Annotated in this window: 59 protein-coding genes, 2 tRNA genes, 1 other RNA gene, 2 pseudogenes and 1 riboswitch (1 of these 65 running past the window's edge); of the genes and pseudogenes, 30 read left to right on the forward strand and 34 right to left on the reverse strand. The window is 66.7% G+C overall.

Annotation, left to right across the window (positions count from 1 at the left end; genetic code table 11):
- The first annotated feature begins 3 nt into the window (after positions 1-3).
- The 10 genes and pseudogenes from DFQ15_RS01565 to DFQ15_RS01610 all read left to right on the forward strand — a co-directional run bounded on the left by DFQ15_RS01565 (position 4) and on the right by DFQ15_RS01610 (position 8179).
- Entirely contained in the window at positions 4-384 is a 381-nt protein-coding gene (locus DFQ15_RS01565; protein ID WP_110464290.1) for a DUF934 domain-containing protein, read from the forward strand.
- A gap of 4 nt (positions 385-388) precedes the next feature.
- Positions 389-559, forward strand: a pseudogene (locus tag DFQ15_RS01570) (phosphoadenosine phosphosulfate reductase family protein); the annotation flags it as partial.
- Positions 560-563: 4 nt separating this feature from the next.
- Positions 564-944: a DUF934 domain-containing protein gene (locus DFQ15_RS01575; protein WP_110464290.1), complete on the forward strand. Its 381-nt coding sequence runs from the start codon at positions 564-566 to the stop codon at positions 942-944.
- Between the two features lie 4 nt (positions 945-948).
- Positions 949-1569, forward strand: a complete 621-nt coding sequence (locus tag DFQ15_RS01580) for a phosphoadenosine phosphosulfate reductase domain-containing protein (RefSeq protein WP_110464291.1) — start codon at positions 949-951, stop codon at positions 1567-1569.
- A gap of 32 nt (positions 1570-1601) precedes the next feature.
- On the forward strand, positions 1602-2585 hold the full coding sequence (gene cysD / locus DFQ15_RS01585; protein ID WP_110464292.1) for a sulfate adenylyltransferase subunit CysD: 984 nt from the start codon (positions 1602-1604) through the stop codon (positions 2583-2585).
- Positions 2586-2720: 135 nt separating this feature from the next.
- A complete protein-coding gene (locus tag DFQ15_RS01590) occupies positions 2721-4052 on the forward strand; it encodes a sulfate adenylyltransferase subunit 1 (RefSeq protein WP_110464293.1) in 1332 nt (443 codons plus the stop codon).
- 61 nt (positions 4053-4113) lie between these two features.
- Positions 4114-4443, forward strand: a complete 330-nt coding sequence (fdxA, locus tag DFQ15_RS01595) for a ferredoxin FdxA (protein ID WP_055839142.1) — start codon at positions 4114-4116, stop codon at positions 4441-4443.
- Positions 4444-4510: 67 nt separating this feature from the next.
- Positions 4511-5590: an NAD(P)/FAD-dependent oxidoreductase gene (locus DFQ15_RS01600; RefSeq protein WP_110464294.1), complete on the forward strand. Its 1080-nt coding sequence runs from the start codon at positions 4511-4513 to the stop codon at positions 5588-5590.
- Between the two features lie 108 nt (positions 5591-5698).
- A riboswitch (TPP riboswitch) is annotated at positions 5699-5800 on the forward strand.
- Between the two features lie 87 nt (positions 5801-5887).
- Complete coding sequence (locus tag DFQ15_RS01605) at positions 5888-8068, forward strand: TonB-dependent siderophore receptor (RefSeq protein WP_233504223.1); 2181 nt, start codon at positions 5888-5890, stop codon at positions 8066-8068.
- A 35-nt stretch (positions 8069-8103) separates the two neighbouring features.
- A tRNA-Asn gene (locus DFQ15_RS01610) sits at positions 8104-8179 on the forward strand.
- A gap of 109 nt (positions 8180-8288) precedes the next feature.
- Here DFQ15_RS01610 and DFQ15_RS01615 read toward each other — a convergent pair.
- A complete protein-coding gene (locus tag DFQ15_RS01615; protein ID WP_110464295.1) occupies positions 8289-9470 on the reverse strand; it encodes a hypothetical protein in 1182 nt (393 codons plus the stop codon).
- Positions 9471-9606: 136 nt separating this feature from the next.
- Entirely contained in the window at positions 9607-10770 is a 1164-nt protein-coding gene (locus DFQ15_RS01620) for a hypothetical protein (RefSeq protein ID WP_110464296.1), read from the reverse strand.
- 398 nt (positions 10771-11168) lie between these two features.
- Between DFQ15_RS01620 and DFQ15_RS17650 the strand changes: the two are divergent.
- Positions 11169-11326: pseudogene (locus tag DFQ15_RS17650) on the forward strand (hotdog domain-containing protein); the annotation flags it as partial.
- A 142-nt stretch (positions 11327-11468) separates the two neighbouring features.
- The gene (gloA, locus tag DFQ15_RS01630) at positions 11469-11852 is read left to right on the forward strand and encodes a lactoylglutathione lyase (protein ID WP_110464297.1); all 384 of its coding nucleotides are present in this window, start codon (positions 11469-11471) and stop codon (positions 11850-11852) included.
- Positions 11853-11873: 21 nt separating this feature from the next.
- On the opposite strand, the gene DFQ15_RS01635 is transcribed toward gloA, so the two are convergent.
- The gene (locus DFQ15_RS01635) at positions 11874-12419 is read right to left on the reverse strand and encodes a gluconokinase (RefSeq protein WP_233504224.1); all 546 of its coding nucleotides are present in this window, start codon (positions 12417-12419) and stop codon (positions 11874-11876) included.
- Positions 12420-12592: 173 nt separating this feature from the next.
- Here DFQ15_RS01635 and DFQ15_RS17505 point away from each other — a divergent pair, with 173 nt between their 5' ends.
- From DFQ15_RS17505 to DFQ15_RS01650, 4 genes are read left to right on the forward strand one after another with little or no spacing between them, the layout of a single operon-like run.
- Entirely contained in the window at positions 12593-12742 is a 150-nt protein-coding gene (locus DFQ15_RS17505; RefSeq protein WP_199399794.1) for a hypothetical protein, read from the forward strand.
- A 21-nt stretch (positions 12743-12763) separates the two neighbouring features.
- Complete coding sequence (gene aat / locus DFQ15_RS01640) at positions 12764-13519, forward strand: leucyl/phenylalanyl-tRNA--protein transferase (protein ID WP_110464298.1); 756 nt, start codon at positions 12764-12766, stop codon at positions 13517-13519.
- 8 nt (positions 13520-13527) lie between these two features.
- Complete coding sequence (locus tag DFQ15_RS01645) at positions 13528-14274, forward strand: arginyltransferase (protein WP_110464299.1); 747 nt, start codon at positions 13528-13530, stop codon at positions 14272-14274.
- A 55-nt stretch (positions 14275-14329) separates the two neighbouring features.
- A complete protein-coding gene (locus tag DFQ15_RS01650) occupies positions 14330-15121 on the forward strand; it encodes an IclR family transcriptional regulator (RefSeq protein WP_110464300.1) in 792 nt (263 codons plus the stop codon).
- Positions 15122-15250: 129 nt separating this feature from the next.
- Here DFQ15_RS01650 and pbpG read toward each other — a convergent pair whose 3' ends face one another.
- The 6 genes from pbpG to DFQ15_RS01680 form a co-directional block, all read right to left on the reverse strand.
- Positions 15251-16321: a D-alanyl-D-alanine endopeptidase gene (pbpG, locus tag DFQ15_RS01655; RefSeq protein WP_110464301.1), complete on the reverse strand. Its 1071-nt coding sequence runs from the start codon at positions 16319-16321 to the stop codon at positions 15251-15253.
- 214 nt (positions 16322-16535) lie between these two features.
- On the reverse strand, positions 16536-18230 hold the full coding sequence (gene leuA, locus DFQ15_RS01660) for a 2-isopropylmalate synthase (RefSeq protein ID WP_110464302.1): 1695 nt from the start codon (positions 18228-18230) through the stop codon (positions 16536-16538).
- A gap of 196 nt (positions 18231-18426) precedes the next feature.
- Positions 18427-19272 (reverse strand): CDP-diacylglycerol--serine O-phosphatidyltransferase, encoded by an 846-nt coding sequence (pssA, locus tag DFQ15_RS01665; protein ID WP_110464303.1) that lies wholly within the window; start codon positions 19270-19272, stop codon positions 18427-18429.
- Between the two features lie 147 nt (positions 19273-19419).
- Entirely contained in the window at positions 19420-20436 is a 1017-nt protein-coding gene (gene ilvC / locus DFQ15_RS01670; protein ID WP_110464304.1) for a ketol-acid reductoisomerase, read from the reverse strand.
- Positions 20437-20579: 143 nt separating this feature from the next.
- On the reverse strand, positions 20580-21071 hold the full coding sequence (gene ilvN, locus DFQ15_RS01675) for an acetolactate synthase small subunit (RefSeq protein WP_110464305.1): 492 nt from the start codon (positions 21069-21071) through the stop codon (positions 20580-20582).
- A gap of 147 nt (positions 21072-21218) precedes the next feature.
- Entirely contained in the window at positions 21219-23036 is a 1818-nt protein-coding gene (locus tag DFQ15_RS01680; RefSeq protein WP_110464306.1) for an acetolactate synthase 3 catalytic subunit, read from the reverse strand.
- Positions 23037-23319: 283 nt separating this feature from the next.
- Between DFQ15_RS01680 and DFQ15_RS01685 the strand changes: the two genes are divergently transcribed.
- From DFQ15_RS01685 to DFQ15_RS01705, 5 genes are read left to right on the forward strand one after another with little or no spacing between them, the layout of a single operon-like run.
- Positions 23320-23886, forward strand: a complete 567-nt coding sequence (locus tag DFQ15_RS01685) for an RNA polymerase sigma factor (protein WP_110464307.1) — start codon at positions 23320-23322, stop codon at positions 23884-23886.
- Positions 23883-24332 carry a DUF3619 family protein gene (locus tag DFQ15_RS01690; protein ID WP_110464308.1) on the forward strand — a complete coding sequence of 150 codons (450 nt, stop codon included), beginning with the start codon at positions 23883-23885 and terminating at the stop codon, positions 24330-24332. The genes DFQ15_RS01685 and DFQ15_RS01690 overlap by 4 nt, the downstream gene beginning before the upstream one ends.
- Positions 24333-24346: 14 nt before the next feature.
- Positions 24347-25120: a DUF3106 domain-containing protein gene (locus DFQ15_RS01695; RefSeq protein WP_110464309.1), complete on the forward strand. Its 774-nt coding sequence runs from the start codon at positions 24347-24349 to the stop codon at positions 25118-25120.
- Positions 25120-25683, forward strand: a complete 564-nt coding sequence (locus DFQ15_RS01700) for an RDD family protein (protein WP_374940992.1) — start codon at positions 25120-25122, stop codon at positions 25681-25683. The genes DFQ15_RS01695 and DFQ15_RS01700 overlap by 1 nt, the downstream gene beginning before the upstream one ends.
- Entirely contained in the window at positions 25680-26270 is a 591-nt protein-coding gene (locus DFQ15_RS01705; protein ID WP_110464311.1) for an LOG family protein, read from the forward strand. Before DFQ15_RS01700 ends, DFQ15_RS01705 begins: the two co-directional genes overlap by 4 nt.
- 48 nt (positions 26271-26318) lie before the next feature.
- Here the strand turns inward: DFQ15_RS01705 and DFQ15_RS01710 are convergent, their stop codons facing one another.
- The gene (locus DFQ15_RS01710; RefSeq protein WP_110464312.1) at positions 26319-26657 is read right to left on the reverse strand and encodes a P-II family nitrogen regulator; all 339 of its coding nucleotides are present in this window, start codon (positions 26655-26657) and stop codon (positions 26319-26321) included.
- A gap of 261 nt (positions 26658-26918) precedes the next feature.
- Between DFQ15_RS01710 and DFQ15_RS01715 the strand changes: the two genes are divergently transcribed.
- Positions 26919-28178, forward strand: a complete 1260-nt coding sequence (locus DFQ15_RS01715; RefSeq protein WP_233504225.1) for a GNAT family N-acetyltransferase — start codon at positions 26919-26921, stop codon at positions 28176-28178.
- Positions 28179-28311: 133 nt separating this feature from the next.
- On the opposite strand, the gene ppa is transcribed toward DFQ15_RS01715, so the two are convergent.
- Complete coding sequence (gene ppa, locus DFQ15_RS01720) at positions 28312-28848, reverse strand: inorganic diphosphatase (protein WP_110464314.1); 537 nt, start codon at positions 28846-28848, stop codon at positions 28312-28314.
- 126 nt (positions 28849-28974) lie between these two features.
- Here ppa and DFQ15_RS01725 point away from each other — a divergent pair, with 126 nt between their 5' ends.
- Entirely contained in the window at positions 28975-30408 is a 1434-nt protein-coding gene (locus DFQ15_RS01725) for an aldehyde dehydrogenase family protein (RefSeq protein ID WP_110464520.1), read from the forward strand.
- Between the two features lie 147 nt (positions 30409-30555).
- Here DFQ15_RS01725 and DFQ15_RS01730 read toward each other — a convergent pair whose 3' ends face one another.
- Both DFQ15_RS01730 and DFQ15_RS01735 read right to left on the reverse strand, forming a co-directional pair.
- Positions 30556-31437 (reverse strand): ZIP family metal transporter, encoded by an 882-nt coding sequence (locus tag DFQ15_RS01730; protein ID WP_110464315.1) that lies wholly within the window; start codon positions 31435-31437, stop codon positions 30556-30558.
- Between the two features lie 39 nt (positions 31438-31476).
- The gene (locus tag DFQ15_RS01735) at positions 31477-32100 is read right to left on the reverse strand and encodes a superoxide dismutase (RefSeq protein WP_110464316.1); all 624 of its coding nucleotides are present in this window, start codon (positions 32098-32100) and stop codon (positions 31477-31479) included.
- Positions 32101-32362: 262 nt separating this feature from the next.
- Here DFQ15_RS01735 and moaA point away from each other — a divergent pair, with 262 nt between their 5' ends.
- Both moaA and mobA read left to right on the forward strand, forming a co-directional pair.
- Positions 32363-33529, forward strand: coding sequence for a GTP 3',8-cyclase MoaA (gene moaA / locus DFQ15_RS01740; protein WP_110464317.1), 1167 nt, complete (start codon positions 32363-32365; stop codon positions 33527-33529).
- 105 nt (positions 33530-33634) lie between these two features.
- The gene (gene mobA / locus DFQ15_RS01745; RefSeq protein ID WP_233504239.1) at positions 33635-34219 is read left to right on the forward strand and encodes a molybdenum cofactor guanylyltransferase MobA; all 585 of its coding nucleotides are present in this window, start codon (positions 33635-33637) and stop codon (positions 34217-34219) included.
- Between the two features lie 84 nt (positions 34220-34303).
- On the opposite strand, the gene rnhA is transcribed toward mobA, so the two are convergent.
- On the reverse strand, positions 34304-34795 hold the full coding sequence (rnhA, locus tag DFQ15_RS01750; protein WP_110464318.1) for a ribonuclease HI: 492 nt from the start codon (positions 34793-34795) through the stop codon (positions 34304-34306).
- A 22-nt stretch (positions 34796-34817) separates the two neighbouring features.
- Positions 34818-35639 (reverse strand): class I SAM-dependent methyltransferase, encoded by an 822-nt coding sequence (locus DFQ15_RS01755; protein ID WP_233504226.1) that lies wholly within the window; start codon positions 35637-35639, stop codon positions 34818-34820.
- Here DFQ15_RS01755 and gloB point away from each other — a divergent pair.
- A complete protein-coding gene (gene gloB, locus DFQ15_RS01760) occupies positions 35638-36420 on the forward strand; it encodes a hydroxyacylglutathione hydrolase (RefSeq protein WP_110464319.1) in 783 nt (260 codons plus the stop codon). The genes DFQ15_RS01755 and gloB overlap by 2 nt on opposite strands.
- A complete protein-coding gene (locus DFQ15_RS01765) occupies positions 36417-38036 on the forward strand; it encodes a transglycosylase SLT domain-containing protein (protein WP_110464320.1) in 1620 nt (539 codons plus the stop codon). Before gloB ends, DFQ15_RS01765 begins: the two co-directional genes overlap by 4 nt.
- Positions 38037-38113: 77 nt before the next feature.
- Here DFQ15_RS01765 and DFQ15_RS01770 read toward each other — a convergent pair whose 3' ends face one another.
- The 7 genes from DFQ15_RS01770 to dnaX form a co-directional block, all read right to left on the reverse strand.
- On the reverse strand, positions 38114-38254 hold the full coding sequence (locus tag DFQ15_RS01770; protein ID WP_082447815.1) for a DUF3096 domain-containing protein: 141 nt from the start codon (positions 38252-38254) through the stop codon (positions 38114-38116).
- 86 nt (positions 38255-38340) lie between these two features.
- The gene (locus DFQ15_RS01775; RefSeq protein ID WP_110464523.1) at positions 38341-39375 is read right to left on the reverse strand and encodes an ABC transporter substrate-binding protein; all 1035 of its coding nucleotides are present in this window, start codon (positions 39373-39375) and stop codon (positions 38341-38343) included.
- A gap of 137 nt (positions 39376-39512) precedes the next feature.
- Positions 39513-39935, reverse strand: coding sequence for an MAPEG family protein (locus DFQ15_RS01780; RefSeq protein WP_110464321.1), 423 nt, complete (start codon positions 39933-39935; stop codon positions 39513-39515).
- A gap of 28 nt (positions 39936-39963) precedes the next feature.
- On the reverse strand, positions 39964-40557 hold the full coding sequence (recR, locus tag DFQ15_RS01785) for a recombination mediator RecR (RefSeq protein ID WP_110464322.1): 594 nt from the start codon (positions 40555-40557) through the stop codon (positions 39964-39966).
- Between the two features lie 8 nt (positions 40558-40565).
- Positions 40566-41750, reverse strand: coding sequence for a DUF1176 domain-containing protein (locus DFQ15_RS01790; protein ID WP_110464323.1), 1185 nt, complete (start codon positions 41748-41750; stop codon positions 40566-40568).
- Positions 41751-41757: 7 nt separating this feature from the next.
- Positions 41758-42090, reverse strand: a complete 333-nt coding sequence (locus tag DFQ15_RS01795) for a YbaB/EbfC family nucleoid-associated protein (RefSeq protein WP_110464324.1) — start codon at positions 42088-42090, stop codon at positions 41758-41760.
- 60 nt (positions 42091-42150) lie between these two features.
- Positions 42151-44379 (reverse strand): DNA polymerase III subunit gamma/tau, encoded by a 2229-nt coding sequence (gene dnaX, locus DFQ15_RS01800; protein WP_110464325.1) that lies wholly within the window; start codon positions 44377-44379, stop codon positions 42151-42153.
- A gap of 165 nt (positions 44380-44544) precedes the next feature.
- Here dnaX and ffs point away from each other — a divergent pair.
- Positions 44545-44641, forward strand: an RNA gene (gene ffs, locus DFQ15_RS01805) — signal recognition particle sRNA small type.
- A 327-nt stretch (positions 44642-44968) separates the two neighbouring features.
- Here the strand turns inward: ffs and DFQ15_RS01810 are convergent.
- The 9 genes from DFQ15_RS01810 to DFQ15_RS01855 all read right to left on the reverse strand — a co-directional run bounded on the left by DFQ15_RS01810 (position 44969) and on the right by DFQ15_RS01855 (position 51440).
- Entirely contained in the window at positions 44969-45541 is a 573-nt protein-coding gene (locus DFQ15_RS01810) for a recombinase family protein (protein ID WP_110464326.1), read from the reverse strand.
- A 287-nt stretch (positions 45542-45828) separates the two neighbouring features.
- The gene (locus DFQ15_RS01815; RefSeq protein WP_158528990.1) at positions 45829-47073 is read right to left on the reverse strand and encodes a zonular occludens toxin domain-containing protein; all 1245 of its coding nucleotides are present in this window, start codon (positions 47071-47073) and stop codon (positions 45829-45831) included.
- Between the two features lies 1 nt (position 47074).
- Positions 47075-47380, reverse strand: a complete 306-nt coding sequence (locus tag DFQ15_RS01820; protein ID WP_110464328.1) for a DUF2523 family protein — start codon at positions 47378-47380, stop codon at positions 47075-47077.
- A 1591-nt stretch (positions 47381-48971) separates the two neighbouring features.
- A complete protein-coding gene (locus tag DFQ15_RS01835) occupies positions 48972-49202 on the reverse strand; it encodes a major capsid protein (protein WP_110464331.1) in 231 nt (76 codons plus the stop codon).
- A gap of 4 nt (positions 49203-49206) precedes the next feature.
- Entirely contained in the window at positions 49207-49431 is a 225-nt protein-coding gene (locus DFQ15_RS01840; RefSeq protein ID WP_110464332.1) for a hypothetical protein, read from the reverse strand.
- Positions 49432-49640: 209 nt separating this feature from the next.
- Complete coding sequence (locus tag DFQ15_RS01845; RefSeq protein WP_110464333.1) at positions 49641-49961, reverse strand: single-stranded DNA-binding protein; 321 nt, start codon at positions 49959-49961, stop codon at positions 49641-49643.
- On the reverse strand, positions 49958-50857 hold the full coding sequence (locus DFQ15_RS01850; RefSeq protein ID WP_158528991.1) for a replication initiation factor domain-containing protein: 900 nt from the start codon (positions 50855-50857) through the stop codon (positions 49958-49960). Before DFQ15_RS01850 ends, DFQ15_RS01845 begins: the two co-directional genes overlap by 4 nt.
- Positions 50858-51015: 158 nt before the next feature.
- Entirely contained in the window at positions 51016-51189 is a 174-nt protein-coding gene (locus DFQ15_RS17350; RefSeq protein ID WP_158528992.1) for a hypothetical protein, read from the reverse strand.
- Entirely contained in the window at positions 51186-51440 is a 255-nt protein-coding gene (locus tag DFQ15_RS01855; RefSeq protein WP_110464335.1) for a hypothetical protein, read from the reverse strand. The genes DFQ15_RS17350 and DFQ15_RS01855 overlap by 4 nt, the downstream gene beginning before the upstream one ends.
- A gap of 172 nt (positions 51441-51612) precedes the next feature.
- On the opposite strand from DFQ15_RS01855, the gene DFQ15_RS01860 reads away from it, so the two are divergent.
- Both DFQ15_RS01860 and DFQ15_RS01865 read left to right on the forward strand, forming a co-directional pair.
- Positions 51613-51942 carry a hypothetical protein gene (locus DFQ15_RS01860; protein ID WP_146228618.1) on the forward strand — a complete coding sequence of 110 codons (330 nt, stop codon included), beginning with the start codon at positions 51613-51615 and terminating at the stop codon, positions 51940-51942.
- Positions 51943-52063: 121 nt separating this feature from the next.
- A complete protein-coding gene (locus DFQ15_RS01865) occupies positions 52064-52438 on the forward strand; it encodes a hypothetical protein (protein WP_233504228.1) in 375 nt (124 codons plus the stop codon).
- Here DFQ15_RS01865 and DFQ15_RS01870 read toward each other — a convergent pair.
- The 3 genes from DFQ15_RS01870 to tilS form a co-directional block, all read right to left on the reverse strand.
- Positions 52406-52498 (reverse strand) — tRNA-Ser (locus DFQ15_RS01870). The genes DFQ15_RS01865 and DFQ15_RS01870 overlap by 33 nt on opposite strands.
- Before the next feature lie 57 nt (positions 52499-52555).
- Entirely contained in the window at positions 52556-53824 is a 1269-nt protein-coding gene (locus DFQ15_RS01875) for an aspartate kinase (RefSeq protein WP_110464337.1), read from the reverse strand.
- A 27-nt stretch (positions 53825-53851) separates the two neighbouring features.
- Positions 53852-53946: the 3' portion of a tRNA lysidine(34) synthetase TilS gene (tilS, locus tag DFQ15_RS01880; RefSeq protein WP_110464338.1), read on the reverse strand. 937 nt of this gene lie beyond the right edge of the window; only the last 95 of its 1032 coding nucleotides appear in the window; the start codon falls outside the window, past its right edge; the stop codon is at positions 53852-53854.

Consider the following 53946-nt stretch of genomic DNA (forward strand, 5'->3'; position numbering starts at 1 on the left):
AAGATCATCGATTCCCACGCCCATTCCGTTCCCGAGAACGACGCGACCCTGCTGCAGCTGCCCAACGACGCCGATCCGCTGGAGGCGGCGCTCGACGGCGTCGCGCGCATCGACCTGGTGTTTCCCAAGTTCACCGACGGCCGCGCCTACAGCCAGGCTTTCCTGCTGCGCCGCCGCCGCGGCTTCACCGGCGAGATCCGCGCCACCGGCGACGTGCTGATCGACCAGCTGGTGCAGATGTCGCGCACCGGCTTCAGCGTCGCGGTGCTGAAGGACGGCGTCGATGCGGCCGATGCGCAGCGCCAGTTCGACCGCTTCGGCGGCTTCTACCAGGGCGACGCGGTGCATGTGCAGCCGCATTTCAAGGAGGCGGCTGCGGCCTGATCCGATGCGCCTCGACCTCGCACTCGTCAACGCGCAGTTCGGCCACGACGCGCAAGGCCTGGTGGACTGGGCCATCGGCCTGGACCAGCCCGCCATCGTCACCACCAACTTCCGGCCCTTCGAGGCCGTGATCCTGCACATGGTGTCGCGCGCGAACCCCGCCGTGCCGGTGGTCTGAGATCATCGATTCCCACGCCCATTCCGTTCCCGAGAACGACGCGACCCTGCTGCAGCTGCCCAACGACGCCGATCCGCTGGAGGCGGCGCTCGACGGCGTCGCGCGCATCGACCTGGTGTTTCCCAAGTTCACCGACGGCCGCGCCTACAGCCAGGCTTTCCTGCTGCGCCGCCGCCGCGGCTTCACCGGCGAGATCCGCGCCACCGGCGACGTGCTGATCGACCAGCTGGTGCAGATGTCGCGCACCGGCTTCAGCGTCGCGGTGCTGAAGGACGGCGTCGATGCGGCCGATGCGCAGCGCCAGTTCGACCGCTTCGGCGGCTTCTACCAGGGCGACGCGGTGCATGTGCAGCCGCATTTCAAGGAGGCGGCTGCGGCCTGATCCGATGCGCCTCGACCTCGCACTCGTCAACGCGCAGTTCGGCCACGACGCGCAAGGCCTGGTGGACTGGGCCATCGGCCTGGACCAGCCCGCCATCGTCACCACCAACTTCCGGCCCTTCGAGGCCGTGATCCTGCACATGGTGTCGCGCGCGAACCCCGCCGTGCCGGTGGTCTGGATGGACAACGGCTACAACACCGCCGCCACCTACCGCTTCGCCGACGAGGTGACGAAGCTGCTGCAGCTCGACCTCCACATCTATTTGCCCAAGCGCTCCCGCGCGCACCGCGAAGCGGTGGAAGGGGCCACGCCGGCACTCGACGACCCGCGCCACGCCGCGTTCACCGAAGAGGTGAAGCTCGAGCCCTTCGCCCGTGCCCTGCGCGAAACCGCGCCGAAGGTCTGGTTCACCGCGCTGCGCGCCACCGACACCGCGGTGCGCGCCACGATGGACCCGGTCAGCGTCAATCCCGACGGCCTCCTCAAGGTGGCGCCTCTGCTGCACTGGGCGTCGAAGGATCTCTACCACTACTGCGAGAAGCACGGCCTGCCCAACAACTTCGACTACGTGGACCCGACCAAGGGCGAGGACAACCGCGAATGCGGCCTGCACCTCGCGCACTGACCGTCCGCCCCATGCCCCACGCCTCCTCCACGATGAACGCACGCCAAGACACCGAACTGCTGCACGCGGCCCCCGCCACGACGTCGCCCGCCCGCCTGTCCAACACCCACCTCGACGCGCTGGAAGAAGAAACCATCTTCATCCTCCGCGAAGTGGCCGCCACCTTCGAGCGGCCGACGCTGCTGTTCTCCGGGGGCAAGGATTCGCTGGTGCTGCTGAAATGCGCCGAAAAAGCTTTCCTGGACTCGAGAGGCTCCTCCGGTAGCCGAGGCCGCATCCCGTACCCGCTGCTGATGATAGACACCGGCCACAATTTTCATGAAGTGACCGACTTCCGCGACTTCCGCGCGAAGGAGCTGGGCGCCGAGCTGATCGTGCGCAGCGTCGAGGATTCTATGGCCCGCGGCACGGTGCGGCTGGCCCATCCGGGCGAGAGCCGCAACGTCCACCAGTCGGTCACGCTGCTGGAGGCGATCGAGGAGTTCCGCTTCGACGCGCTCATCGGCGGCGCCCGCCGCGACGAGGAAAAGGCCCGCGCCAAGGAGCGCATCTTTTCGCACCGCGACAGCTTCGGCCAGTGGCAGCCCAAGGCCCAGCGGCCCGAGCTGTGGACCCTGTTCAACACACGCCTGGCGCCGGGCGAGCATTTCCGCGTGTTCCCGATCAGCAACTGGACCGAGCTCGACGTGTGGCAGTACATCGACCGCGAGCAGATCGCCCTGCCCTCGCTGTATTACACCCACCGCCGCGAAGTGGTCGAGCGCAAGGGCCTGCTGGTGCCGGTCACGCCGCTGACGCCGCTGCGCGACGGCGAGGTGGCGGAGACGCGCGACGTGCGCTTTCGCACCGTCGGCGACATCACCTGCACCTGCCCGGTCGAGAGCGATGCGGCGAGCGCGGCCGACATCGTGGTCGAGACGCTGGCGGCCGACGTGAGCGAGCGTGGCGCCACGCGGATGGACGACAAGACCTCCGAGGCTTCGATGGAGAAGCGCAAGAAGGACGGGTACTTTTAGTTCTCCCCCAGGCTTGCTCAGCCCGCTGCCGCGGGCAGTAGCCGCCTACCCCCTGCCGGGGGCGGCACCGGTGGACCGGCGGAGCCGGATCCACGGTGCCCCTGGATGGGCGCTTTGATTGATTGAGGTGATTTTATGAACAACGCTACAAATACCATAGCTGCTTGTCCGCACGGGGCGCTGGCTACAGGCCAAAATGACGCTGAACACGCGGCTGCGCTGCGCTTCATTACCTGCGGCAGTGTCGACGACGGCAAGAGCACGCTGATCGGGCGGCTGCTGGTCGACAGCAAGACGGTGTTGCAGGACCAGCTGGCCGGCGCGCAGCGTGGCGGCGAGACGGATCTGGCGCTGCTGACCGACGGACTGTCGGCCGAGCGCGAGCAGGGGATCACGATCGACGTGGCCTACCGCTACTTCGCCACGGCGCGGCGCAAGTTCATCATCGGCGACGCGCCTGGGCACGAGCAGTACACCCGCAACATGGTCACGGCGGCGTCGAGCGCCGACGCGGCCGTCGTGCTGGTCGATGCGACCAAGCTGCGCTGGGCCGCTTCCGAGGAGACGGGCGAACTGCTGCCGCAGACGCGCCGCCACACGCTGCTGGCGCACCTGCTGCGGGTGCCGTCGATCGTGTTCGCGGTCAACAAGCTCGACGCGGTCGACGACCCGGCTGTGGTGTTGCGCCGCATCCGAACCGCGCTGGAGGCGTTCACCGGGGCGGCCGGCATCGCGTCGGTGGCCACGGTGCCCGTGTCGGCGTTGACGGGCTGGAACGTGGTCGATGCCAAGGGCGACGGCTGGGCCGGCTACGAAGGCCCCTCGCTGCTGGCACTACTGGAAGGTTTGCCCAACACGCCGGCCGATACCGCCGAGCCCTTGGCCTTCCCGGTGCAGTGGGTCGAGAAGTTCTCGTCCTCCTCCGACACCTCGCAGGGCCGGCGCACCTTCTGGGGCCGGGTGGCGGCGGGCGGCGTCGCGCCCGGGCAGGAGATCACCGTCATGCCGAGCGGCCAGACGGCCACCGTCGCCCAGGTGCTCGACCATGCGCGCCGCACGAGCGACGTAGCCGCGGGCCACAGCGCCGGCATCGTGCTCGACCGCGAGGTGGACGTCTCCCGCGGCGACTGGCTGCTGGCGCCGGGCGCGTTCGCCCCGACCCGCGAGATCGCCGCCACCGTCGCCTGGCTCGACGACGAGCCGCTGGTGCCGGGCCGCGTCTACTGGGCGCTGCACGGGCACCGCTGGGTAAAGGCCAAGGTCCGGCGCATCGTCGACCGGCTCGACATCCAGACGCTGGCCCGCGAAGCCGCCACCGAACTGCCGGCCAACGCGCTCGGCCACGTCGAATTGACGCTGCAGGAGCCGGTCGCGGTGCGGCCTTTCGCCCAGGCGCGGATGCTGGGCGCGATGATCCTGGTGGACACCGCGAGCCACAAAACATCGGCAGCGGTGTTGATTCAGTGAACACTACATTTCTCGGCACGGTTAAAATGCGGGGTTTCTACCGTCTCACCATCACACGCCCATGACCCACGTCGTCACCGAAAACTGCATCAAGTGCAAATACACCGATTGCGTGGACGTGTGCCCGGTCGACTGTTTCCGCGAAGGCCCCAACTTCCTGGTGATCGATCCGGACGAGTGCATCGACTGCGCAGTCTGCATTCCCGAATGCCCTGCCAACGCGATCTACGCCGAGGAAGACGTGCCGGCCGACCAGCTGGCCTTCATCAAGCTCAACGCCGAACTGGCGCTGGCCGCCGGCTGGAAGAGCATCACCAAGCGCAAGCCCTCGATGCCCGACGCCGACGAATGGCGCGACAAGCCGGGCAAGCTGGCCGAGCTGATCCGCTGAGCACATCGACGGCGGCCCGCTGCCGCACCCCACCCCGCAACGGGAGGCCGCGCGCCTCCCGTTTCTCATGGAGCCGCCGATGAACCCTCTGCCCGTTTCCGACGCGCCCATCACGACCGACGCGCTGATCGTCGGCGCCGGCCCGGCCGGCCTGTTCCAGGCGTTCGCGCTGGGCTTGCTGGGCATCCGGTCGCACATCGTGGATGCGCTGCCGCATGTGGGCGGGCAGTGCATCGCGCTCTACCCCGACAAGCCGATCTACGACATTCCCGCGCTGGCGGTGTGCACCGGCCGCGAGCTGGTCGCACGGCTGCAGCAGCAGGCCGCGCCGTTCGAGCCGGTGTTCCACCTGGACCAGGAGGTGTCGACCGTGGTGCCCGCGGCCGACGGCAGCGGCTTCGCCGTTCTGACCTCTGCCGGAACCTGCTTCGATGCCAAGACGATCCTGCTGGCAGCGGGTGTCGGCGCCTTCACGCCGCGCCGGCTGAAGATCGACGGGCTGGAAGCCTTCGAAGATACGCAGGTATTCCACCGTCTGCAGACACCGCTGGCCCACGCGGGACATGCGGTGCTGGTGGTCGGCGGCGACGACGCGGCACTGGAGGCCGCCGTGGCGCTGGCCAGTGCCGGCGCGCGTGTCACGCTGGCCTACCGCCGCGAGGCGCTGCCGGCGGGAGACGCCGCGATCGCCGCGTTCCAGGCCGCCCGCGACGCAGGCGCCCTGCACTTCCAGGCCGGCCAGGTCACCGGCATCGAGGCGCGAAACGATCGGCTGACCGCGGCCCGCCTGCTGGACGGCCGGGGCGAAACGCAGACGATCCCGCTCGATGCGATGTTCGTGCTGCAGGGCCTGAGCCCCCGCCTCGGCCCGATCGCCGACTGGGGCCTGGCGCTCGCCCGCAAGCAGGTGCCGGTCGATACCGAGAGCTTCGCGACCGCGGTGCCCGGCATCCATGCGGTCGGCGACATCAACACCTATCCCGGCAAGAAGAAGCTGATCCTCTCGGCCTTCCATGAATGCACGCTGGCAGCCTTCGGGGCTGCTGCGCGTATCTTTCCGAGCCAGGCCATCCCGTTGCAGTACACGACGACCAGCACGCGCCTGCACCAGTTGCTGGGCGTGGGCACTGCAACCGCCTCCGATTGACGGCATATCGTGCGCCTGCGGTGTTGTGTTGTTGCACTGCAGTGAAACCCACCCGCCCGCGGGGAAATCACACCGGTAAAATCACGCTACCCCGCGCGGCCTTGCCCGTGGGGCCGCTGGGGGTGTTGCAGTGCATGCGCTGCGACTGAGAGAGTCCCTTCGAACCTGATCGAGGTAATCCTCGCGCAGGGAAGGCACGTTCGGACCTGGTCGCGTCTGCTCCCTGGGCAGGCATCTCAGACGGCCCTCCCGGGTCACACGCACGCTGCCCCTGCTCCGCATCCAAGGACGGCGCCCGTGCCCCGTATCGACTTTCATCCGCGATGCAGCCTGCGTGCCGCCCTGCATTACCCGCGCGTGGCGGTCCTGCTGCTGATCGGCGGCAGCGCCTGGGCGCAGACCACCGCGACTTCTGCAACACCATCCCGACTGCGCCCGGTCACCGTCGACGCGCGCCGCGCCGCGCCGCAGGCCGACATCGCCGGCTTCGGCGACCTGCCGCTCGAAGAGGTGCCGGTCACCGGGAGTGTGATCGGGCGGGACCAGCTGCAAGACAGCGGCGCGCGGCGCCTGGCCGACCTGACGCGGTTCGACCCGTCGGTGACCGACGCGTACAACGCGCCGGGCTACTGGGACTACCTGACGGTGCGCGGCTTCGTGCTCGACAACCGCTTCAACTACCGCCGCGAGGGTCTTCCGATCAGCGCGGAAACCACGATCCCGCTCGACAACAAGGAGCGCATCGAGATCCTGAAGGGCACCAGCGGGATTCAGGCCGGCACCAGCGCGCCCGGCGGCCTGGTCAACTACGTGGTGAAGCGCCCGACCGAGCAGGACCTGCGCGAAGTGCGGGTCGAGGCCACCTCGCGGGCCAGCCTGCTGGGTGCGGTGGACCTGGGCGGGCGTTTCGGCACCGACCGGGTCTTCGGCTACCGGCTCAACGTCGCACAGGAGCGGCTGCGTCCGCTGACCCGCAACCTCGACGGCGAACGCAGCCTGCTCGCCTTCGCCGGCGACTGGCGCATCAGCCGCGATTCGGTGCTGGAGGCCGAAGTCGAATGGAGCCGCAAGTCGCAGCCCAGCCAGGGCGGCTACAGCCTGCTGGGCAACCGGCTGCCGGCGCCGGTCGATCCGCGCCTCAACCTCAACAACCAGCCGTGGTCGCAACTCTCGGTGTTCGAGGCGCTGACCGGCACGTTGCGCTTCCAGCAGGCACTGACTGGCAGCTGGCACTGGACGGCGCAACTCGGCCAGCAACGTCTGAAGAGCGACGACCGGCTGGCCTATGCCTTCGGCTGCGGCGCCGAGGGCAACTTCGACCGCTTCTGCTCCGACGGCACCTACGACGTCTACGACTTCCGCAGCGAGAACGAGCGGCGGCTGCAGCAGTCGGCCCAGCTAGGCCTGCAGGGACGGGCGCAGACGGGCAGCGTCACGCACGACCTGTCGTTCGGCATCCTGACCGGCCGGGTGCGCAACCGCTTCCACGACCAGGCCTACAACTACGTCGGCACCGGCAACGTGGAAGGCACGCTGGTGACGCCGTCCGACCCCGCGCTGACCGGTGTCAACACCAACCGCGACGAGCGCAATATGGAGCTGTCGGTGCAGGACGCGATCCGCTGGAACGACCGCTTCACCACCTGGGCGGGGCTGCGGCACACCCGGCTGTCGCGCGATAGCGTCCGCACCGACGGCTCCCGCCCGACCGCCTACGACGACGGCCTCGCCACGCCCTGGCTGGCCGCCGGTGTCGCGCTGGCACCGGGGCAGATCGCCTATGCGAGCTACGGCGAAGGCGTCGAATCGCAGATCGTGCCTAACAAGACCTCGCAGTACTCCAATGCCGGTGTGGCGTTGCCGTCGCTCAAATCAAGGCAGTGGGAACTGGGCTTCAAGGGGGGCGACGAGAAACTTCGCTGGCAAGCGGCCTGGTTCCGCATCGTGCGCCCGGTCACGAACCTGGACGCGTGCAACCGCCTGAACATCACGCCCTGTACCGGCGGCTACGACGGCGCAGCGCGGCACCAGGGCCTGGACGCCAGCGTTCAATGGACCGGCGGCCCGTGGCGCCTGGCCGGCGGCGCGATGCTGCTCGACGCGAAGCGCCAGGGCGGCATCCTGGAGCCGGCCACCGACGGCCAGCGCCCGACCAACGTGCCCGACCGCACCCTGCGGGCCCAGGCCGGCTGGCGGGTGCCCGACATCGACGGCCTGGAACTGCAGGCGGGCCTGTCGCACGAAGGGCGGCGCTCGGTATCGCCCGACGGCTCCATCGAGCTGCCCAGCTGGACGCGCACCGATGCCGGCCTGCGTTACGACCAGCGCATCGGCGCCACCATGACGCAGTGGACGCTGTCGGTAGACAACATCTTCGACCGCCGCTACTGGAAGGAATCGCCCTACCAGTTCGGGCATGTGTACCTCTACCCCGGTGCCGCACGAACTTTTCGTATCGCGATGCGCACCAGCTTTTGAAAGCCTGAATTTTCTGTATATAATTTGAGGCTTGTTCCTCGATAGCTCAGTCGGTAGAGCGCCGGACTGTTAATCCGTAGGTCCCTGGTTCGAGCCCAGGTCGAGGAGCCACCTACAAGCCGCGAGGCATCGGAGAAGCCCGCTATGTTATGCATAGCGGGCTTTTTCGTCTGCACCGCGGGTTCGGGCCGAACCACAGTGACTGCGAATGCCGTTGCGATCACGCCTTCTGCGCAGACGCAGCCGACACGTTTGCATCGATGAAACTGGAGAGTTGCAGCGTACTGCCTGCTGCCAGCGCTGCCAGAACCTGCGCCGAGGACCAGCCCGGCTGCAGAATGGCGGTGTTGACCTGGACATCGAGTTCTATGGACATTGCCTGTTGTTCCAGTGTGTTCCATGCACCGGATGCAGCCACCAGATCGGATGCCACGGCAGCGAAGTCCGCAGCACCGCCGTCGGCCAAGGATTGCTTCAGGATCGCTGCCTCCTGCATGAGGTCTGCGCTGAGAGCCTGCCAGACGGACGCGAGATCGCCCGCGCTACCGACGGCGGCGATGATAGCCGTGGACACGTTCTGGTAGGCGGTCACCTGCAGCTTGCAGGCCGCCGCGTCGGCGGCAAGGCCCGAGATTTGCGACTGTTCGACCGCAATCTTCGCAAGGTCGTTCGTGATATCCAGCGTATCGAGGTCGATGACATACTGGGCAGCCGCTGAGATTCCCACCAAAAAGAACTTCAATGCAAGGAACGGCGGATTCCAAGCCGGTGTAAACCGAGCGATCCATAAGGTCGCTTTCGTCGCCGTCGTCTCGAACATGATGTTGTTCTGCAGGGACTTTATGTCGTTGTCCAGTACCTGCACAGCGGCCGTCAATGCATCGACCTGTGCCTGGTCGGCAGCTTCTGCGGCCATGAAATCGGCGACCAGTTGCTGCAATGATGCGGTGAGTGCCGGCAAGCCGCTGTCGAACGACTCGATCGCGGACAGAGAAGCCGCCACGAACTGCGACACCTGATCGATTTGTGCGATCGCCAGGCCGAGCTTTTCGTTCAAGTCGGACAGCGCTTGCAAATCGCCTGGCGATGCTTCTAAAGTGCTCGCGTCACCCGCGGCGGAACTCAAGGTAGCGGCCACCAAGGGTCCATTGGCAACGATGAAGGCAGGCAGAGAACCGAACTTGCTGGCGATGCCGTCGAACCAGGAAACCGCCTGTGTCTGCGCCTCCAAGTAGGTGCTGGTGAAATCGTCCCAGTTCGCCGGCGTGTTCTGCAGCACAGGAAGTGCGGACGCCGCGACGCCGGCAATCGCAGCATTGACGCTCAGGAAATTCTGCCGATAGGTCTGAGCAGCGACGGCCAACCTGGGAGCGCCGGCCTGGATGACTGGATGCAATGGCATGTCTTCGTTTCCTTGGAGCTGGCTACGAAAAGACCTTACGACACAGACGTTTGACACCCGGGTCCGTACGGATGCAGGTGCCTGGAACCGGACAATGGCTGAACCCTCCGAACCCCGGAACCCGGCAGCGTTGGGATTACGCCGCGGCAGCCTGCGAAGTGGTCAGATAAGAAATGATGTCCTGGTGAGCTGCGCCTGCAACCGCCGTTTGTACTTGGGCGGGCGTCATGCCGACCTGGATGTCGGCTTGGGAGTAATTTACGCTGAGCGTCAAATTGACCGCCAACTCATCCACTGCATTCCATTCCACCAGCGCTGCATTGATATCGTCAAGCGCCGCGCTGTATGCTGCATTTTCAGAGTCCGACAGTGCGGCCTTGATGTCGGCGATGGCCGCCTTGATGTCCGCTTCGAAGGTGTTCCATTGTTCGAGCACGGCTTCGACGCTGCTGGCGACGGCTGCCATATCGTTCACGAATTTGGTGAACACCTGGACCGTCGCCACGCAGGTAGCCACGTCTGCCGTGTATTCGTTCATCTGGTTCGTGTCATTGACGATGTTCGCCTTGTCGGCAGCGATCTGATTGGCTGCGACATCGATCCCGTAGGTAGCCCCGGCTATCGTCGCAATACACAGGAATTTCACCAGGCAGCCCACCGGGGTCCACCCGGATATGCGCCCGACATAAAGCGCTGCCCCTGCCATGACGACCTCTCCGACGATCAGGGATTCCTGACTGCTGATGTCTGCGTTGAGGCTCGAGATATCGCTTTGGAACTGCGCTATCTGGCCCTGATCGACCTGCTCCGCGTCGGTAAAATCGGTCACCAGCGTATCGAGTTCGGAAAGCAGAGTCGGCAGCCCGTCGTTGAAACTGCTGACTGCCTGTTGGCAACTGCTGATGAATGCGCTTGAAAAGCCGAGCTGGGACGCGATGTTCTGAAGATCCTCCTGAAGGAAAGCAAGTGTCGACGGATCGGGATTGGACTGGAGAGACGTGGCATAGCCGGCGCAGGTTGTGATCGCCTGCTGGATGGCTTGGTAGTTGCTTTCGACATTTTGCGGAACGGAGTACAGCTGAACCAGGACTTCGTCGAGCCACTGCTGCGCATTCGTCTTGGACGCGATAAGGGTCGCACTGAACTGGGCCCAGTTCGGCGGAGGGTAGTTCAGCGCAGGAAGCGAGGTCTGCGAAACACCTGTCATAGCCGAGGTTACGGTCGCAACATTCTGTTGATAGATCTGCTGGGCAGAGGCAAGGTTGCCCGCATTTTTCACGATGGCTTGCGAGAGAAGCATGGTCACTCCTGTAGAGGAACGTCGGTTCGCGGATTCTATGCATAACCTGCCATAGTTTGTCAGATGGTTATCGCATAGCTGCTGATCGCTGCTGTACCTTCTTTCCAATCTTGTCACACGGAGGCTCGGAAGTCGTCCATTCTGAATAACAAGACGGTCGAGAACGGCTACGAATTCCGGAAATAAACCCGCAGTCTTTAATGGCGCGGTGGCGCGCAATAATCCGTGCTCTTTAAATACCGCCAAAGCAAACGACGGTTTTTTTACCAAAGCTCCGTTCGACGCTTGCTGCAGATGGTGTACGCCTGCTGCCCCCCTCCGCCCGGCGCGCGCGGCCAAGGCGCTGCGTGTCTTCGGGTCATGAGGTCGCTCCGAGGAAGGCGCCGATTCGGGCGCGGATGGGCACGGCGCACGGTGGCTGGTTCGCCACGCAGCTCGATTAGGCGCTCGGCTGCTCGATCCACACCCGCAGGCTGCAGGCCGCGGCTACACCACCGCCGCGCTGGGCATCAACCTGGTCAAGGCCCTCACGCTCACGGTGCAGCGGATGCGCGCCTCACCGGCCCGACGGCACCCTGTATGCCCCAAGCCACCCGCCTGGTGTTCGGCCTTCCAAGGAGCGTTGAACCCGGTCACACCCTGCGGTCGCGGAGTCGCCACAATCGTCGGCATCTTCACCGTCCGAAAGAGAAAGCCCCATGCGACTCCTCCACACCATGCTGCGCGTCGGCGACCTGCAGCGCTCGATCGATTTCTACACCCACGTGATGGGCATGCGGCTGCTGCGTACCACCGAGCGGCCCGAGCAGAAATACTCGCTCGCTTTCGTAGGCTACGGCACCAATCCCGAGCATGCCGAGATCGAGCTGACCTACAACCACGGCGTAGACAGCTACGACCTGGGCAAGGGCTACGGCCACATCGCCCTCGGCGTGCCCGACGTCGCCGCGGCCTGCGAGAAAATCAAGGCCGCCGGCGGCGTCGTCACCCGCGAAGCCGGCCCGGTCAAGGGCGGCACCACGGTCATCGCCTTCCTGAGCGATCCGGATGGTTATCAAATCGAACTGATCGAGCGGGCCTGAAGTCCACAGATTTGCGCGGCGTTACCGCAGATCGCCCAGCCACGCGACCGTCCGCGCGACCAGATTGCCGATCGGCGCGGTGGCATCGAGTGTGAGCACATGGAGTTCGCCCGTCGGAGGCTCCAGCGTCGCGAACTGGTCGGCGACCAGGGCCGGCGAAAAGAAATGGGAGGCACGCGATCCGACGCGTGCCAGGGCTTGGTCGTAGTCGAGCTGGAGAAACACGAAGCCGAGTTGCGGCTGCGCCTGGCGCAGCCGGTCGCGGTAGCGCTTGCGCAGGGCCGAGCAGGTCAGGACGACGCCTGTCGAGGCAGCAGCGGAATCCGGCGCGGTGACCTCTGCCAGCAGCCCAGCCAGGCGGTCGAGCCAGCCGCTGCGGTCGTCGTCGGTCAACGCGATGCCGTCCCGCATCTTGGCGACGCTGGTGAGCGAGTGGTAGCTGTCGCCCTCCAGCATCGGCCAGCCCAGAGCGTCTGCGCATGCCTGGCCGGCGCTGGATTTGCCACAGCCGGACACGCCCATGAAGACGAGCGCCTGCAATCGAGAGTGGAGGCCGGGACGGTCCATTTGAAGTGTTGTGAGAAGCAAGAAGCACCGCAGCATATGCGCGTTGCGCGCGGGCGGGTATCCGATGCCCGCAGCCAGCGCGCTGTCGTAGCGGCCACGGAACCAGAATCGCGGTTGCCATCGCGTAGCATCCGTCCTGCTGGCACGTGCCGGCGCCACTCCGAGGAATTCCTATGGCTAAAGGCCAGCAACGCAACGACAAGATGACGAAGAAGCCCAAGAAGGATACGTCGGCTCCCAAGACCGGCGGCGTATCGGACCGCCCGACCCCTCCGATTACCGCGGTCGTACCCCGCGGCAAGCTGAAGGACAAGGACAAGTAGGACCTGAGGACGAGTGCGTCCATGAAAGGGCCCGCAGTTCCGAAGCTGCCCTGGCTCGAAGCCGGGGACCCGTTACCCGACCCTGAGAACGCGTGGGGGCCGGATGCGCCGGCGCCCGGGCTGCTGGCTGCCGGCGGCGCGTTGGACAAGGCCACACTGCGGGATGCCTACGCGCACGGCATCTTCCCCTGGTTCAGCGAAGGCCAGCCGATCCTGTGGTGGAGCCCCGACCCGCGCATGGTGCTGCGGCCAGCGGAGTTCCGGTTGCACCGGTCTTTTCGCAAGACTCTGCAGCGCTTCCTCATCACCCCGGGCGCGGATCTGCGGATCGACACCGCTTTCGACCAGGTGATCCGGCATTGCGCCCACACGCCTCGACATGGGCAGGACGGCACCTGGATCTTGCCCGAGATGCAGTCCGCCTACGGCGCCCTGCACCGCGCCGGCCATGCCCATAGCGTCGAGGTGTGGGACGGCGGGGACCTGGTCGGGGGCCTCTACTGCGTGGCGATCGGGCAGGCGGTGTTCGGCGAATCGATGTTCGCGCACCGCAACGACGCATCGAAGATCGCGCTGGCGGGGCTGGTGGCTTTCTGCCGCCACCACGGCGTCGGCATGGTGGACTGCCAGCAGAACACCCGCCACCTCGCCTCGCTGGGTGCAGGCGAGATCACCCGCCGCGCATTCCTCGATACGGTGGCGCAGGCCCGCCACCGCCCCGCTCTTGCCTGGTCGTTCGAGCCTCTATACTGGCATTCGATTCTTCCCACACGGTAGTCTTCAGCGTGACCCATCTCAAGGATCTCCCGCTCCACGCACTGCAGTTCTACGCCACCGCTCCCTACCCGTGCAGCTACCTGCCCGACCGGGAAGCGCGCTCGCAGGTGGCGACGCCCGGCCACCTGATCCATAGCGACATCTACAGCGAGCTGGTCGCCAAGGGTTTCCGCCGCAGCGGCATGTTCACCTACCGGCCGTATTGCGACGGCTGCCGTGCCTGCGAGCCGCTGCGGGTACTGGCCCAGCAGTTCGTGCCTGACCGCAGCCAGCGCCGGGCCTGGAAGCAGCATGCACATCTGCAGGCGCGGGTGCTCAAGCTCTGTTTCATGCCGGAGCACTACCGGCTCTACCTTCGCTACCAGAGCGGGCGGCACGCCGGCGGCGGCATGGACCATGACAGCATCCACCAGTACACCCAGTTCCTGCTGCAGAGCCGGGTCAATTCGCGCTTGGTGGAGTTCCGCGAGCCCGAGATCGACGGCGTGCCGGGCGCGCTGCGCATGGTCTCCATCCTCGACGTGGTCGACGACGGCTTGTCGGCGGTCTACACCTTCTACGACCCGGACATCGGCGGCAGCTACGGCACTTTCGGCGTGCTGTGGCAGATCGAGCAGGCCCGGGAACTGGGCCTGGCCCATGTCTACCTCGGCTACTGGATCGAGCAGAGCGACAAGATGCGATACAAGACGCGTTTCGAGCCGTACGAGCTGCTGCTGGACGGCTCGTGGCAGAGGCCCGGACCGTCGCCGTAGGCCCGTCGGCGTTTTCACAAGATAAAATGCGCCATCGATCCAACCGAGTGGCTGCATGAGAAAAATCGACCACGGCGGCGTGCCCGCAACGCCCAGTGTCCAGGTGATCGAGCGCATGTTCGCGCTGATCGATGTGCTCGCGTCCCGCGAAGAAGCCATCCCGCTCAAGGAGATCAGCGCCCGCACGGGGCTGCACCCATCCACCACCCACCGCATCCTGAACGACCTGGCCACCGGCCGTTTCGTCGACCGGCCGGAGGCCGGGAGCTACCGGCTCGGCATGCGCCTGCTGGAATTGGGCAATCTGGTCAAGGCGCGCCTGAGCGTGCGGGATGCGGCACTGGTGCCGATGCGCGAGTTGCACCGCCTGATCCAGCAACCGGTGAACCTGAGCGTTCGCCAGGGCGACGAAATCGTGTACGTGGAGCGGGCCTACAGCGAGCGATCGGGCATGCAGGTGGTGCGGGCCATCGGCGGGCGGGCGCCGCTGCACCTGACCTCGGTCGGCAAGCTCTTTCTGTCCGTGGACGATCCGCAGCGGGTCCGGGCCTACGCGACCCGGACGGGGCTGAGCGGCCACACGCGCAACAGCATCACCCAGCTGGCGTCGCTGGAGCGCGAGCTGTCGCGTGCCCGGCAGTACGGGACCGCGCGCGACAACGAAGAACTGGAACTGGGCGTACGCTGCATGGCCGCCGGCATCTACGACGACCAGAACCGGCTGGTAGCCGGTCTCTCGATCTCCGCTCCGGCAGACCGGCTGGACGAGGGCTGGCTTCCCAAGCTGGAAAGCACCGCCCGCGAGATCTCGGTGGCGATGGGGCATGTGAACGGCGCGCCCGCCTGATACAGCCGCGCCTGCTCGCGCTCGGCGCCTGAAACGAAATGGGCCCGGTACAAACCAGGCCCATCGGGCTTCTACAAGCGGAGCGGCGAACCACAGGCGCTGACCGAAATCCTCGTATCGGCCCTCGGATCAACCGTCGGTGTGCTTGGCCAACGCGGCTGCAGACGCGGTCGATTCCACCCAGCGGCGTACCCGCTCGGCATCCGCCACCCGGCTCAGCTTGCCGGCGGAATCGAGGAACACCATGATGACCTTGCGGCCTGCGATCTTGGCCTGCATCACAAGGCACTGGCCGGCCTCGTTGATGTAGCCGGTCTTCTGAAGGCCGATGTCCCACGCCGGGCTGTGCACCAGTCGGTTGGTGTTGTTGTACTGCAAGGTGCGGCGGCCGATGTCCACCGCATAGCTTGGCGAGGTCGTCAGTTCGCGCAGGGTCGGGTCGCCGTAGGCAGCATTGACCAGCGTCGCCAGATCGCGAGCGCTGGACTGGTTGCGGCTCGACAGACCGGTCGGCTCGACGTAGCGGGTATCGGCCATGCCGAGCATCTGCGCCTTGGCGTTCATCAGCGTGACGAAAGTCGTCATGCCGCCAGGATAGGTGCGGCCGAGAGCATGGGCCGCTCGGTTCTCGCTCGACATCAATGCGAGATGCAGCATCTCGCCGCGGCTGAGCGTCGCGCCGACCACCAGTCGCGAACTGCTGAATTTCTCGGTATCGACGTCGTCCTGCGAGATGGTGATCATCTCGTCCATCGGCAGGCGGGCTTCGGTGACGATGACGCCGGTCATCAGTTTGGTGATCGAAGCGATCGGCAGCACCGCGCTGTCGTTCTTGCTGAGCAGGACCTCGTTTGTATCTTGATCGATGACCAGGGCCACGCTGGATTTCAGGTCGAGCGGATCGGAAGCGGTATGCAGGCCGGCCAGTTGGCCATAGGAAGGACGGGCCGGCACATAGGCCACACGCATCGGCGCCTTGCTGCGTGCCGCCACCGTGATGGTCGTGGAAACCCGGGCGACCTTGCGCGGTGCCACCACCCGCACTTCGCGCTTGGTTTGCACCGAGGCGACAGGGGTCTTGGCGGCAGGTTTCTTGCGCTCTGCGGCCTGCGCCGCAGGTTGCACCAGCGCCAAGGCGATAGCCGTGCCGGACACGAACTGGGCCAGACGACGCAAGACGAGGGAATTACGACTTGACATCAAATTATCTCCGCAGCAGTGAAAGTGGCATGGCCGAGAGTGTAATGAATCAAAAAAAACGCGCAAGATCAATTACTTGCGCGGCTTACTTGAAGCTGTGCCCAATTAGCAACAAAAAGTTACCGAAATATGTCTTCGGCGCCCCCAAGAAATGGAGTGTAGGACATCGGCTTGCATCCGGTGCCATAAAAAGCGGCACCGGATGCCCGCATCTTCACGCCGCAGCGGCTTCGACCGGCTGCGACTGACCCACGCCCGAACGTGCGATGCCCGAGAGGATCGCCTTGAAAGAAGCCGAGACGATGTTCGCGTCGACGCCGGCACCGAACAGGCTCGCACCGCCGCCGACCTTCAGTTCGACATAGGACACGGAGCGCGCATCGGCACCCTCGCCGATCGAATGCTGGTGGTAGTCGAGCACCCGCACGTCCTGCCCGATCAGCGCGCCCAAGCCCAGCACGAACGCGTCGATCGGGCCGGTGCCCTGCCCTTCGATCGTGTGCGAGCCGTCGTTCCACCGCACCTGTGCCTCCAGGCGGACCGTGTGGCGGCCGTCCCGGCTTTCCTCGGCGACGCGGTGGACCGGTGCATCGATCTCATCCAAACGGTACTCGCCCTGGAAAAGCTCCCAGATGTCGCGCGCCGTGAGTTCCCTGCCGCCGGAGTCCATCGCGCCTTGCACCACACGGCTGAATTCGATCTGCAGGCGGCGCGGTAGTTCGAGTCCGTATTCGCTTTCGAGCAGATACGAGATGCCGCCCTTGCCCGACTGGCTGTTGACGCGGATCACCGCCTCGTAGCTGCGGCCCAGGTCCTTCGGGTCGATCGGCAGGTAGGGCATGTCCCAGATATCGCCCTCACGGCGGGCGGCGAACGCCTTCTTGATCGCATCCTGGTGCGACCCCGAGAACGAGGTGTAGACCAGATCACCCACGTATGGATGGCGCGGATGGACGCTGATCTGGTTGCAGTGCTCGACCGTCGCGCGGATCTCGTCGATGTTCGAGAAATCGAGTTCCGGGTCGACACCCTGGGTGTAGAGATTGAGCGCCACGTTCACCAGGTCGAGGTTGCCGGTGCGCTCGCCGTTGCCGAACAGGCAGCCTTCGATCCGGTCGGCGCCCGCCATCAGCGAGAACTCGGCCGCGGCCGTACCGGTGCCCCGGTCGTTGTGGGGGTGGACCGAGAGCACGATCGCGTCGCGCCGCTCGAGGTTGCGGTGCATCCATTCGATCATGTCGGCGAAGATGTTGGCGGTCGAATGCTCCACCGTCGACGGCAAATTGACGATGCACTTGCGCTCCGGCGTGGGCTGCCAGACCGCGGTCACCGCATCGACCACCCGCTTCGAGAACGCCAGGTCGGTGCCCGAGAACATCTCGGGTGAGTACTGGAAGGTCCATTGCGTGCCGGGCTGCCTGGCCGCGCAGTCGCGAAACACCTGGGCATGGGTGGTGGCCAGTTCGACGATCTGGTCCTCGTCCATACCCAGCACGATCTTGCGCATCACCGGCGCCACGGCGTTGTAGAGATGCACGATGGCGCGCGGAACGCCTTGCAACGCCTCGAACGTCCGGGCGATCAGCTGGTCACGCGCGGGGGTCAGCACCTGGATCGAAACGTCGTCGGGAATCCGGTTCTCGTCGATCAGGCGGCGCACGAAATCGAACTCGACCTGCGACGCAGAGGGGAACCCCACCTCGATTTCCTTGAAGCCGATGTCGACCAGCGACTCGAACATGCGCATCTTGCGGTCGATGTCCATCGGCTCGATCAGGGCCTGGTTGCCATCCCGCAGATCCGTCGACAGCCACACCGGCGCCTTCGCCAGCACCACGTCGGGCCAGGTACGGTCCTTCAGGGCGATCGGTGGAAAGCTGCGGTATTTGGTGGAGGGCTGCTTCAACATGATGGATCTCTTTCAAACGAGGAGGCACACCAGCAACTCCCAAAAGCAAAACGGCCCGTTGCTGGTGCAATACGGGCCGTAGAGTGAGGTGTGCGCGCGCTACCGTCTATGCCCGATGAGCACTGGTAGTGGAGCGAACGAGGTCAGCGACATGACTCCGACTGTAGCACAGGGTTTCGTGGCACCGCAACGCGGTTCACTTGTGCCAGCCGCGCTCGTCGGGTTCGTCGGTGGAGGTGCTGATGACGCTGGTGTGCTGCCCCTTGGCCTTGCGCCAGGCATACACCGCATAGCCGCTCAGGCCGTAGGCAACGAAGATGCCGAACAGCACCGTCGGGGGATGGATGTTGATGATCGCGATGCCGAGCGCGATCAGCACGATGGTTGCGAACGGCACGCTCTTCTTCAGGCGGATGTCCTTGAAGCTGTAGAACGGCACGTTGGTCACCATCGTCAAGCCCGCGTACAGGGTGAAACCGAAGGTGATCCAGACGACCTGCGTCCAGCTGATCCAGGCCGATTCGCCGTTGCGAACGCCCGCCTCGGTCATCAGCCAGATGAAGCCGGTCACCAGCGCGGCCGCCGCCGGCGACGGCAGGCCCTGGAAATAACGCTTGTCGACCACGGTTGTGTTGACGTTGAACCGGGCCAGCCGCAGCGCCGCGCAGGCGCAGTAGACGAAGGCGGCGATCCAGCCCCAGCGGCCCAGCCCGCGCAGCGCCCATTCGTAGGCGATCAACGCCGGTGCGGCGCCGAAAGACACCATGTCGGAGAGCGAATCCATCTGCTCGCCGAAGGCGCTCTGGGTGTTGGTCATCCGCGCCACCCGGCCGTCGAGGCTGTCGAGCACCATCGCGACGAAGACGCCGGCCGCGGCCAAGTCGAAGCGGCCGTTCATCGCCATCACGATCGCATAGAAGCCGCCGAACAGCGCCGCCAGCGTGAACAGGTTGGGCAGGATGTAGATGCCCTTTCGGCGCTTGCGCACCACCATGCCCGCGTCGTCGTGCGGCGGCGGAGAAGAGGGATCGGGATGGGCCATGTATCTCCTAGAAAACCGGTGCGACGGCTGGATGCGGGCAGAATGCCGAGCGTGCAGGCGGTGCCGCCGAGTGTAGCGACGGCGGAGCGCCGCAAACGACGAGGGCCACTCGCGTGGCCCTCGTGTTCAGCGCAGCGAAACGGCGCTTTAGTTGCGGGTTTGGTCGACCAGCTTGTTCTTGGCGATCCACGGCATCATCGCGCGCAGCTTGGCGCCGACCTGCTCGATCTGGTGCTCGGCGTTCAGCCGGCGTCGGCTGATCAGCGTCGGCTGGCCGGCGGCGGCTTCGAGCACGAAGCTCTTGGCGTATTCGCCGGTCTGGATGTCCTTCAGACACTTGCGCATCGCGTCCTTGGTGGCGGAGGTGACGATGTTCGGGCCGGTCACGTACTCGCCGTACTCGGCGTTGTTCGAGATCGAGTAGTTCATGTTGGCGATGCCGCCTTCGTAGATCAGGTCGACGATCAGCTTCAGTTCGTGCAGGCACTCGAAGTACGCCATCTCGGGGGCGTAGCCGGCTTCCACCAGCGTCTCGAAGCCGGCCTTGATCAGCTCGACGGTTCCGCCGCACAGCACGGCCTGCTCGCCGAACAGGTCGGTCTCGGTTTCTTCGCGGAAGTTGGTCTCGATGATGCCGGCCTTGCCGCCGCCGTTGGCCGACGCGTACGACAGGGCCAGGTCGCGCGCCTTGCCGCTCTTGTCCTGGTGCACCGCGACCAGGTGGGGCACGCCGCCGCCCTGGGTGTAGGTGCCGCGGACAGTGTGGCCCGGCGCCTTCGGGGCGACCATCCAGACGTCGAGGTCGGCACGCGGCTGCACGAAGCCGTAGTGCACGTTGAAGCCGTGGGCGAAGACGAGGGACGCGCCCTGCTTGATGTTCGGCTCGACGTCGTTCTTGTAGACGGTGGCGATCTGCTCGTCCGGCAGCAGGATCATGACCACGTCGGCCGACTTGACCGCTTCGGCCACTTCGGCGACCTGCAGGCCTGCCTTGCCGACCTTGTCCCACGACGCGCCGCCCTTGCGCAGGCCGACCACGACCTTCACGCCGCTGTCGTTCAGGTTCTGCGCGTGGGCATGGCCCTGCGAGCCGTAGCCGACGATGGCCACGGTCTTGCCCTTGATCAGGCTCAGGTCGGCGTCTTTGTCGTAGAAAACTTTCATGGAATGCTCCGGAATTTAAAAGGTTGGGTTGGCGAAAACGCCCAGCGACAGGCTCGGGGCGAACGCGCAATGCAAGGTCGCCATCCACGGGAATCCGTCCGTGCCGAGCCTGTCGACGCACGGTCGGAGGAAAAACTCAGGTACTAGACGCGCAGCACCCGCTCGCCGCGGCCGATGCCGCTGGCGCCGGTCCGGACGGTCTCGAGGATCGCGGTCCGCTCGATCGCCTGCAAGAACGCGTCGTTCTTCGACTGGTCGCCGGTCAGCTCGACGGTGTAGCTCTTGTCGGTGACGTCGATGATGCGGCCGCGGAAGATGTCGACCATGCGCTTCATCTCCTCGCGCTCCTTGCCGACGGCGCGCACCTTGACCATCATCAGCTCGCGCTCGGTGTAGGCGCCTTCGGTCAGGTCGACCACTTTGACCACCTCGATCAGGCGGTTCAGGTGCTTGGTGATCTGCTCGATGACGTCTTCGGAGCCGGCCGTCTGGATCGTCATGCGCGACAGGCTCGGGTCTTCGGTGGGGGCCACCGTCAGCGACTCGATGTTGTAGCCGCGGGCCGAGAACAGCCCGACCACGCGGGAGAGTGCGCCCGGCTCGTTCTCGAGCAGGACGGCGATGATGTGCTTCATAAAGGGATTCCTCTTTTCGCCGCCCTCCCCCGCGCACGGTAATGCGCGGGCTCGGCGGGCAATAGATTCGTCGGGGAACGGATCGCTATTATTTCGATAGCTAGCAGCCGGCGTCGGGCGCCGGCTGCAGGCACTTTTCGCCTGGAACTACAGGTCTTCGCTGCCCAGGAGCATCTCGGTGATGCCCTTGCCGGCCTGCACCATCGGGAACACGTTCTCGGTGGGGTCGGTGCGGAAGTCCATGAACACCGTGCGGTCCTTGAGCTTGCGGGCCTCGCGCAAGGCGGGCTCCACGTCCTCGGGCTTCTCGATCAGCATGCCGACGTGGCCGTAGGCCTCGGCGAGCTTCACGAAATCGGGCAGCGCGTCCATGTAGCTGTGGCTGTAGCGGCCCGAATACTCGATCTGCTGCCACTGGCGCACCATGCCGAGGAAGCGGTTGTTCAGCGCGCAGATCTTGATCGGCGTGTTGTACTGCAGGCAGGTGGAGAGTTCCTGAATATTCATCTGCACCGAGCCTTCGCCGGTGATGCAGAACACTTCCGATTCGGGCTTGGCCAGCTTGATGCCCATGGCATACGGGATGCCCACACCCATCGTGCCCAGGCCGCCCGAGTTGATCCAGCGGCGCGGCTCGTCGAACCGGTAGTACTGCGCGGCCCACATCTGGTGCTGGCCCACGTCGGAGGTGATGTAGGTCTCGACGTCCCTGGTCATGTTCCAAAGCGTCTCGACCACGTACTGCGGCTTGATCACGTCGCCGTCGCCACGGTCGTAGGCCAGGCTCTTGCGGCTGCGCCAGCCTTCGATGGTGTCCCACCAACCCGAAAGCGCCGCGCCGTCGGGGCGGATCGGCGATTCCTTGATCATGTTGATCAACTCGGTCAACACGTCCTTCACGTCGCCGACGATCGGCACGTCGACCCTGACCCGCTTGGAGATGCTCGACGGATCGATGTCGATATGGATGATCTTGCGTTCGTTCTGCGCGAAATGCTTGACGTTGCCGATCACCCGGTCGTCGAAGCGCGCGCCGACGGCCAGCAGCACGTCGCAGTGCTGCATCGCGTTGTTGGCCTCCCAGGTGCCGTGCATGCCCAGCATGCCCAAAAACTTGGGGTCCGACGCGGGGTAGGCGCCCAGGCCCATCAGCGTGTTGGTGACCGGGTAGCCCAGCATGTCGACCAGCGTGCGCAGCTCGTTCGACGCGTTGCCGAGCAGCACGCCGCCACCGGTGTAGATGTAGGGCCGTTTGGCGGTCAGCAGCAGCTGCAGCGCCTTGCGGATCTGCCCTCCGTGGCCGCGCTTGACCGGGTTGTACGAGCGCATCTCCACCGTCGCGGGATGGCCGCTGTAGGTGACCTTCTTGAAGGACACGTCCTTCGGGATGTCCACCACCACCGGGCCGGGCCGGCCGGTGCGGGCGATGTGGAACGCCTTCTTGATCGTCATCGCGATGTCGCGCGGGTCCTTAACCAGGAAGTTGTGCTTGACGATCGGGCGGGTGATGCCGACCGTGTCGCATTCCTGGAAGGCATCCTGGCCGATCGCCGCCGTCGGCACCTGGCCGCTGATGATCACCATCGGGATCGAGTCCATGTAGGCGGTCGCGATGCCGGTCACGGCGTTAGTCAGGCCCGGGCCGGAAGTGACCAGCGCCACGCCGACCTCGCCGGTGGCACGCGCATAGCCGTCGGCGGCATGCACCGCCGCCTGCTCGTGGCGCACCAGCACATGCAGGATCGAATCCTGCTTGTAGAAGGCGTCGTAGATGTAGAGAACCGCGCCGCCGGGATAGCCCCAGACGTACTGCACGCCTTCGGCTTGCAGGGACTTCACCAGAACTTCGGCACCCATCAGTTCGGGATGCGCCGGCGCGGGCGAGACGGGGGACAGCGGGGAGGAGGAGGCGTTCCGCGCGGTGGCAGCGGCGGCCGATGCGATTTCCGCAGGAGAGATTTCCATGGTCAACCTTTGTGAATTTCGGAAACGAAAAACCTTGGGTGCTCCTTCACGCGCGCTCTTGTGAAGCGGTGTCGGAACTTAAGGTCCACGGCCATGGGCGAGATGCTTGCTGCGCCGAACCGGAACCCGTTTGCTTGAATAGACAGCAACACGCATTATCACATCGCATGCAGCCCGACCCGGCCGCGTGCCGAAATAAAGTTGGCCAGTGCAATAATCCGGCCGTCCGGCAACCGCGGACGATCGCCCCACACTCGTGCCGTCCAGCGGCCGGATTCTGCCCTTGGCCACCGAACGCGAACTGTCCGATTTCCTCAAAAGCGTAGAAACACGCGCGTTCAAGCGGTCGCTCTACCACGTGCGCAACGAGGAAGCTGCGCTCGACATCGTGCAGGACAGCATGATGCGGCTGGCCGAGCACTATGGCGACCGGCCGGCCGACGAGCTGCCGATGCTGTTCCAGCGCATCCTGTCGAACTGCACCCTCGACTGGTTTCGCCGGCAGAAGACGCGCAACGCGCTCTTCTCCAACATGGGCGATTTCGAGATGGCGGGCGAGGACGGCGACTTCAACCTGCTGGAAACGTTGCAGATCGACGACGGCTCCCACCGCACCGAAAGCGCGGAAGACACCACCCGCCGGGCCCAGGTCTTGCATCAAATAGAGGCCGAGATCCAGGCGCTTCCGCCACGTCAACGCGAAGCATTCCTGATGCGTTACTGGGAAGAGATGGACGTGGCGGAAACCGCCGCTGCCATGGGCTGCTCAGAAGGCAGCGTCAAAACGCACTGTTCGCGTGCCGTCCACTCTCTGGGCAAGGCGCTCAAAGCCAAAGGGATCCAGATATGACCCAAGCTCACACTTCCGCGACTCTCCATCTGCAGGACGAATTCGGCGAACGGATCGCCGCACGCCTCTCGGAAGGCGCCCGTGTCGTGCCGCACGACATCTCGCAGCGATTGCGGATGCTGCGGCAGCAGGCGGTGGCACACCGTCGGGTAGTGAACGTGCGGGCCCGTACCGCATCGTCGATCTTCGGTCAGGGCCACACCGCCACCGCCACCGCGTCGTTCGGACAGGACGGCCCGGGCCTCTGGGGCCGCATCGCGGCGGTGCTGCCGCTCGCGGCGCTGGCCGCCGGCCTCTTCACGATCTACACGGTGCAGGAAGACAACCGCGTGCACGAGCTGGCCGAAGTCGATTCGGCACTGCTCGCAGACGACCTGCCGCCGTCCGCCTACGCCGATCCGGGTTTTCTTCAGTTCATGAAGAACAGCTCGGACAGCCCCCGTTGACCGCTGGTCCCGCCATGGCTGCATCTTCGCGTTCCAAGGCCCGCGGCACGATTTTAGTGGCCGTGGTGCTGTCCGCGATCGCGGCGGGGGTGGCGGTGCGGGCGCAAGTCCCGGCCGGTGCGGATTCGTCGGCCGGCAGCATGGTGGATGGCGGCGCCGCCACGCTGCCCAAGGCATCGTCGCCTGCTGCGCAGGTGCCTGCGGCATTCCGGACACTCACCCCGCAGCAGCAGAAGGCCCTGGCGCCGCTGGCCAGCCACTGGGGTGGCATGCGGGACACGCAGCGCCGCAAGTGGCTCGAGATGGTCCGCAACTTTCACGCGATGCCGCCCGCCGAGCAGGAGCGCCTGCATGGTCGGATGGCCGAGTGGGCCAACCTCTCGTACGAGCAGCGTACCCAGGCCCGCATGAGCTTCGCCGAGGCCAGCAAGTTGGACCCGGGCCAAAAAAAGGCGCGGTGGGAAGCATACCAGGCCCTGAGCCCGGAAGAGCGCAGCCGGCTGACGGAAGGCCATACGACACCGCCCACGGGCGCGGCACGTGCCGTGCGGCCGGTGCCGCCCCAGCGTCTGGCCACTTTGCCCCCCGCCGCGACGCCACGGCCACGCCCGACGATCGGTGTACCGTCGTCCCAGTTCGACCAGAAGACGCTGTTGCCGCAACATATCGCGGCACATCCGGCGGCGCGGGTTGCGCCTGCGCCGGCATCGACGCCAGCCCCTGCATCCGACATGTCCGCCACGACCCCGACGGCGCCTGTTCCGGCCGAGCCACTGTCCGCCCCATGATGTCCGACGCCCTGCCGGAGACCGGCCGCGGCACCTCCGCCGACGCCGGCGCATCCGGAGTGCCGAATAGTCTCGCACCCCGCCTCGCGCGCCGCATGGCCTGCTGCCTCTACGAGGGCATGCTGGTGTTCGGCGTCGTTTTCATCGCTGCCTACCTGTTCGGCACGCTGAGCCAGACCCGCAACGCGATGGACCACCGGCACGCGCTGCAGGCCTTTGTGTTCGTCGTGCTCGGCATTTACTTCACCTGGTTTTGGGCCAAGGGACAGACGCTGGCCATGAAGACCTGGCACATCCGGATAGTGGACGCGCACGGCGCACAGGTGACGCAGCAGCGGGCGCTCTGCCGCTACGTCGCCAGTTGGCTGTGGCTGCTGCCGCCGCTCGCGCTTGTCGCTCCGTTGCGGCTGTCGACCCGCCAGACGTTCCTCGTCGTGGCGTGCTGGGTGACAGTTTGGGCGCTGGTCAGCCGGCTGCATCCGCAGCGGCAGTTCCTGCACGATGCGATCGCCGGTACCCGGCTGGTCAGCACGGCGCCGCCCCGCACGGCGGTGTCGGCATGAGCGGCCCGGCGTTCTCGCTTTGCGTCTACTGCGGCTCCCGGCCGGGCCACGACGCACGGTTCGCCGATGCGGCCCGTGCGGTAGGCACCTGGATCGGGGAACGGGGTGGCCAGTTGGTCTACGGCGGTGGCCACAACGGTCTGATGGGAACGGTGGCCGATGCCGCCCAGGCGACGGGCGGCCGGGTCGTCGGCGTGATTCCGCAGGCGCTGGTCGACAAGGAAGCCGCCAACCGCCGCTGCGACGAGCTGCACGTCGTGCAAAACATGCACGAGCGCAAAGCGATGATGGCCGAGCGGGCCGACGGTTTCCTGGCTCTGCCGGGCGGCATCGGCACGTTCGAAGAGCTGTTCGAGGTATGGACTTGGCGCCAGCTGGGCTACCACGCCAAGCCGCTCGGCATACTGAACGTGGCACGCCACTACGACGCGATGCTCGCATTTTGGGCGCAAAGCGTGGGCCACGGCTTCATGGGCGAGTGGCAGATGGATTTCCTGCAGGTCGGCGACGATGTCGACATACTGCTGCCCGGCCTGCTCGCCCCTCCCGGCGGCGGCGACGCGGCAGCCCTGCGGGACGTGATCTAGGCGGGGGCGCAGGCCGCGCGGGCCGTGCTGCCCCTACCCAGGAGCGCCTCAGATCGCCGACGCGTCTTCTTCGCCCGTGCGGATCCGTACGATCCGGTCAACGGCGGTGACGAAGATCTTGCCGTCGCCGATCTTGCCGGTGCGGGCCGCGCCCACGATAGCGTCCACGCAGCGTTCGACGTCCCCGGCGGCCACCACCACCTCGACCTTCACCTTCGGCAAAAAATCGACGACGTATTCGGCACCCCGATACAGCTCGGTATGGCCTTTCTGCCGGCCGAAGCCCTTGACCTCCGTCACGGTCAGGCCGGTCGCAGCACGCGCCGCCAGCGCCTCCCGCACCGCCTCCAGCTTGAAGGGCTTGATGATGGCGGTGATCTGCTTCATGGGAGTCGTACTGTCGGAATGTGGAAGTCGCACGGGCCAACGCCCACCGGTGCCGGATTGTCGGGCGTCCCGCGCGCCCCGGCACAGGGCTGCGGACGATTATGTCATCCGCCCCCGCTGCGCACGACGTCATGCGCAGCGGCGGCGCCGTGTGTCCCCACCGGTTGGCGGTATGGCCGCGCACTTCCAGCACATGCACCCGATTCCCGCCATGATCGAAAACTGCACGATCCTTCCGCCACCGTACCCAGCGCGCCGCCCGTGACACTCACCCTCCGAATCTTCTCCCGCCACCAGGACGTCGATGCGCACGCCTGGGACCAGCTGCTGGCCCTCGGCGGCGACGCCACGCCGTTCCTGCGCCACGCCTACCTCGCGGCGCTGCACGACAGCGGCAGCGCCACTGCCGACACCGGCTGGGGCGCCGTGTTCCTCACCGTATGGGAGGGCGAGACGATGGCGGCGGCCTGCGCCGTCTACCTGAAGAACCATTCCTACGGCGAATACGTCTTCGACTGGGCCTGGGCCAACGCCTATGCCGACCACGGCCTCGCCTACTACCCGAAGGCGGTGGTCGCCGTTCCGTTCACCCCGGTGCCGGGCGCCCGGCTGCTGGCGCGTTCGCCCCAGGCGCGCGGCGTGCTGGTGCGGGCGCTGGTGGCCTGGTGCGGCGAGCAGGCGCTGTCGTCGCTGCACCTGCTATTCCTCGCCGATACCGACGTGGACACCTGCCGGGATGCGGGCCTGATGCTCCGAAACACGGTGCAGTTCCACTGGCACAACCGGGTTCCGATGGCGGCGGTGGCGGCGACCCCGGCAGATACCCCGCAGCCGCACCGCGCCTATGCCGATTTCGACGATTTCCTCGCAAGCCTCACGCAGGAGAAGCGCAAGAAGATCCGCCAGGAACGCCGCAAGGTGGCCGAGGCCGGCGTGTCGTTCCGCTGGTCCCGGGGCGCCGATATCACGACCGGCGATTGGGACTTCTTCTACCGCTGCTATGCCCGCACCTATCGCGAGCACGGCAACGCGCCCTACCTCACCCGCGACTTTTTTCGGCGGATGGAGCAGCAGATGCCCGAGAACTGGCTGCTGTTCGTCGCGGAGAAGGACGGCCAGGCGATTGCTAGCAGTTTGATAGCACTAGGTCAGCATCCGTCGCCGGCTAAAGGCACGAACGGCCCCGAATCGGCTTCTCGGACCGACACGGGCGGCGTCGCCTATGGCCGGTACTGGGGCGCATTGGAGCGGGTGGACTGCCTGCACTTCGAAGCTTGCTACTACCAGCCGATCGCGTGGTGCATCGCCCACGGCTTCATCCGGTTCGAAGGCGGTGCCCAGGGCGAGCACAAGATGGCCCGGGCTCTGATGCCGGTGGCCACCACCAGCGCCCACTGGCTGGCGCGGCCCGACTTTTCGGATGCGGTGGAGCGTTTTCTGGAGCGCGAGGGCGAAGGCATCGCGCACTACATGGAGCACCTGGACGCCCGGTCGCCGTTCCGGCACGGCGCTGTCGACTGAGCGGCGGCCATCGCCCGTCGGTGCGCATGCGCTGGCACGATGCCGGCGGGCGAACTGACCTCAGGCATCAGGCATCAGGCATCAGGCATCAGGCATCAGGCATCAGGCATCAGGCCAGCGGCCCCGGGGCATCTCAGGCCTTCGGCGCTTTGTAGTTGGCGATGCCTTCGGTGATTTCCTGCCTGGCGGCGTCGATGCCTTCCCAGCCCAGCACCTTGACCCACTTGCCGGCTTCCAGGTCCTTGTAATGCTCGAAGAAATGGCTGATCTGCTTCAGCAAGATCGGGTGCAGGTCTTCGGGCTTCTGGATGTTCTCGTAGATCGGCAGGATCTTGGTGGTGGGCACGGCCAGCACCTTGCCGTCGATGCCGGCTTCGTCTTCCATCTTCAGGATGCCGATCGCGCGGCAGGGCACCACCACGCCGGGCGGCAGCGGGAACGGCGTCATCACCAGCACGTCGACCGGGTCGCCGTCGCCCGACAGGGTCTGCGGCACGTAGCCGTAGTTGGTCGGGTAGTGCATCGCGGTCGTGAGGAAACGGTCGACGAAGATCGCGCCCGAATCCTTGTCCACCTCGTACTTCACCGGATCGGCGTTCATCGAGATCTCGATGACCACGTTGAAGACGTCGGGCGGGTTCTTGCCTGGGGAAACTTTGTCGAAGGACATGGTGCAGCAGCGTTGGATGGAGACGGGGGAAAGCGGCCGCAGGCACCGGTCCGGTACGGCCATGACAGCGCTGGATTCTACCGACCGGCCCGCGCCGCGCCGCCCGCCCCCGGCACAATGGACGGCATGCAGTACCACTTCATCGCCAACGCCTCCCTGCCCTCGTCGTCCGGCCGCACACTGCCGGTGATCGACCCGTCCGACGGACAGCCCTACGACGAGATCCAGCGCGGCGACGCCCAGGACATCGACCATGCGGTGCTGGCGGCGCGCCAGTGCTACGACGCGCTGTGGAGCAAGGTGTCGGCCATGGACCGGGGCCGCCTGCTGATGGCGCTGGCCGAGGCGGTGGCGGCCCACGCCGACGAACTGACGGCCCTGGAGCAGCGCGACTGCGGCAAGCCCACCCGCCAGGCCCGCGCCGACACCCAGTCCCTGGCGCGCTATTTCGAATTCTATGCCGGCGCCTGCGACAAGCTGCACGGCGAAACGCTGCCCTGCCAGGAAGGCTACAGCGTCTTCACCTGGCGCGAGCCCCACGGCGTGACCGGCCACGTGGTGCCGTGGAACTACCCGATGCAGATCTTCGGCCGCAGCGTGGGCGGCGCGCTGGCCGCGGGCAACGTCTGCGTGGTCAAGCCGTCGGAAGACGCCTGCATGTCGCTGATCCGCGTCGCCCAGTTGGCGGCCGAGGTGGGCTTCCCGCCCGGCGCGATCAACATCGTCACCGGCTGCGGTCCCGAGGTAGGCGACGCGCTGGCGCGGCACCACGGCATCGACCACATCAGCTTCACCGGCAGCCCGTCGGTCGGCACGCTGATCCAACAGGCGGCCGCCGAGCGGCATTGCCCGGTGACGCTGGAGCTGGGCGGCAAGAGCCCGCAGATCGTATTCGCCGACGCCGACCTGGATGCGGCCGTCCCCACGCTGGTCAACGCGATCGTGCAGAACGCCGGCCAGACCTGCTCGGCCGGCTCGCGCCTGCTGGTGGAGCAGTCGGTCTACGAGCCGCTGCTGGAACGCCTGGGCGCGGCCTTCGAGGCGCTGCGCGTCGGCCCGGCGGCGATGGATCTGGACGTGGGCCCGCTGATCCGGCAGAGCCAGCAGCAGCGGGTGTGGGATTTCCTGTCGGACGCGCAGGTGGCCGGCATCGCCATGGTGGCGCAGGGCACAGTGGTGGACGAGGCGCCCCAGACCGGCTACTACCAGGCCCCCACCCTCCTGCGCGACGTGCCGCCGCAGCACCGCCTCGCCCAGGAAGAAGTCTTCGGCCCGGTGCTGGCCGCCATGTCCTTCCGCGACGAGGACCATGCGGTGCAGCTCGCCAACGGCACCGCCTTCGGCCTGGTCGCGGGCGTCTGGACCCGAGACGGCGCCCGCCAGTTCCGCATGGCCAAGCGCCTGCGCAGCGGACAGGTGTTCGTCAACAACTACGGCGCCGGCGGCGGCGTCGAGCTGCCCTTCGGCGGCGTCAAGTCGTCGGGCTACGGCCGCGAAAAGGGCTTCGAAGCCCTGTACGGATTCACGACGCTGAAGACCGTGGCCTTCAAGCACGGCTGAACACCCCGCACCGCGTATCGAGTGAATGAATCGTTGCGCACGCAGTGGCCGCTGCCTCAGGACACAGTGGATCCGGCTCCGCCGGTCCACCTGTGTCGCCCCCGGAAGGGGGTTGGCGTTACACGCAGTGAAAAGCCTGGGGGTGAGCTACCCTAATGCGGTATCGAGCAGCATCATCAACACGAAGCCGACCATCAGACCGCCGGTCGCCCAGGCCTCGTGCCCCTTGCGGTGCGATTCCGGAATGATCTCGTGGCTGACGACGAACAGCATCGCACCGCCGGCGAAACCCAGCCCCCACGGCAGCATCCCGCTGGAGAATTCGATGATCGCGGCGCCCAGCACCGCGCCGACGGGCTCGACCAGCCCCGACGCCATGCCCAGGCCAACCGACAGCCGGCGGCTGTAGCCCGCGGCCAGCAGCGCCACGGCGACCACCAAGCCCTCGGGCACGTCCTGGATCGCGATGCCGGTGGCCAGCGCTCCGGCACGCAAGGTGTCGTTGCCCGCGAAGCCCACTCCGATGGCCAGGCCCTCGGGCAGGTTGTGCAGGGCGATCGCGAAGACGAAGAGCCAGGTCCGCCGCAGCTTGCGCGCCGTCTGGCCCTCGACGCCCTTGATGAAATGTTCGTGCGGCACCAGCCGCTCCATCGCCAGCAGCATCGCGCCGCCCAGCAGGATGGACACTCCGACCACGCTGCCCGCGCCCCAGGGACCCATGCCCTGCGACCGTGCGGCGGCGATGCCGGGAATGATCAGGGAGAACGCACAGGCCGCCAACATCACGCCGGCGCCGAAGCCGAAGAGCGTGTCCTGCGTTCGGTCGGACAGGCGCTGCGAGAACAGCACCGGCAGGGTGCCCAGCGCCGTCGCCAGCGCCGCCACCATGCCGCCGGTGAAGGCGTCCAGGATCACGTCGTTCGACGTGACGAAGTGCCACGACTGCACGCCCAGGCCGAGCACCACCGCCACCACGACCAGCGCGCGGGGCAACCGACGCAGCGTCAATCGGGAGCGGAAGGACGACATCGGGTTCGGGGGCGTACGTGCAGGCTGCGGCAGCGCGCGTCAGACCTTGGCGGCGGCGAAGCGGCGTGCCACTTCGGGCCAGTTCACCGCGTTGAAGAACGCGGCGATGTACTCGGGGCGGCAATTCTGGTACTTCAGGTAGTAGGCATGTTCCCAGACATCCAGGCCCAGGATCGGCGTCGCGCCCGAGCCGACGCCCTGCACCACCGGGCTGTCCTGGTTGGCGCTGCTCTCGACCACCAGCTTGCCGTCCTTGCGGACCGACAGCCAGGCCCATCCGCTGCCGAAACGGCTGATGGCGGACTTGGTGAAGGCTTCCTTGAAGGCGTCGAAACCGCCCAGGTCGGCATCGATCGCATTGCCCAGGTCGCCGCCGGGCGTGCCGCCGGCATTCGGCGCCAGCACCGTCCAGAACAAGCTGTGGTTGAAATGGCCTCCGCCGTTGTTGCGCACGGCGGTGCGGATGTTCTCCGGCAGGCCGTCGAGGCCCTTGAGAAGTTCTTCGACCGGCTTGCCGTCGTACTCGGTGTCCTTGACAGCATTGTTCAGGTTGGTGACGTAGGTCTGGTGGTGCTTGGAGTGGTGGATCTCCATCGTCCGTGCATCGACATGCGGCTCCAGCGCGTCGTATGCGTAAGGAAGAGCGGGAAGCGTATAGGGCATGAATCAACTCCTGGGATAAGTGAACGCGGCGCCGGCGAAGGCGGCCCCGCAATACGGCGGAAGGCGCGGACCTTCGCGACGGCCGCGGCAGGCGGCATCGCCTCGGCTACCGCGGAGTGGAGACTTGTAACATGATTTCGGCAGCCGCATCGCCAGCGCGCGTGCCGACATGCATCGCCCGGGATCGCCGACCGGCGCCGGACGGGCACGGATTTAAACCCTGCTCAACAGCGGAACACCGGATGCCCGGCACAATCGACGAATGCCTTCCACCGACGCGCCCGACCGCACCGCGCGCACCATTGCGCTGATCGACCTCCGCACCCTCGTCGGTGCGGCGCCGGCGCTCCCCCGCGGCAGGCCGTCGGCCCGGTTGCAGGACCGCCTGCAGCGCCCGCTGCGCGACCTGCGCATCAGCGTGACCGACCGCTGCAACTTCCGCTGCAGTTACTGCATGCCGAAGGAAAGCTTCGGCACGGACCATTCCTATCTGCCCCAGTCGGCCCTGCTGAGCTTCGAGGAAACGACCCGGCTGGCCCGCCTGTTCCTGGCCCAGGGCGTGCGCAAGATCAGGCTCACCGGCGGCGAGCCGCTGCTGCGCAGGAACCTGGAGACGCTGGTCGGACAACTCTCGGAACTGCGCACCGTCGACGGCACCGCGCCCGACATGACGCTGACCACCAACGGCTCGCTGCTCGCCCGCAAGGCGCGGGCGCTGCGCGACGCCGGCCTGCGGCGGGTGACGGTCAGCCTCGACGCGCTGGACGACGCCGTCTTCCGGCGGATGAACGACATGGATTTCCCGGTGGCCGACGTGCTGCACGGCATCGACGCGGCGCTGGCGGCGGGTCTGGGCCCGGTCAAGGTCAACATGGTCGTCAAGCGCGGCACCAACGCGCAGGAAATCCTGCCGATGGCCCGCCACTTCCGCGGAACCGGCGTGGTGCTGCGCTTCATCGAGTACATGGACGTCGGCGCCACCAACGGCTGGCGGATGGACGAGGTGATGCCCGCGTCCGAGATGGTCGAGCACCTGAGCGGCGCGCTGCCGCTGGTGCCGCTGGCCGAAACGGCGCCCGGCGAGACCGCCCGCCGCTGGGGTTACGCCGATGCGCAGGGCCGCCCCGACCCGGCGCTGGGCGAGGTGGGCGTGATCGCCAGCGTCACGCAGGCCTTCTGCCACGACTGCAACCGGGCACGCCTCTCTACCGAAGGCAAGCTGTACCTCTGTCTCTTCGCCAGCCAAGGCCACGACCTGCGCGCCCTGCTGCGCGGCGGCGCGAGCGACGACGACATCGCCGCCGCCATCGCCGGCATTTGGCAAAACCGCGGCGACCGCTATTCGGAACTGCGCGCCGCCCGCCCGCCCGCCGCCCCCGATGCGGCGCCGGTGCCGCGCCGGGTGGAGATGAGCTACATCGGCGGTTGAGCGGCCGCCGCCGTGTCGTCGTTCGTGTCCGGCAGCACAACCGTCGCCGTCCCTGCGCGCGCCGATATCACCGGCCTGGTGCTGGCCGGCGGCCAGGGAAGACGCATGGGCGGAGTGGACAAGGGCCTGCGGCCTTTCCAAGGTACCGTGCTGGCACGGCATGCGCTGGAGCGGTTGCGCCCCCAGGTCGGTGCCGTGGCGATCAACGCGAACCGGCACCTGGACCTCTATGCGGCCTGGCAGGTGCCGGTGTGGCCGGATGCGTCGGGCGATTTTCCCGGGCCCCTGGCCGGACTGCTGGCGGGACTCGAACACTGCGCCACCCCCTGGCTGCTGACCGTACCCTGCGACACGCCCCGATTTCCGCCCGACCTGGCCGCGCGGATGGCAGCTGCGGTCGGTGCGGCCGGTGCGCCCCTCGCGCTGGCGGCATCCGCGAGCCCCTCGGGCCCCGTGCCCGAGCCGGTGTTCTGTCTGGCGCGGGCGACCTTGCGCGACGATCTGCGGACCGCCCTGGCCGGCGGCCTGCGCGCCGTGCGCCAATGGGCGTCACGCCATGCCTGCGTGCTGTTGCCTTTCGACCGGGCCGGCGACGATCCGCAGGCCTTCCGGAATGCGAACACGTTGGCGGAGTTGGAGACGCTGGAGGCGTTGCAGCCGTCGGAAGGGCCGAACACCCCGAAAATTTGAAGAAAAAGGGCCTGTAGCCGTCATTCTGCGCCGACCTTTAGCTATTAAAAACATAGCAAACGACCATCGCGCATCGGCGGCTTCCTAGCGTGCGTCTGCCGCTACCGGCGAGGAGCGCATCTGCGCCGGCAGCCGGCCCAGCGCCACCTCCACCCCGCGGTTGGCCAGCTGGTCGGCCCGCTCGTTGCCCGGGTCGCCGTCGTGGCCGCGCACCCAGCGCCACTCGATCTTGTGGCCGCCGTTACGCACCAGCTCGTCCATCTTCTGCCAAAGCTCGACGTTCTTCACCGGCTCCTTCGACGCGGTTCGCCAGCCGCGGGCCTTCCAGCCCGCCACCCATTCGGTAATGCCCTTGAGCACGTACTGGCTGTCGATGTATAGCGTCACGTCGCACGGCCGCTTGAGGGCGCTCAGCGCCTCGATCACCGCGGTCATCTCCATCCGGTTGTTGGTGGTGTTGCGCTCGCCCCCGTAGAGTTCTTTTTCGGTAGGGCCGGCCTTCAGCAGCACGCCCCAGCCGCCCGGGCCCGGGTTGCCCTTGCAGGCGCCGTCGGTGTAGATGTCGATATGGTTCACGGCAAAACGCTTCGCAAAAAAATCAGGAGGGCGGATTGTCGGGCAAGCTGCGGCCGGCCACCGAGGCGGCCGGCGCCACCGCCCGCACCGCCGGCAGCCTGCGAGGCTTCTCCATCCGCCGCATGCCGGGCACCCGCTTGACCGCCACCACGAAATACGCCGCGCCGAAGATCGGCCACCAGCGGTCGCCCAGCTGGTCCATCCAGGCGGTGCGGTCCAGCCAGCGTTGGCTGCGCAGCGCCGGCCGCCAGCAGCCGAACTGCACCGATTCCACCTCGAAGGACAGCAGCCGCAGCCAGTCCCGCAGCCGCCAGTAGCCGATGAAATCGACCGCGTCGGGCAGGTAGCGCTGGCCCAGCCCGAGCCGCTGGGCCACCCGGGCGCGCCGCTGCTTCAGGCCCCAGAAGCTCACCGGGTTCAGGCCGCTGATCACCACCCGGCCCTCGGGCACCAGGGTGCGCTCGGCCTCGCGCAGGGCGGCGTGCGGGTCGGCCGTCAACTCGAGCGTGTGCGGCATCAGCACCAGGTCCAGGCTGCGCGACGCGAACGGCAATGCGCCGAAGTCCGCATGGATCGCCGGTCGGTAGCGGGGTGGCGGCAGGAGGTCCGATGCGGCGAGCGCGGCGCCTGCCGGCGTGTCCAGATCGTCGGGCCCGCCGATCAGCCAGCGGTGCGGCATGCGGTTGGCCCGCAGCCCGTCGAACCAGGGCAGGCCGAGCTGCACGCCGTGGTAGCCGAACAGGTCGCCCACCGCCCGATCGACCCGCGCCTGCTCCCATGCCGTCAGGTATCGGCCGGCCGGAGAATCGAACCAGGGGTGCAAACCTATAATTTCGTCGCTCATGACCTTGCAACCGCTGCCCGCCTTCACTGACAACTACATCTGGATGCTGCACGAAGGGCAGCGGGCCGTGGTGGTCGACCCGGGCGAGGCCCAGCCGGTGCTCGACGCGCTGCAGGCCCAGGAGCTGCAGCTCGAGACGATTCTAGTCACGCACCACCACCACGATCACACCGGCGGCGTGGACGCCCTGCGCGCGGCGACCGGTGCCCGGGTGATCGGCCCCGCGACCGAGGCGCACGCGGTGGTGCCCGATCCGGTCGACCGGCTCCGCCAGGGCGACGTGGTCCGTGTGCTGGGCCTTGCGTTCCGCGTGATCGACGTGCCCGGTCACACCGCCGGCCACATCGCCTTCTTCTGCGACGACGTGGACGGCGCGCCGCTGCTCTTGAGCGGCGACACCCTCTTCTCCGGCGGCTGCGGCCGGATCTTCGAAGGCACGCCGGCGCAGATGCTGGCCTCGCTCGACGCCCTGGCCGCGCTGCCCGACGCGACGCGCGTATGCTGCGGCCACGAATACACGCTCTCCAACCTCGCGTTCGCGCAGGCGGTGGAGCCCGGCAACCCGGCACTGGTGGCCTATGGGGACCGTTGCAAGCGGCTGCGCGCCCGGGGCCTGCCCACACTGCCCTCCACCCTCGGGCTGGAGCGCGAGGTGAATCCTTTCCTGCGGAGCCGAGCGGCTCCGGTCGTGTCGGCAGTGCGCCGCCACGCGAACACCGTGGCCGACGACGAAGTCGGCATCTTTGCCGCCCTGCGCCAATGGAAGAACGATTTCCGATGAAGATTCTCAACGCCGTCTGGCTGTCCCTGGCCGTCCTGCTCGCCGGTTGCGGCACGCTGCCGGGCGCCTCCACCGCACCGGGCGCGGGCGGTGCCGCCACCGTCGGCGGCGGCGCCCGGCAGAAGCAGTACCCCTCGATGATTCCCGGCGGCGCGCTCAAGCCGCTCGCCACCGGCGCGACCGGCTCGCACACCGTCGCCTACACGTCGCCGCCGGCCGACCTGTGGGAGCGCATCCGCCGCGGCTTCGCGATGCCCGATCTCGACAACGATCTGGTGCGCGACCGCGAGCAGTGGTACGCCACCCGGCCCGACTACATCCAGCGCATGACCGAGCGCTCAAGCAAGTACCTGTTCCACATCGTCGACGAGCTGGAGCGGCGCAACATGCCGACCGAGCTGGCGCTGCTGCCCTATATCGAGAGCGCGTTCAACCCGCAGGCCGTCTCCAGCGCAAAGGCCGCCGGCATGTGGCAGTTCATGCCCGCCACCGGCGGCGACTACCAGTTGAAGCAGAACGCGTTCCGCGACGACCGGCGCGACGTGCTGGCCTCGACCCGCGCCGCGCTCGACTACCTCCAGCGCCTCTACAGCATCTTCGGCGACTGGCAGTTGGCCCTGGCCGCCTACAACTGGGGCGAAGGCAGCGTCAGCCGCGCGATCGCGCGCAACCAGAAGCTCGGCCTGCCCACCGGCTACACCGACCTGAACATGCCCAACGAGACGCGCTACTACGTGCCGAAGCTGCAGGCGGTCAAGAACATCGTCGCCCGGCCGCAGGACTTCAACACCGAGCTACCGCCGATCGAGAACCACCCCTACTTCCAGTCGGTCACCATCGCCCGCGACATCGACGTGGCCCTGGCCGCCAAGCTGGCCGACGTGCAGTTGCGCGACTTCAAAGAGCTCAACCCGTCGCTGCGCCAGCCGGTGATCTTCGCGGCCGGCGTGCCGCAAATCCTGCTGCCCTGGGACAACGCGGCCATCTTCCGCCGCAACCTGGAGGCCTACGCCGACGGTCAGTACGCGAGCTGGACCGCCTGGACCGCCCCGACGACGATGAGCGTCTCGGCCGCCGCCCTGCTGGTCGGCATGAGCGAGGTCGACCTGCGACAAGTCAACAACATTCCGCCCCGCATGCTGATCAAGGCCGGCTCGGCGCTGGTGGTGCCCCGCTCCGCCAAGAACCAGGACGATGTCGATGCGCAGGTGGCAGACAACGGCCGCCTGGCGCTGTCGCCCGAGATCGTCACCCGCCGCACCCTGGTCAAGGCCGGCAAGCGCGATACGGTCGCCACCCTCGCCCGCCGCTACCGTGTCACCACCTCCGACGTCGCGACCTGGAACGACGTGCAGCCCAGCACCGTGCTGCGCAGCGGGCAGCAGCTGGTGGTGTACCTGCCGGTGAACGTGCGGGCGCCGGTCACGGCGGCGGCGGTTTCTGCGGCGCCGGCCACGGTGGCGGTGCGCGGCAACGCCCGGCAGCCGGTGCGTGCTGCAGTTCCGCGCACCACCGCGGTCCGCACAAATGCCCGGGCCGCCGCGGCATCCAGAAAGGTCGCCGCGCCGAGAGCTGTGGCACCCCGCGCGGCTGCCAAGCCTGCCGCCAAAAAATAGGATGCTGCCGCAGAGCATCACCAAAGACAGAGGGGCGCCGCAGCGCCCCTTCGTCCATGGGAACAAGGCTCAGGACATCAGCGGGTGCCGACCAGGCCCAGAATGCCCATGATGATCAGGTACAGCGCCACGATGTAGTTCAACAGGCGCGGCACGATGAGGATGAGAATGCCGGCGATCAGGGAGACGACCGGGCCGATGCTGAATCCGAAAACCATGGCGATTCCTTTGCGGTGCGGGGCACCTGTCTTGATGCGCCCGACGATAAGCCGCCACCCGCCGCCGTCTGTAACAAGGGACAGCGTCAAGCCTGGAATCGTTCCTTGGCCCGCTGGGCGAAATCGTTGGTGTAGAGCCGCGTCATGTCGATCCGCCCCAGCTCTACCGCGGGGTCGAACCCGGCCATCGCCCGCACTGCCGTCTCGGGACCGCCCCCGGGCACCAGTCCGTCGGGCGAATAGCCTTCCCGGATCTTTTGGAACACGGTGAGGTAGAGCGCGCGGTCGCCCAGCAGATAGGGCTCGGGCACCGTCTTCACAATGTCGCCCGGCCCGGCGGTTTGTAGCCATTTCAGGGCGTGCACCATGGCGCTGACCAAGGCCTGCGCAGCAGCGCCCCGCTTCTGCACGAAATCTTCCGGCGCATGCAGGCAGCCGGCCGGCATCGGACCGCCGAAGAGATCGAGCGTGCCCTTGAGCGTGCGGGTGTCGCAGACCACACGGATATCGGCCTTCTGCTCCAGCATGGTCGCCACCGGATCGGTGACGCTCACCGCGTCGATCCGGCCCGCCCGCAGGGCCGAAGCCGCAGCCGACGGCGTGCCCAGCGCGACGAACTCCGCGTCGCCGGGCTTCAGACCCCCGCGCGCCAGCACCAGCGTGGCCAGCATGTGGCTGGCCCCGCCCGGCGCCGGAATGCCGATCCGCCTGCCCTGAAGATCGCCCCGGCCGCGGTAGCCCGCCAGGGTGCGAGTCGATGCGCCCAACACGATCTGCGGCGCCCGGCCCTGCAGCACGATGCTGCGAAAGCTCTTGCCCTTGCTCTGCAGGCTGACGGTGTGCTCGAAAGCGCCCGAGCAGACGTCGGCGATACCGCTCAGCACCGCCTGCAGCGCCTGCGAGCCGGTCGCGAAATCGCGGATCTCCACCTCCAGCCCCTCGGCCCGGAAGAAGCCCATCTGCTCGGCGATCGTGAGCGGCAGGTAGGCGAAGCGCGCCTTGCCGCCCACCGCGATCGTGACCTTCTCGCGTTCGCGGTGCGACTGCGCCCGCAGGGCCGGCACGCGGGCGCCCGCAGCCGCCAGTGCCGCCGACAGGCAGAAACCGCGGCGCGAAAGCAGGAGCGCGGGGCTGGGTCTCACGGGAATTCCTTGCCGGGTGGATGCGATGCCGCCAGCTTAGCGACCGGCCTGCACGGCTCCCATCCGGGACATCCCCGTACGGGTTAATCCCGGGCCAGCGTCGGTGCTACGGCGCGTCAGCGGCAGCCGACGAAGAGGATGGCGACGTTCAGCGCGAAGCCCAGTGCGTAGACCGCGCTGCGCGCCGCGCCGCCACCGGCGATGTAGATCGCGCTGTAGGCCACGCGCACCAGGACCCAGCCCACGGCCAGCAGGTCGAGCCGGCCCTGCGGCGCGGCCAGCTGGTGGGCGACGACCACCGCACCGATGAAGAACGGCAGGCTCTCGAAGCCGTTCTGCTGGGCCGCCATCGCACGCGCGCGCCAGCCTCGCACACCTTCTGCCCACACCCTGGGCGAACGGTTGTCGTAGCCCTGCGCACCCGCTTTGGCGACAACGGCGCACAGGATCGGCAGCAGCGCCGCAGCCAGCACGCACCAGTATGCGATCGTGAATTGCACTGCGCCCACCGTGGCCGCGGAGGATGACAGGCCGTTCATGCGTGGAGCTTCAGGTAAACAGAATGCATCAGCGGCGGTCCGCCAGGGCGTGGGCGATCGTGCCCAGATCGACGTATTCCAGCTCGCTGCCCACCGGCACGCCGCGCGAGAGCCGGGTGACCCGCAGGCCGCGCGCCTTCAGGCCTTCCGAGATGGCATGCGCCGTCGCCTCGCCCTCGGCGGTGAAATTGGTCGCGAGAATGGTCTCCTGGACGGTGCCGTCGGTCGCGCGTTCGAACAGCTTGTGCAGTCCGATCTCGTTCGGGCCGATGCCGTCGAGCGGCGACAGCTTGCCCATCAGCACGAAGTACAGGCCCTTGAAGGCGCCGGTGCGCTCCATGGCCGACTGGTCGGCCGGCGTCTCCACCACGCAGAGCTTGGACGCGTCGCGCGACGGGTCGCTGCAAACCTCGCAGATGTCGGATTCGGTGAAGGTGTGGCACAGCAGGCAATGGCGCACCTGGCCGGCCGCGTCGTGCAGCGCCCGCGACAGCATCTCGGCACCGGGCCGATCGTGCTGCAGCAGGTGAAAGGCCATGCGTTGGGCGGTCTTGGCCCCGACGCCGGGCAAACGGCGCAGCGCCTGGACGAGCGCATCGAGCGAACTGGTGGGGGTAGCCATGAGAAAAGTCATTGCGCCGGGGCCGGGGCCGCCGTGGCGGTGGCAGGCACGGAGCGCGTGCGGTAGAGCGCCGGCCAGTCGCCCGGCGAGCCGGCACAGCGGCGCTGCTCGTCGCGCGAGGCCGGCTGGAACGCGGTGCCGTCGAACACCCACGACCGGGCGATGCCGCAGTCGCCGATGCCCCGGCTCTTGGCGAAGGAAGACAGAGTGGCGGTGGCAGGGTCGTAGAACGCCTCGGTCGCCACGCTCGGATCGTCGTTCTTGCCGACCGGCAGGCCGCCCGGCACGTCGGGCAGCGCTACCGGTCGCGCCTGCTGCGGTGCCGACCGGGGCACCCGCAGCACCAGTGCGGCGCTCTGGTAGGCGCCCGACCAGCACCGCAGCAGCACCAGCGCGTCGGTGTCGGTCAGCGGCATCGCATCGTCGGAGGCGCCGCGCGGCGCATCGCATTTGCGTGCGACCAGTGCGGCGTTACGGGTACGCACAGCCGCGGCGAAAGCCTGCGTGTCGGCCAGGGGCGTCGGCGCGGCGGCGGCCTGCACCACCGGCAAGGCCGGCGCTGCGGGCACCTGCGAGACCGGCCCCGCGCCCGGCTGGTGCAGCGCGGTGAGGGTGCCGACCCGCCCCTGCACATCGTCGATGAAGCGCAGTGCGGCGGCCAGGCCGTCGAGCGACAGCTGCAGCGGCCCGTCGGATTGCTGCACCGCCATCTGCCGTGCCTGCTCCAGCCGGCGCGCCATCTCCAGCGCGGGCTCGCCCTGCAGCCGGTAGCTGCCTTCGCCGTCGTTGGTCCAGGCGCTGCCGGCCGCGGCCGGCCGGTCGGCACCGGTCAGCGCGGCGCCGTCGAGCCGCAGCGCATCGGCCGACAACGGCTTTTCGCCGGCCAGGTCGAGGCCGACCGCGCCCGCGGGGCCGGCCTCGCGGGCGACCAACAGCCGCATCGGCAGCGTGTCGCCGGCGGCAGGCGCCAGGCGGGCCTCGCAACGGCGCACGTTGTCGCAGGCGACGATCCAGTCCTTGAACTCGCGGTAGGCCGGCACTGCCGGTGACGCGGCCTGGGCCGCGAAGACCGACAGGGCGACGAGGCCGGCAGCCACTGCGGCGCACGGGCGCCGCGACAGCGCCTGCGCGGCACCGGAGAGCGCGAGGCGCTCCCGCATCCAACGGGGCAGGCGACCGGGCACGGGCGTCATCGCGGAATCAAAACGGAAACTTCATGCCGCCGGGCAGGCCCGGCATGCCGACGCTGATCTTGCCCATCTTTTCCTGGCTGGTGTCCTCGGCCTTGCGCACCGCGGCATTGAAGGCGGCGGCCACCAGGTCTTCGAGCATGTCCTTGTCCTCGGCCAGCAGGCTCGGGTCGATCGTGATGCGCTTGACATCGTGCTTGCAGGTCATCAGCACCTTGACCAGACCGGCACCGGATTCGCCTTCCACCTCGATGGTCGCCAGTTCGTCCTGGGCCTTCTTGAGGTTGTCCTGCATGTTTTGCGCCTGCTTCATGAGGCCGGCGAGTTGTCCTTTGTTGAACATGAAATTCCTTCGATTTTCGGGGATGGGAGGGAAAGACGAAAAGTGGGCGGGCCACGTGCCTCAGGTGGCGGGGGGCGGCAGCGGCTTGATGCTGCCGGGCACGATTTTCGCGCCAAAGTCGCGCACCATCTGCTGCACGAAAGGATCGTTCTGCACGATCTCCTCGGCGCGGTGCTGGCGCGCGGCGGCGGCGGCGGCGTTGCGGCGGGCGGGGCTGTCGCTGACCACGCCGATCTCGACCGTCAACGTCTCGGCATGGCCCGCCGTGGCCAGGGCGGTGCGCAGGCGTTCCCGGCTGGTCGGCTGGTTGAGCGATTCGCGCTCGACCCGCAGAATCCAATGGCTGCCGTCGCGCGAAACCAGCTGCGACTGCAGCGCCAGTTCCCGCACCAGAGCCGAGATCGCCTCGGCCGCGATCAGCTGGCCGACGGTGGCGTGCCAGACATCGCCCTCTTGCGTCCTGGTGAACGTGGCGGCCGGCGGCCGGGGGCCATGGCCGGCGGCATCGGGACGCGGCTGGGAGCGCAAGCCCGGCTCGGGCTGCTGCCGCACCGGAATCGCTATTATATTAGTAGCATCAGGTCGGCTCTGGACACCGGCTACAGGCGTTTTCTCTTCGAAAGAGACCGATGGTGGACGCTCGTGCACCGGCAAGGCCAGCCCGGCTCGGCCTCCCTGCGATGCGAACGGTTCCGGGGCGGAGACGGCCGGCGACGTCGCCGAGCCGCTCTCGCGACTCGCAGGGGCGGCCGACTCTGCGGCGATCGAGTCCAGCCACTCGGCATCGCCGCCGTCGTCCATGCCGGGCGGGGCCGTGTTCGCTTCTGCGTCGCCGGCGGTATCCGCTTCTTCCGCTTCCGGGGCAGGCACACCGTCTTGGAAGTGCGCAACAGGTCGGGCAGGTGCTTCCGAGGCAGCAGAAGCCTGCACGGCTGACGGCTGCGGCTGCGGCTGCGGCTGCGGATCGTGCTGCGGCGGCAATGCAGGTACGGCCGAACCCTCCTGAGCCACCGGCGGCTTCGGAGGCGACACCTCGGATACGGTCGGCGATGGCACGACCTGCGCTTTCGCTGGCTCGGCGGTCGGCGGTCGGGCGTTCGAAACCACCGGCCCCGGCACGGCAGCGTCTGCCGTCGCGGCCCGCGCCGTGTCAGCCGGCTTCAGTGTTTTTTTTTGAGCCGATCCGGGCTTGAACGCCAGCAGGCGCAGCAGCACCATGGTCAGCGCCGCGTACTCGTCGGGCGCCAGGCCCAGCTCCGCGCGGCCGTGCAGGCACAGGCTGTAGAGCAGCTGGGTTTCGTCGGCGGGCATGTCGCCGGCCAGGCGCGCGATCTCGACCGCCTCGCTGTCGGCCGCGTCCACCGCCGCGGCCATCTGAGGGACCGCCTGCATGACCGCCATGCGCTGCAGTACCGCGGTCATCTCCTCCAGCGTGGAGCCGGCGGAAAACCCGTTGATCCGCAACACGTCGGCCGTCTCGACGACCGTTTTGCCGTCGCCGCCGGCGAGCGCGCCGATCAGATGGAACACATGCGAGCGGTCGACGCTGCCGAGCATGCGGCGCACCGTGTCCTCCTCCAGCGCACCGTTGCCGAACGCGATCGCCTGGTCGGTGAGCGACAGCGCGTCGCGCATCGATCCGCGGGCGGCGCGGGAGATCAGCTTCAAAGAAGGCGGGTCGGCCACGACGGCTTCCGTCTGCAGCACCCGGGCCAGATGCTCCTCGACCGTCTCGGGCGCCATCGGGCGCAGGTTGAATTGGAGGCATCGCGAGAGCACCGTGACCGGCACCTTCTGAGGGTCGGTCGTCGCCAGCACGAACTTGAGGTATTCGGGCGGCTCCTCCAGCGTCTTCAGCATCGCGTTGAAGGCGGTGTTGGTCAGCATGTGCACCTCGTCGATCATGAAGACCTTGAAGCGCCCGACCACCGGCTTGTAGACCGCCTGCTCCAGCAGCGACTGGACCTCGTCCACGCCGCGGTTCGAGGCCGCGTCGAGCTCGGTGTAGTCGACGAAGCGGCCTGCATCGATGTCGGTGCAGGCCTGGCACACGCCGCAGGGCGCCGAGGTGATGCCGCCCTGCCCGTCCGACCCGACGCAGTTGAGCGACTTGGCCAGGATCCGGGAGACGGTCGTCTTGCCCACGCCGCGGGTGCCGGTGAAGAGGTAGGCATGGTGCAGACGCTGGGTCCGCAACGCGTTCGACAGCGCCCGCACAACATGCTCCTGGCCGACCATTTCCGAGAAGTTCCGGGGACGGTATTTTCGGGCGAGCACGAGGTAGGACATCCCCTGGATTCTACGGGGCCGGGAATGCGCGGCCGGCCGTCGGGGCCGATACGCGCGCGATCGGCCAGCGGACTTTTCGGGTCGTTGCAGCGTATTTCCGATACGGAGCAGGGCGGTCGATTCCAGAAGCCGAACCGCGCCGACAGACACGGTACAATCGCGGCTGACGAGCCTCCCCGCATAGGGAAGCGGCCAACCGGGTCAGGTGGGGAACCAAGCAGCCCTAACTGTGGATCTAGTGCCGGGGGTAAGGCTCGTCAACCCTCATTCTCATAGCAGCCTGCCGTGCTCCCCTGGCACTGGTTTTCGGTGGCGGCTGCGATCACTGTTCCTGTTTTCGCTTGCTTCCCGGCTTGCGTGGGGCTTGTAGCGTCGGGTTTCAAAAACCATCTGCACCGACTGCATCACCACGCGCCGCGATGGACTGCGCATCGACTGGTCCGGCAGGCTCGTGGCACCCGTAGCGACCGACTCGAAGCCGCCGGCGACTCGCACTGGATGCGGTGGACGTGTCGGCCGGACCGCCGGTTACCCCCCAGAAACCAAAAAAGCCCTTGAATTTCAAGGGCTTGTCTGGCGGAAACGGATGTTATCGGCCTCCCTCACGAGCTCGATAGACAGCGCGCTTAGCGACCGAATCAGACACGTCGTACACCTTGCCAAGCTCTCGATATGTGGTTCCGCCGGCCCTGTAATCGGCAACCAAGGCCGCTTCATTCTCAGCGCTTAAAGCGCGCACTCGCCCCGGCACCCTGCCCCTCTGCCTCGCAGCTTCCTGGCCGGCGATTGATCGCTCCCGAATGATGGACCTCTCGAGCTGCGCGACGGCACCGAGGATCTGGACGACAAACATGCCCATGCCAGTAGTCGTATCAAGAGGCTCCGTGACGCTCTTGATCGTGGCACCAGCCTTCTCAATCCTGCGCAGTATGTCCAGCAGATCCGACAGACTGCGCGCCACACGGTCGATCTTGTAGACCACGAGCAAATCGCCGCGCCGCAATTCGGCAATGCACCGAGCCAATTCCGGGCGCCCGCGCTGACTGGCACCGCTAGCCTTTTCCTCATAGATTAATCCAGCACCAGCGTGCCTCAATGCATCAATTTGCAGGTGAGTTTCCTGATCACGCGTGGATACACGCGCATAGCCGACAACTGCCACTGAGCCTCCCTTTTTGAATGTGAATGCACAGCGTAAGCAGGCACGAGAAGCACGATCCGGAGAAATAGACCCCTTGTGTAAAAACACAAATTGGGGCTTTGCGCCCAGCAAAACAGCCGTCTTGAGACACGCAGGTGAGCTTTGTGGCTTGACCAGGTCGCGCCACCGCGGCAATCGTTCTGCCGTGCTACCCGGCTGCCGCGGCGGAGTTCCATCCCCAGCTTGGGGACGGCACGGCGCTGCGCTTGTTGCCGCTCACCGTGGGGCCACGGCTGTACGCCGTGGAACTACCGGGCTGGGTTGCGGGTGCTGGCGGCAAAGGCGTACATCGAGAGATCGGGGGAAGGTGTGGCAGAGGTGAGGGAGGCGTGGGAGGCGTAAGAAGGGGAACCTGTCGGCAGGTCCTGGGGGGCGAGGGAGCGGGTCGTGTAGGCGGCGGGCAAGGAGGCAGCGGGCGGGGCCTGGCCAGCCCTTTGCCGCGTCGCCGCGCCTTGGCTGTCACCTGATCCCTTGTCGCGCTGGAAGGCCTCGAAGAAGCCGTGCGCTGCGATCTCTTTGCAGATGGCATCGGTGGTGTTCAGCTTCGTGCCGTCCTGGGTGAAGCAATGGCACCCGCGCTTCTCCCAGCTGATGCACGCCGCCGGCATCGGCACCCGGCTCGGCTTCGTGAGCTCGTCGTATGCCGGCGCGGTATACGGCAGCCCCTGTATACGCGGCTGGTAGCTCGCCACGTATTCGGCGGTGGTAATCGGACCCGGCGGGCGGGCATTGGCGGTGCTGCCCGGTGGACGCGCCACAGCAGCATTCGCATCCGATCCGACCGCGCCGCCCGACACCGGCTGCATGCCTGACGCAGTAGAAGTCAACACGCCCTTGAACATGTGGACAGCGCCCCAGAGCGAGAGACCAGCGAGCGCGAGGACGATCGGCAGCGCATACACCTTGTACGGTATCTCGCGCTTGACGTTGTGCGTGTCGGCGCTTTTGTACCAAGGCTTCTCCACCCAGATGCCGGTCTTCTTGTCTTGGCGGCCATAGGCTTCCTTGGGGTACTTGTAGGGGATGGCCGCAAGGCGCGCACTGGCCTTTTTCGGCACCTTGTCGGGGTGCGTCTGCATGCGCGAGAACTTGTGCACCAAAGCGTTCTGCGTGCCGAACACGCGCACCACGTAGTAGTGGAACTGGCACAGCAGCCGAGGCGTCTTGTGAACCAGTTCGGGCTCCTGCGTGATGATCCAGAAGTCGATGCCCCGCTTGCCGTGCTTCGACAGCTCCAGGATGGGGGGCGGCGGCTTGACATTGGTGCCGGTATTGCCCCAGAAATCCTGCAGCTCGTCGATGATGATGATGGACCCATCGGGGCAGTCCATCCACTCGTCGGGGTGGTCGATGGTCTTCCACCCTTCGATGGTCACTGCGGGGATATTGCAGGTATAGACGGGCCGCTGGTCCTTCTCGGCCTCCCGCTTAACAAAGCTCAGTGCGCACAACGTTTTGCCAGAACGCGGCAATCCGGTCACGAAGTTGATCACGTCAGCCCTTCTGCACCAGCCGGCGCACCTTGGAGCCACCCAGCGCGGACATCACCATCTTGACGCCCACCGCAGAGATGACGAGTTGCACATGCACGTCGAGCCGAAAGAAACCGGCCCATTCAATAAGGCCGGAGCCGGCCATGTTGCCCATGGCACTGGTAGCGAAATCTTTGACGTGGTCCACCAGCAGCGATATGCCCTGGTACTCCACGAAGCCGAAGCCCAAGGCGATCAAGGCTCGCCCCACGAGCGAGCCCATAAGTTGGAGCAGCCCGCTCAAAATGACCGACGCGATCCAAGGCATTACGTTTTCCCTCCGATGCACCAAGTGAGACAGCCCAATGCCGTGATCGCCACTGCGGCGATGGACATAGCCGAGAGGAGCCCGCAAACACGGGACCAAGGCAAAGTGACGGAGCCGGCGACGAAGCCGAGATCGAAGGTGGGGTCAGCGGGGCACCCGCGCGACCAGCCGAACCCGTCGGTGTTGAAGCTGCCGACGTCGACCTGGTCGGCCTTGGCTTTGAGCTTGTCGGCGCTGCTTTCGTCGTGGCCGGCTGCGGCCGCAGTAGCGAGCGAACCCTTGTCGGGCGAATAGAACTGGCAGTCTCGCTTGTGCAGCTCCTGCGCTATGGCGCACTGGACGGCGTCTCCCTTACAAGTGAAGCCAGCTTCGCACGAGCCTCCGAACGAGCCCTCCGTGCCGTTTCCGCATTTGTCGCCCGTGCAGGTTCCGCCGCCGTCCTTGGCTGGCTGGCCATCTTTGCCTGGCTGGCCTGGCTGGCCGGGTTGCCCGGGCTGGCCTGGGGCCCCAGGCGCACCAGGTGATCCCGGAGCACCTGCGCTTCCAGGAGCACCAGCGCCGCCGGCACCGCCGTCCCCCGAACCGCCACCACTGCCGCCGCTACCGCCTGATCCCGATCCGCTCCCGCCACCAGCACCCGCGCCACTTCCGGAGCCAGAGCCCGCGCCGCCTCCCGAGCCTGAGCCCGACCCACCGCCGCTTCCGCCACCCGAGCCCGAGCCACCGCCCGATCCGCTGCCACCACCAGAGCCGCCACCAGCGCCACCGCCACCACTGCCGCCGCTACTACCACCCGATCCATCGCCCGACCCGCCATTGCCATCGCCGCCTCCGTCGGTTGAGGGAGTGCAGGTGCTCCCGGTGTATTTGCCGATGCCTGCGCATTGGAAGCCTCGGCCGTCGCCGTAATCACCGCAGGCGCCCTCGACCGCGACAGAGCAATGCTTGGCGCCGTAGGGCTCGCAAAATGCGCGTGAAGGGCCGTTTCCGGCCCAGCCGATGCTGCCGCCGGAGGTGCCGGCCGCAGGGCAATCGGTGTCAGGCTTGCAGACGCCGTTGTCGAGCTGCTGACCGACCGGACATGCCTCTACAGCCTTGCACTGTCCGCCGGACTCTTTGAATCCGTCATTACAGGCGCAGGTACTACCGCCGACAAGCTGACTATTCGCTGGACATTGCAGCTCGGAACCCACGTCTACGAGGATTAGAACTTCGGCGTTCGGACCCTGCACCAGATCGCAGCGTCCGCCGGCCCACTGCATGCGTCGACTGCTGGAAGACGCAAATGGCGAAACCGCCTGCCATGCCATGCACGCTGCCTGGTCAGAACCCATCAACCCCGTGCGGTACTGACCCCATGAAGCGAAATACTGCGAGGTCGGAGAAAGCGCAGCGGCATGCGTCGAGCAAACGACAAGCGCGACCAAAGCAGCAAAGATAAGACGGTGAATATGCGACATCCCAATGCCTCAAGGCCAAAAGACGATGGCAACCGGCAGGACCATGCCGACGAGAACCCAGAAACCCATACGACCCCCAAAAAAATGGGGAGCTGCTCGTAAGCGCTCCCCGGGTTAGACCGTGGCGCCGATCAGCGCAGGGCGCCGCGCACCCAGCCGAAGAGCTTCACGACGACGACCAGCGACAGCACCGCCAGGCCGAGCGACGAGACGACGGCCACGCCCGAATTGATGGTGGCCACCACGCCGGACGTATCGATGGTCAAGGCGTCAGCGTGCGCTGCCGGGGCGACCATGGCGACGACCGTAGCCACCACCGCGACAATCTGCAGGCGCTTTTGGGTCAGGATTTCTTTATTCATCACTTCATTCCTCGTTTCGTTGACTCAGGCTCTTGATCGCCATTCGGATGACAACTGCCACCGACATGACCAGCAGCAAAGCGAGCCCTATTTGCTTTGCAGATTCGATATCGAGATAGACCGGTGAGTACTGCGCAAGCTCCATCCGCGTGACGACCACGAGGGCATCGGGCGTATCGCACCCGACCTCCACATAGCCGGATTGCGCGTCGTGCTTGAGGCAGTACATACGTGCCTTATGCGAGCCAGGCCGGCCCGTTGCTGCGCTCACCCGTCGCTTGCGCTAGGGTGGCTTGCGGCCTGGCCGGCGTAAAGCTCTGCGGGGCCACTAGCGCGCCTCGCACGTATTGATATGGCCGGCCATATGGCATACCGGCGGAGGGGCCTCGTACATCCGGTCGAAGCCGGAGAGCGCCGCCCAGAGGATGGCGATTGCGATCACTCGACAGCGTCCAGCGTCATATCGACAGGAGTGATGCTGCTGACCTCGCCGGTCTCGCGGTCAGTGCTTTTGAACGGCTTGCGGGTGTATCCGCCGAGGGTGGCCTTGACGGTGATTTCGTCCCCCTTCTGGCCGAGCTGCTGGTTGCTGCGGATCTCGACGGTCTGCGGCCTGCTGTAGGCGTCGGGCGCGGGCGTCAGGATTCGCGTGTAGCGCTTCTGTTCGTGCCGGCGGACGGCGTCGATCTTGCCGCGCACGACGACTTCCATTGGGGCGATGGTGTTCCCCGTCTTGGGGATGGATGCGAGTTCGCTCATTGCTTCAACCTGTGGATCTGGGCCTGCAACTCCGGCCACTGGAGGCCGGCAGTACCGCCGGCGGGGTCTAGCTTGCGAGGGAGGCCGACGATGCGGACGGCTTCGATAAGGTCCACGGCGTTGACGCCGGACACCTCCTGCGCCTGGTGCAGGTATTTGCCGAAGCAACGGCCGGCGTGGTACAGGCCGTGGGCAAGCGTGCCCTTGGCTTCCTCGCGCAATGTGGGGATCTCTTCGGCAGCGGCTTCGAGCATGTGGGCCAGCGCGGGATAGGCGCCCACGAAAAGGGAGTCCGGGTTTGTCAGCACGTGCAGCGGGATCACGCGATCCCGGTTGCCGAGTCGGACCTCGAAGCGGGTCCAGTCGCTGTCCGGCATGTTCTGTTGCCGGCCCTTTTCGTAAACGCAAAGCGTCTTGCCGTTCTTGAGCTTTCCGACGTACATGGTTCGGCCTTTGGTTCCGCCTTCGTGCCACGCTCCCTGTGCATCCAGTTCGGGATTACGTCCACGGTTGATGAACGCGCCTTCCTGCCACAGGGACATTGCGTCATCGACGGTGTATTCGCCGTCGAGAAAGTCCACTGCCAGGTCTACGCGGGACAGGGTGGCATCGAGGCCCTGAAGCAGTTCCTGCAGGCTCGGCCAATCGTTGATGAGGCCGCAGCCTTTGCCGTTGAGCTGGAGCAGCCAGCGGCCCTTCTGGCTGTCGCCGCCCAGGGCTATGGAGCCGATCTCGACGCGCGAGCCGTCCGGCATGTGCGCGGTCATCTTGTGGCGCTCGGTGAAGCCGAACAGGCCGCCGTCGAGCTTCGTGGTGACCATGCCGACCATCAGGCCCCCCAGGAAGGAGATAAGGCCGTTGAGGGTCATCGCCGGGTGATCGAAGGTGGCATTCATCCAGTCGATCTTTGCGGCCGGGGTGGCACGTGCGGAGGGGGTACTTTCCACCCGTGTTACAGCACGGGCGGAAGGGACAGCCGAACCGCCGTCGGCGCGCAGGCGCCAGGACACCCCCCCCCGTGGGGATGGGGGGGAGTCGTGGAACTGGCTGGCGCTCATGCCTGGGCCTCGCGGGTGATGGTGCAAGCCGTGGGCGAGCTGAAGAAGACTCGCAGGCCCGCTGCGCGAACCGTCGAGATGTAGCCGTCGAAGGCCTGGACGGAGGTGAAGACCCGGCGGGCCTGACCGAGGGCCAGCATGCCGGGCAGACAGTGGACGGTGTAGGTCATGCTGCGGTCGCCAGCCAGTCGATCTGACGGCGCAGGAACAGCAGCTCGGACTCGCCACGGCGACGGGCCAGCTGGTGGTCGTTGCAGATGCCGCCGCTGGTGACCTCCAGGTCGTGCTTGGTGCAGGATGTCCGCGGTGCAATGACAACCGAGTCGTGCCGGACGACCTCGAAGTGGGCGCAGTTGCGGCAGCCTGGACGGTGGCCAGGGGTCTGGTAGCCGACTGCGGCGTGCTTGGCGACCAAGCGCATTACTTCCCCACCTTGGGGAGCGTGCCGAGGAACATGGGGACCATGCCGGCACCGGATTGGCCGGGGCACTCCCCACGGCCACGCACGGCAGGAGCCGGCAAGACAGATGCCGCGCGCTTCGCGGCCGGGGGAGTGCTTAAAGGGGAGGCGAGCTTCATGCGAGACTCCGCGGATGACCGACCATTCCGACGAACTCGATGAACTCCGCCGAGGACGCGCAGTTCGACATTCCCTCTCGAGCAGCACCGTCGAGCCCAATCTGATGGGTGCCATCCAATCCATAGCACCCAACGAAGTGAGCCCGGCAAGCTTCGAGCAGGTCCTTGAACTCGCCACGCTGCTCGGCGAGAGCATCCGCCGCAACTTGTCGCAGCCGAAGGGAAAGCTCTACGAAGAACTGCTGGTCTTTGCCGAGCAGTGCAGCCAGGTCGAGGACCGCCACGCGATAGGCCTCGCGATCTATGCGTTTATCGCTGCCAGGGAAGGGAACAAAAAAGCCTGAATCCCCGAATGGGGAAGTGCTTAAAGGGGTGGTGTTCGAGGGCATACCGGCTCCGTGTGAAAATTACCAAATTGGCGTCGATGCCATTTAGGTACCAACATCGTAACGGAGTATTGCCATTTTGAGAACACTTGAAGCATTGAAGGAACTTATCGACGAGGCCTCGGCGATAGCTGGAAGCCAACGAAAGCTGGCAGCTCTCTTGGACCTTGAGCCTTCGAACTTGGTCGAGATGAAGAAGGGGCGGCGACCAGCTAACTGGCGCGTTCGAGGCAAGCTGCGTGCGATCCTGGGCGAGGAACCAGCACGGGCATTTATGGAGGCGATGGAGGAAGACCTGGCGGTTTCTACCAACGTGGACGAGCTCGCTGCCGCTGCGAGCTTTAGGGCAATGCTGGGCGCATTCCCGGTCGACCAGAAAACAGAAAACCCCGCAAGTCCTAAAACTAGCGGGGTTGAATCTTGGCGGAAACGGAGGGATTCGAACCCTCGATGAGGCTCTACACCCCATACTCCCTTAGCAGGGGAGCACCTTCGGCCACTCGGTCACGTTTCCTGGAAGAAGCAGATTATGCCTGATGCCGGCGGCGATTTCGCTGCGCGGCTGGATTTTTCAGGCCTTGGGCTGGTCGAGGTCGAAGGCGCGGTGCAGCGCGCGGACGGCCAGCTCCATGTACTTCTCGTCGATCACGACCGAGGTCTTGATCTCCGAGGTCGAGATCATCTGGATGTTGATGCCCTCTTCGCTCAGCACGCGGAACATCTTGCTGGCGACGCCCACGTGGCTGCGCATGCCGATGCCGACGATACTGACCTTGCAGATTTTCGCGTCCGACTCGATACGGTCGGCGCCCAGCGACGGCAGCACCTTGGTCTGCAGCATCTCGACGGTGCGCGGCAGGTCGTTGCGGTGCACGGTGAAGCTGAAGTCGGTCTTGCCGTCCTTCGAGAGGTTCTGGATGATCACGTCGACCTCGACATTGGCGTCGGCCACCGCACCCAGGATCTGGTAGGCGATGCCGGGCTTGTCGGGCACGCCCAGGACCGAGATCTTGGCCTCGTCGCGATTGAAGGCAATGCCGGATACGACGGCTTGTTCCATTTGTTCGTCTTCCTCGAAAGTGATCAGGGTGCCGGACACGGCCTCTTCGGCGATGTCGATGTCCCAAGGCGTGAAGCTGCTCAGTACCCGCAGCGGGACCTTGTACTTGCCCGCGAATTCGACCGAGCGGATCTGCAGCACCTTGGAGCCGAGCGACGCCATCTCCAGCATCTCCTCGAAGCTCACCGTCTGCAGGCGCCGCGCCTCGGGCACGACCCGCGGATCGGTGGTGTAGACGCCGTCGACGTCGGTGTAGATCAGGCATTCGGCCGCCTTCATCGCCGCCGCCACGGCCACGGCCGAGGTGTCGCTGCCGCCGCGGCCCAGGGTGGTGATGTGGCCCCGGTCGTCGATGCCCTGGAAGCCGGTGACGATCACCACCTTGCCGGCGTTCAGGTCGCCGCGCACCCGCACGTCGTCGATCGACTCGATGCGGGCCTTGGTGTAGGCGCTGTCGGTGCGGATCGGCACCTGCCAGCCGGCGTAGCTGACCGACTCCATGCCCTCGGCCTGCAGCGCGATCGCCAGCAGTGCGGACGAGGCCTGCTCGCCGGTCGAGGCCAGCATGTCCAGCTCGCGGCCGTAGGCATCGCCCGGGCGGGTGGGCGCCAGCTCCTTGGCCAGGCCCAGCAGGCGGTTGGTCTCGCCGCTCATGGCGCTGGGCACGACCACCATCTGGTGGCCGGCGCGCGCCCATTTGGCGACGCGTTTGGCGACGTTGCGGATGCGCTCGGTCGAGCCCATCGACGTGCCGCCGTACTTGTGAACGATCAGTGCCATGGAATGAATGCGGATGACGAAAGCGGCTCACGGCGCCGGGGGCGGGAGGTTTTGGGGCGCCGCGGTGTTCCGTGCTGCGTGAGGATCCAAAACCGCAGGATTGTACCAACCGAGCACCGGGC

The sequence above is a fragment of the Xylophilus ampelinus genome, assembly GCF_003217575.1.
GTDB lineage: Bacteria > Pseudomonadota > Gammaproteobacteria > Burkholderiales > Burkholderiaceae_C > Xylophilus > Xylophilus ampelinus.

What these genes read in the sequence shown, in the direction of transcription:
- DFQ15_RS01580 (WP_110464291.1), top strand. Translation starts at nt 949, where the DNA reads ATGCGCCTCGACCTCGCACTCGTCAACGCGCAGTTCGGCCACGACGCG.
- cysD (WP_110464292.1), top strand. Translation starts at nt 1,602, where the DNA reads ATGAACGCACGCCAAGACACCGAACTGCTGCACGCGGCCCCCGCCACG.
- DFQ15_RS01590 (WP_110464293.1), top strand. Translation starts at nt 2,721, where the DNA reads ATGAACAACGCTACAAATACCATAGCTGCTTGTCCGCACGGGGCGCTG.
- fdxA (WP_055839142.1), top strand. Translation starts at nt 4,114, where the DNA reads ATGACCCACGTCGTCACCGAAAACTGCATCAAGTGCAAATACACCGAT.
- DFQ15_RS01600 (WP_110464294.1), top strand. Translation starts at nt 4,511, where the DNA reads ATGGAGCCGCCGATGAACCCTCTGCCCGTTTCCGACGCGCCCATCACG.
- DFQ15_RS01615 (WP_110464295.1), bottom strand. Translation starts at nt 9,470, where the DNA reads ATGCCATTGCATCCAGTCATCCAGGCCGGCGCTCCCAGGTTGGCCGTC.
- DFQ15_RS01620 (WP_110464296.1), bottom strand. Translation starts at nt 10,770, where the DNA reads ATGCTTCTCTCGCAAGCCATCGTGAAAAATGCGGGCAACCTTGCCTCT.
- gloA (WP_110464297.1), top strand. Translation starts at nt 11,469, where the DNA reads ATGCGACTCCTCCACACCATGCTGCGCGTCGGCGACCTGCAGCGCTCG.
- DFQ15_RS01635 (WP_233504224.1), bottom strand. Translation starts at nt 12,419, where the DNA reads ATGGACCGTCCCGGCCTCCACTCTCGATTGCAGGCGCTCGTCTTCATG.
- DFQ15_RS17505 (WP_199399794.1), top strand. Translation starts at nt 12,593, where the DNA reads ATGGCTAAAGGCCAGCAACGCAACGACAAGATGACGAAGAAGCCCAAG.
- aat (WP_110464298.1), top strand. Translation starts at nt 12,764, where the DNA reads ATGAAAGGGCCCGCAGTTCCGAAGCTGCCCTGGCTCGAAGCCGGGGAC.
- DFQ15_RS01650 (WP_110464300.1), top strand. Translation starts at nt 14,330, where the DNA reads ATGAGAAAAATCGACCACGGCGGCGTGCCCGCAACGCCCAGTGTCCAG.
- pbpG (WP_110464301.1), bottom strand. Translation starts at nt 16,321, where the DNA reads ATGTCAAGTCGTAATTCCCTCGTCTTGCGTCGTCTGGCCCAGTTCGTG.
- leuA (WP_110464302.1), bottom strand. Translation starts at nt 18,230, where the DNA reads ATGTTGAAGCAGCCCTCCACCAAATACCGCAGCTTTCCACCGATCGCC.
- pssA (WP_110464303.1), bottom strand. Translation starts at nt 19,272, where the DNA reads ATGGCCCATCCCGATCCCTCTTCTCCGCCGCCGCACGACGACGCGGGC.
- ilvC (WP_110464304.1), bottom strand. Translation starts at nt 20,436, where the DNA reads ATGAAAGTTTTCTACGACAAAGACGCCGACCTGAGCCTGATCAAGGGC.
- ilvN (WP_110464305.1), bottom strand. Translation starts at nt 21,071, where the DNA reads ATGAAGCACATCATCGCCGTCCTGCTCGAGAACGAGCCGGGCGCACTC.
- DFQ15_RS01680 (WP_110464306.1), bottom strand. Translation starts at nt 23,036, where the DNA reads ATGGAAATCTCTCCTGCGGAAATCGCATCGGCCGCCGCTGCCACCGCG.
- DFQ15_RS01690 (WP_110464308.1), top strand. Translation starts at nt 23,883, where the DNA reads ATGACCCAAGCTCACACTTCCGCGACTCTCCATCTGCAGGACGAATTC.
- DFQ15_RS01695 (WP_110464309.1), top strand. Translation starts at nt 24,347, where the DNA reads ATGGCTGCATCTTCGCGTTCCAAGGCCCGCGGCACGATTTTAGTGGCC.
- DFQ15_RS01700 (WP_374940992.1), top strand. Translation starts at nt 25,120, where the DNA reads ATGTCCGACGCCCTGCCGGAGACCGGCCGCGGCACCTCCGCCGACGCC.
- DFQ15_RS01705 (WP_110464311.1), top strand. Translation starts at nt 25,680, where the DNA reads ATGAGCGGCCCGGCGTTCTCGCTTTGCGTCTACTGCGGCTCCCGGCCG.
- DFQ15_RS01710 (WP_110464312.1), bottom strand. Translation starts at nt 26,657, where the DNA reads ATGAAGCAGATCACCGCCATCATCAAGCCCTTCAAGCTGGAGGCGGTG.
- ppa (WP_110464314.1), bottom strand. Translation starts at nt 28,848, where the DNA reads ATGTCCTTCGACAAAGTTTCCCCAGGCAAGAACCCGCCCGACGTCTTC.
- DFQ15_RS01725 (WP_110464520.1), top strand. Translation starts at nt 28,975, where the DNA reads ATGCAGTACCACTTCATCGCCAACGCCTCCCTGCCCTCGTCGTCCGGC.
- DFQ15_RS01730 (WP_110464315.1), bottom strand. Translation starts at nt 31,437, where the DNA reads ATGTCGTCCTTCCGCTCCCGATTGACGCTGCGTCGGTTGCCCCGCGCG.
- DFQ15_RS01735 (WP_110464316.1), bottom strand. Translation starts at nt 32,100, where the DNA reads ATGCCCTATACGCTTCCCGCTCTTCCTTACGCATACGACGCGCTGGAG.
- moaA (WP_110464317.1), top strand. Translation starts at nt 32,363, where the DNA reads ATGCCTTCCACCGACGCGCCCGACCGCACCGCGCGCACCATTGCGCTG.
- mobA (WP_233504239.1), top strand. Translation starts at nt 33,635, where the DNA reads ATGGGCGGAGTGGACAAGGGCCTGCGGCCTTTCCAAGGTACCGTGCTG.
- gloB (WP_110464319.1), top strand. Translation starts at nt 35,638, where the DNA reads ATGACCTTGCAACCGCTGCCCGCCTTCACTGACAACTACATCTGGATG.
- DFQ15_RS01755 (WP_233504226.1), bottom strand. Translation starts at nt 35,639, where the DNA reads ATGAGCGACGAAATTATAGGTTTGCACCCCTGGTTCGATTCTCCGGCC.
- DFQ15_RS01765 (WP_110464320.1), top strand. Translation starts at nt 36,417, where the DNA reads ATGAAGATTCTCAACGCCGTCTGGCTGTCCCTGGCCGTCCTGCTCGCC.
- DFQ15_RS01770 (WP_082447815.1), bottom strand. Translation starts at nt 38,254, where the DNA reads ATGGTTTTCGGATTCAGCATCGGCCCGGTCGTCTCCCTGATCGCCGGC.
- DFQ15_RS01780 (WP_110464321.1), bottom strand. Translation starts at nt 39,935, where the DNA reads ATGAACGGCCTGTCATCCTCCGCGGCCACGGTGGGCGCAGTGCAATTC.
- recR (WP_110464322.1), bottom strand. Translation starts at nt 40,557, where the DNA reads ATGGCTACCCCCACCAGTTCGCTCGATGCGCTCGTCCAGGCGCTGCGC.
- DFQ15_RS01790 (WP_110464323.1), bottom strand. Translation starts at nt 41,750, where the DNA reads ATGACGCCCGTGCCCGGTCGCCTGCCCCGTTGGATGCGGGAGCGCCTC.
- DFQ15_RS01795 (WP_110464324.1), bottom strand. Translation starts at nt 42,090, where the DNA reads ATGTTCAACAAAGGACAACTCGCCGGCCTCATGAAGCAGGCGCAAAAC.
- dnaX (WP_110464325.1), bottom strand. Translation starts at nt 44,379, where the DNA reads ATGTCCTACCTCGTGCTCGCCCGAAAATACCGTCCCCGGAACTTCTCG.
- DFQ15_RS01820 (WP_110464328.1), bottom strand. Translation starts at nt 47,380, where the DNA reads ATGCCTTGGATCGCGTCGGTCATTTTGAGCGGGCTGCTCCAACTTATG.
- DFQ15_RS01835 (WP_110464331.1), bottom strand. Translation starts at nt 49,202, where the DNA reads ATGAATAAAGAAATCCTGACCCAAAAGCGCCTGCAGATTGTCGCGGTG.
- DFQ15_RS01840 (WP_110464332.1), bottom strand. Translation starts at nt 49,431, where the DNA reads ATGTACTGCCTCAAGCACGACGCGCAATCCGGCTATGTGGAGGTCGGG.
- DFQ15_RS01845 (WP_110464333.1), bottom strand. Translation starts at nt 49,961, where the DNA reads ATGAGCGAACTCGCATCCATCCCCAAGACGGGGAACACCATCGCCCCA.
- DFQ15_RS01850 (WP_158528991.1), bottom strand. Translation starts at nt 50,857, where the DNA reads ATGAATGCCACCTTCGATCACCCGGCGATGACCCTCAACGGCCTTATC.
- DFQ15_RS17350 (WP_158528992.1), bottom strand. Translation starts at nt 51,189, where the DNA reads ATGACCTACACCGTCCACTGTCTGCCCGGCATGCTGGCCCTCGGTCAG.
- DFQ15_RS01855 (WP_110464335.1), bottom strand. Translation starts at nt 51,440, where the DNA reads ATGCGCTTGGTCGCCAAGCACGCCGCAGTCGGCTACCAGACCCCTGGC.
- DFQ15_RS01860 (WP_146228618.1), top strand. Translation starts at nt 51,613, where the DNA reads ATGACCGACCATTCCGACGAACTCGATGAACTCCGCCGAGGACGCGCA.
- DFQ15_RS01875 (WP_110464337.1), bottom strand. Translation starts at nt 53,824, where the DNA reads ATGGCACTGATCGTTCACAAGTACGGCGGCACGTCGATGGGCTCGACC.